This is a genomic window from Okeania sp. SIO2F5, from assembly GCF_010692685.1.
In the GTDB taxonomy this organism is placed as follows: Bacteria; Cyanobacteriota; Cyanobacteriia; order Cyanobacteriales; family Microcoleaceae; genus Okeania; species Okeania hirsuta.
In genome coordinates this window covers 1-57,671 of the sequence record NZ_JAAHGU010000013.1, presented here as the reverse complement: position 1 = coordinate 57,671, position 57,671 = coordinate 1, and the positions used below count along the sequence as shown (strand labels likewise).

The following is a 57,671-nucleotide window of genomic DNA, read 5'->3' as shown; positions in this document are numbered from 1 at the left end:
CTACAGGTTTACCATTGCCAATGTTTAGCTATGGCGGTAGTTCAATGATTGGTAGTTTGTCGCTAGCTGGATTATTAGTTAGAGTAGCTAGAGAAGAAAATCAGGCAGATGTTTTAATCTTGAAAGAACGTCGCTTACGAAGACAACGCTATGTGCAATAGATATCTCCAGAAAAGAGGCAGTAAGCAGTAGGGAACCCACCCCTAACCCCTCCCAGGAGGGGAAATAATTGATAATTTCTGTGTGATATCATGTCCGGTAGCATCGGTATTGTATAGCTAAAGTAAGGAAGAAGGAAGAAGGAAGAGGGAAGAGGCCGGAAGGCTAAAGTTAAGAGCAAGAAAAAACTTAAATTTAATCATATATTCATGCTTGGGTTTACACAAACAATTGCGTTCGGACATGATATGATAATTGATTTTATTTTTGATTTGTGGAGATTCCTAATATAGCACTACAAGAACTGGTTAGGACATTTTTCAATGTTAAAACCCTTTTACATTTTGCTATTCTCTGTTCCCTGTTCCCTGTTCCCTGTTCCCTATTCCCTATTCCCTAGCGCTATAATTTATTAGAGTAAGTTTAGTGATTATTGTTACTGACAAATCCAAATAAATCTGATGAGTATGCAAAAGCTTCATTTTTTAATATCAGATGACGATCTTTATCTTTACTGAGCCATCCTTGCTGTTGTAATTTTCCCAAAATTCTCGTGACAGTTACTCGCGTTGTACAAATTGCACCAGCAATATCTTGATGAGTCAAGCGAATACTCAACCGAGTACCATCAGTCACTGGCTGGCCAAATTCTTGCTTCAACAATAATAATAACTGATGGAGACGGTCTTCTACTCGTCGTTGTCCAACAATCGCTAACAAGGCCTCTGTTTGCCGAAATCGTCTTCCTAATTGAGGTAACAATTCTTGGGCTAATTTTGGGGAAGCCTCTATCTCGATCATTGTGTACCACATTAGACAAACATCTGACAAAGCATTTGCCCGATAAGTCTGCAAGTGGGAAAAACAACTACCAAAGCACATAGAAGGTCCAACCCATCCGAGTAGACCTTCTTCGCCTACTGGATAAAGAGTACTGAGTCGCACTAAACCTTGACAAATTTGCCAGACACCTTGCGACATTAAAGGTATTGTTTCTCCTTTATTAAAAAAGTGTAGATGACGTTCAGAACTTGTATTGTAATTATTAGTTTCTATAGTTGCTCTAGAAGTTTGAGCCATATTTATACATTCCAGTTTACATATACTGGTTTTATATACATAGTACTCAGACTATCCTCACAAAGTAAAGATTAGGTAATTAAAAGATTAGTAATAGGTTAAACTTTTTTTATCATCATTCAATCCCACTCAGTAAGGCAGGATAAACAAGCATCATTTTTTTTAGATGAGATAAATTTTATAGCAGAAGGAAGAAGGGGCTTAGTTATCTATCTAGGAGAGGACCGAAAGAGCGAAAAATCTTTCATTGTCTGAGTTTTAAGCTTTTAATATGTCCTAAACTTTGCTTCGACTGCTATACATATTTTCTTTTCTGCTTTTTACTCAATCTTTACCTACTACCAATTTTGGATAAATAAACTTCTTGCAAAAGTAAAAATTAAATATTCACTTCTTTTTTTGTTTTTTCTTTTACCTCTACAAGAAGTCTAATACACCAGAATTTATATCGCAGGTCGCAATAATTCAGAGCGGAAATTTTGTCTAACTTGAATATTAAGATATCGTCTTTGCAAAACCTGCCATTTTTGCCATGCTTGATGCCAATTTTGTTGGAGTTGCTTCTCTAAGGTAGGAAGAACTTTGTCAATTTTAGATTGCAAAACTTTTTCCAAAAATTCTCTTAAAACAGCACCATCTTGAATATCACCCAGATATTCCTGAATTTCTTTCATATCTTTTAAATAAGCTTCATAAGTCTGACCATAAAATTCAGTAAACAAGCTCATCTGGTAACGAACCCGCTTTACTTCTTTACGCAGACTATGTAGATTTTCCTCATCTTTATCGCTAATACTTATAAAAGAAACATCATTATTTATTTTGACAACTTGATGCTTGGAATTAGTTTTTTGTAGTAAAAAATCCTGATTATCACTTGTTTCTAAATCCTCTGTTTCAATACCAACCAACCAGCCAGGATGAAGCAGTAATTGACTAACTTCAGGTAATAATAAATCTGGTAATACCTCTTGAATAGGCAGGCGAGAAATATCTGTATAAATTGGCTTATCCAACCATTCCTGTAATTTCTGCTTCAACATTAGATAATTCTTATTTCCAAGTATTCCTCGTACTTTTTTAAAAGCTTGACGACGTTGTTTTCGTAATTGCTGCATAACCTTCTCTAACTCTGCCTGTTCTTGAGGAGGTAAATTTGGTTGATAGCGATTTTGAAGCGCTTCTAAAAGAACATCTAAATCTCTTAAACCCCCTAAACAACGAGCAATTTTACCAATTTTTTGATCTTGAGCTGCTTTTGGCAAAGTGACAACTGGCCTAAAACCTTGAGCAGCAGAGCGCAAGCGACGCATACCCACACGCATTTGATGTAGTTCCTCTGGGTCTTGATCTTTGAGTACCTCTGGTTCGTGTCTGAGGGTTTTCTGAAAATGCTTTTCAAAAGCTAAGGATGCCCAGTCTCCAAGACTATTTACTTTCGGCAATACTTGTGTTGTCATAGTTAATTGAAACCCTAACTCAACTTTTGCAGTCACGTCTACAATATTCTGAAAAACTTCTATAATAACACTTTTTGTGGATTTTTAACAAATTTTATTGTCTATTTGTTGCTGCCTCAACTCTTTTACAGCAATTTTCTACTTAAATAAGGTAGAGAGTTTTGGAGTTTTAAGTGAATAGAAAACAAGACAAGAATTAAGATTAAGATTAATATTAATATAACTTACGCAAAAATACTGTATGTAGTAAACAAAAACTATAGTAACACACTATATATAGCATTGATAACTGGGAAATGTGTAACTCCCCATAGAGTCACATTCATTAACTATGACGTAAAGACGTTGTATATAAGGTATCTATATATTTATATTTGAAGAAGCAAGCTTTATAGAGGTTATTCAATTAGACTTGATATCAGGCATACTTTAAATTCTTAATTAGGGCTTGCTGATTAAATCTAAAAGCATTGACAGATAAAGATTTTAGCCTTTTTGGGGGCGAAAAAAGTACTTGGTTTTCAGCTCTTCACGCTCAAAAAGGAGCGTATTTTAGGCTCATAGTTGGGCAGAAAAATTTAGGGACAATTCTTACTCCTAACTTCCTCTAAATTTCCATTTCTCCTGTCTCCTGTCTCCTGTCTCCTGTCTCCTCCTCCATCAAAAAGACTTTATTCAGCAAACCCTAATTCTTTTTACAATATCATAAAAAAAACTTTTTGTCAATTAAAATCTTTTAAGTATAAAGATTTCAGACTGCTCTAACAAAAATTTGTCTAATCGTCAATTGTCAGCTATCATTTTTACTAACGAAGCAGCCAATTTCAAAAAAATTAGGCACTGATGGATCAAATAGATATAAGCAATAAATGCAGTATAAAAACATCAGATACTCAAGGTTCAGCTTCAGACGAACCTGATAGCTTAATTATTGTGCAGCTTAATAATAACAATAACCTGCAATCTAGTTGTCCCACGAACTATCAGGGAGGTGACACTAGCTGAACAGACCCGCAGCCACACAAGGGTCTCTAGACTACAAGGATGCCAGCAAATAACTCCTGTAATTTGATCAATACAATCAATACAACAAATAGTAATTAGTCATGGAGTAAAGTTCTATTATCCAAGACTGATGAACCTATTCAAACTAGTGGTCTGTAAAATTAATACTGTCCATAGCTTTTTTCTAATTCCCTCATTTTTAAGGGTAGTTAGGGGGGATAAAACCCGTCAATAATATTTTGACAGACCACTAGGACATCCCAGATGAGGGCTGCGCCGACAAACTTTGTTTAGCATTAACAAAAAATAATTTCTGTTGAAAGTTTAACCAAATATAGAATCCTTTAACCCTTATAAACTTTTTTTGGCAATTAACAGGAAATCAAGCAAATAAACAAAAATCTAGATCAATTAACAGATTTATTTTATGAATGTCAGCGAGCTTTTAAGTGCAAATGAACTATTAATTAGACACTCAAAGGGAGAAAGAGATTTTCAAGGTTCTAACCTAGTTGCAGTGAATTTAGGTGCAGCTAACCTGAATCGAAGTGATTTAAGTAATGCTAGTTTAAAAAATTCTTACCTAGCTAAAACTAAACTAATTGGAGCTAATCTAGTTGGTGCAAATTTTAGTAATGCTAATCTTTCTGAAGCTAAGTTAATTGAAGCTAATTTGAGCGCTACGAGCTTTACTAAAACCACTCTTATTAAAGCCGATTTAAGTGGAGTAATTCTGAGTGGGGCTATTTTTTCAGAAGCAGATTTAACAGAAGCTATTCTGATTGGCACTAGCATGGTCGGAACTTGTTTACTGAATGGCTCAAAACTGATTGAAGCCAACCTAACAGGAGCTACCCTCAGTCGTGCTATTCTCAGTGGCGCAGACTTAACTAAGGCCACTTTGAATCGGGCAATTATGAGTGAGGTAGATCTAAGTGGCACTATATTAAATCAGGCAAGTCTAATTCGAGTTTATCTACAACGAGGAAATCTCAGTGGTGCAAAATTAATCAAGGCAGATTTAATAGAAGCAACTTTGGTAGAGGCCAACCTTTGCGCTGCTCACTTAATTGAGGCAGACTTACAAGGAGCAAACCTGAGCAATGCTAATCTAAGTGGAGCAAATTTGAGTGGGGTTAATCTACAAGGAGCAAATCTTAGCAATACTAATCTCAATGGTGTTAATCTTGAACAAGCAGACCTGCGAGCTGTTGACTTGAAAAAAGCTAACTTAAGAGGTGCTAACTTGAAAGCGGCCAATCTCTCAGGAGCAAATTTATTGGAAGCTGATTTGCGAGGTGCTAATTTACAGAAAGCTAATCTTTACGGTTCCGGTTTATTGCTAGTATCTCTCAAAGGTGCTGATTTAAAAGAAGCTTGCCTGTGTGGTGCTAACTTGATTGGGTCTAGTTTAAATCTTTCTGCTCTTGAGGACGTTTGCTTAAAAGAAGCAATTATGCCAAATGGTTCAACTCACAGATAGAGTTAAAATAGATATAGATTTAGATTTATGGAGCAAGTCTAGCTAAAAAGCTAAATTCTCCAAAAGTGGTTACATGAATTACTCATAATTCAAAAATACAAAAGTTTTGTGATAAACTAATAAATTTGAGACTTTAATCGGGTGGAGGTATAACCGCGTAGAATGAAACAATTGGGAACCCATCTAGTCGTTGATGCCTGGCAGTCCCCTGCAGAACTGCTCAACGATTCTGAACGTATCCGTTGCTCTTTAATTGATGCAATTACAGCAGGAGGAGCAACCCTCATAGATTTATGTGTTCATCAGTTTAGTCCTCATGGAGTTACTGCGACGGCAACACTAGCAGAGTCTCATATTGCCATCCATACATGGCCTGAGTTAGGTTACTTTGCTGCTGACTTATTCTTTTGTGGTCATGGAAATCCGCATAAAGCTGTAGAGATTCTAGAAACAGCTCTCCAAGCTAAACAAATAAAATTGACTGAGATAAAGCGCGGTTTTGACCCTGGGATGGGAGTCCAAGATACTTCTACAAAAGATCGTAATGTTAACAGTTTTACCGAAAAACAGGCTTTAAAGCCTCGCCGTTTCAGGGCGACTTTGTGTTAAGCTTGGATTAGTACCTGACCCTCTACTTCGTAGGCTAGAGAAATCATTTGGAGGCAAAGAGTACGAGAAGGTCAAAACTAAGAACCTGTGGTGGCGAAGGCACAGTCAAAACAGCTAGAGAAACTAACAAAGTACCAACCATTTAATCAAACTCTATTTCTGGTAAAATCATTATGGTCGGATATCCGAGAACTGAGGCTAACCACCTGAACGACTGAGGACAGTCCCGCTTCTGGTTAACTACTGCGCGAGTAGAGAGAGTTAAGCGGTCTGAATATCCAGTAATCCCTGACGAGTCTGGGAGAAATCAACTCCCTGAAGTAAGTAGAGTATGTCAAACAAACGAGTTTAGCAAGAGGATGAACAACCAATATAAATTAATAATAACTAAATTACATATATGCTTGGTTTGAGTTAACAACCCCACGACTAAAGCCGTGGGATTATAATAATGTATTTGAGTCTGTAACTTCTTAGGTGAGTATTGGTTATTCCAGTAGCGAAGCGGAGCATTATCGCTGATTTAAAATTGGACGAACAACCCAATACCCAGCACCAAATGCAGCAATTACAATCAAACAAATAGCAACTACTAACCAAATTCCATTGAGGTCAGATACTTGTGTGGAATTAGAAGTTTTGCTGTAGCTACTTATATCTGGTTCTTCTGTATATAGATACTCTGGAAAATCTGGATCTGCTTTTTTAGAGTCGGTAAATGGTAGAGAAGGTGAGGAAGATGATGTTTCAGGAGAATCTACTTCAAAATCAGAATTAAAAGAGTTATCTCTAAAAGTATCTACCTTAAGTTCAGAGTTGGGAAAAGAAGACATTTGAGGTTGAGTTACTAGCACAGAAGAATTTATAATTTCTTGTAGCTGTGTCGCAGAATGAATCACTTTTTCAAATTCTCTTCTGAGTTTTTGATTTTGCTGGATTAACTGTTCATTATGAACTTTGAGTGATTCTAGCTTAATTTGAGTTGCTTGTAGTTCAGCAGTAGCTTCTCTATATACAGAAATAGGTATAGATGGAGAGTAGTTATTTTCGGAATTATGTCCCATCTGACTAGATGCGCTAATATTTTGCATTATTTTACTACTATGATATTTTTCAATAATTATGGGGGATAATTAGTGAAATTAGAGCAATAAAATATAAATTAGTCAAGTCACGATTAAAGAAAAGCATTTACTTCTACAAATTGTATTTCCAAATTGTTTAATTAATATCTATGAATTATTCTGAAACTAACCATGAACTTTCTCAAGAGTTTAATATGCAAGAAGCTAAATATGGAGAGCGGAATATATTAGAAGGAGAGTTAATTACTTTTCCTAATCCCCGTGTTGGACGACGTTATGAAATTAACATTACTTTACCAGAATTTACTTGTAAATGCCCTTTTTCTGGTTATCCAGATTTTGCCACAATTGACGTAAAATATGTTCCAAATGAACGAGTGGTGGAATTGAAAGCACTGAAATTGTATATTAATAGTTATCGCGATCGCTATATTTCCCATGAAGAATCAGTGAATCAAATTTTAGATGATTTTGTAGCAGCTTGTGACCCTTTAGAAGTAAAAATTAAAGCTAATTTTTATCCACGAGGAAATGTTCATACTACTATTGAAGTCGAACATTATAAAGAAAATTTAGATAAGTAATTACAGGGTAAGTATTCAGCTAGCTTGCGGTCAGCTTTGCTAATTAAGTTTTAATAAAAATCTATTAAACCGATAGTTAGTTGAGCTTTTAATGATGAGCTAAACTTTTTTAGTGTGCCATTTTTTAATGATTTTGTAAATTGGCGATCGCTGTATATTTAATTAGGGTCTGCTGAAAAAATTAGTTGGTGGGGGTAGGACACGGCGGCGCGGAGATGGGAGGAACAGGCAAAGGTTTCAGCTATTTTATGTGAAGAAATTTTCTTGAATTTCAGCAGAAAATTTCAGTATTTTGAGGGAAATAAGAGCCAATAACTAGGAGATAAGCTGAATATACAAAGCTCCATTACCGTCAGCTATCCTGACTTTTAGCTTTATTGAGCAAGCCCTAATTAGTTCAAAAAAATGAGCAATTCTGGGTATATTTTCACGTCAAACTAGACAAAAAATGGCTTATAAATATAGCATATAATATTTTTGCAAGAGGTGTACTATATTATATGCAGAAAAAAGTAACAGACAACAAAAATGAGGATTAACTTGATATTTACCGAATAATTAAGGTTTAAAACCTCTCCTTTAAAGGAGAAAAAAGCCGTGAGTCTTCGGAGCTTCCCTTAGGGTGGGATGGCGATCTTCGGAGCGGGTCTGTAAGAACGGGTCTCGGAGCCATATCCATGAGACCAAGAGAAGAAAAAAATTTCTCTACCGCATCAATTTTCTTCTTTTCAAACAGAGGTAATTATTAATTATTAATTATTAATTATTGAACTCTCCTCTTAGAACCAGAAAACTTGCTATAATAAAGGTTTTAGTTCATATCTTGAGGGTCAGTTTCAGCCTGAAAAACTGAGCTATCAATTAGTTCATCTGATGTAGTTTGATTGACTTTTTCTCCTGCTTCATCTTCTAAAAACGCATTAACAATTTGCTCATTTTCTAACTCTTCTAATTGACTAATTTTAATTTGATCGAGACGTGGACCTTCGGCAGAAATAATAGTAAATTCAAGATTTTCATACCATAACTTTTCTCCAGCAGTAGGTATTTTTTGTAACTGATAAATCAAAAATCCTCCCAAAGTTTGATAATCTTCAGTTAGAGGTAAATCTAAATTCAATAGTTCATTAACTTCTTCTACACTTAACTGTGCTTGCACAATAAAAGTCTTATCGTCTAACATTTGTAGAGTAAATTCTTCAGTACCAGTTACTTCATAACTATTACCGCCGATAATTTCAGCAATCAAATCCTCTCGCGTAATTAACCCAGCAGTACCACCAAATTCATCTACTACTATTACCATTTCTGGGTGCTGACGACTGTTTGGAATTTGACGCATTCTTTGCATCAATGATAATAACTTGCTCAAATACATTTGTCCAGATACAAACCTTACAGGACGAATCCAAGGTATAATTAAAGTTTGTGAGGATAATAAACCTTTTGCTAAAGGTTGAGCCAATTCTTTGAAATCTATAATACCCTGAATGTCGTCTATGGACTCACCAATGACAGGATAACGAGAATGACCAGATACCTTAATTTCATCTAACAAATTTTTAAAAGTAGCCGTACTAGAGATAGCATCTATATTAGTGCGTTGAACCATGACTTCTAAAGCTGATACTTCCCCAAATTCAAAGACATTACTAAGTAATTGTCGTTCTTCTGCTTCTAAACCAGTTGATTCAGTAGAAGTAGAGATAATTAATTGTAATTCTTCAGGGGTAACAGGTGTTTTCCAGACACTGCCAGTGTATTTAATTCCTATCAGTCGTAATAACCAACGAGTAGATTGATTTAATACCCAAATAAATGGATTAAAGAAGCGAGAGATAGCTAGACTCAAAGGACCAAATAATCTCGATAATTTTTCTGAATATAATAGTGCTACTGATTTTGGGCATAATTCTCCTAGGACAATTTGCAGGTAAGCCAAAATAAAAAAGGTGACAATTGGGATAGCTAGGGAGTGAGCGATCGCTTGAGTAACATGAATAGGTAGGGGTAGTTTAACTATTGCAGATCTAACAATTACTGCCATAGTTCCTTCAGCAATCCAACCTAAAGCTAAACTAGACAAAGTAATACCTAACTGAGTGGTTGAGAGTAGTCTGTCTATATTTTTTTGAAGTTGTTGAACAATTTTCGCTTGAACATCACCTGCATCGACTAATTGATTAATGCGGGATCTACGCACAGAAACTATAGAAAATTCTGCCACCACAAAAAAGGCATTGATGATAATTAGCAGAAAGACTGACAAAAGTCGCGACATTATCTCTGTCGATGTCAGGATTTCTAAGCTTGGCATTTCTCCCAAACTTATTGCCATTGATTCTGCCTCAGACCTCTGAAAATTTTCATGTTTAATATTTAACAATTTATAGTTTATAAGAATATAGTCACATAAGACATATCCTTCGGATCGCAGGTGTTATCCTGACGCTCGTGAACTACAGCACCCTCGCTTCCCATGGTCAAAGACAAAAGATAGCTATTTTTCTCATAATATTCAAATAACCGTTAACATAACTCATTAATTAATCCTTTGCTGGCAGTGCGATTGCATTCCTCTTTTTATTCTTTTTCCAGAAAAGGTGACATGATTTTTCTGACCTTTCTTGTACACTGGAATCAAATCATTATCTATAAAACTTGCTTTTGAGGTGTAAGATTATTCTGTAATAATTACATCTATCCCTACCATCTTGGCTTTATAAGATAACATTTCTATTAACCTGTTATAGGGAACACAGACAAAATTTTGATTATTTCTTTTCCCTAAATTTATCTTCTGTTTCCACTCTTCATTGTGCCCAATTATCAAAGTTCCTATTTTCTGATTAATTAGAGTATCAATAATCAAAGGGGATGCAATACGCAAGATAATCGTTGATTTTAAATTCTCTTTTTAAGATCAGCTTTTTCAGTCTCAGACTCGATCTATTTTCCTGGAGTTGAGATTGTTGGAAGCTTTTAACTTTATTATAGTATTGATTGATAATAGATTTTAACGGTCTGCCATTTATCTAGAGTGGTTTGATTCCAGCTTGATTAAAAGTTAATGTAGCTAAGTTGTTTAATCCTATATAAATACTGGCACAACGATTTTTCTCTAGCTCGTATTGTTTTTCATTAGCTTTATAAATGACCTCTATTACATAATGATTAATTTTAGGGACCAGACGAACTTGTTTAATTTATGAAGTAGGTACTAATGTTTTTAGATCAATCCATGTTTTACTTGGATTAATAATTCCTTGTTTAACTTGCCTATGGCTGATGGCTTGTTTTGTATAAACTACAATATTTATTCCCGTTATTTTATTTTTATATCCCGGAATACGAGGACGAGCATTAAACTTTGATGGCTTGGTGTTTATAAACTTCGTTCGCTGCTAAAAAACTCTTCGGTGTTTCGATCTATTATCATCAAGATTTGTTGAGATACTTTAGCTGGCATTGCTTGATAGTCTCCTTGAGATTGTAGCTTCTTTTGCAAGTCCAAATAGTGACGATAAATATTTTCAAATATCAAAGACTGATGAACTAAATAATTAGCATGAGTTTAAGATATTTTTCGACAAGAAACACAGTACCTCAATTTCAGGATAAAACCGATGATTTTTTTGAATCATAAGTCTCTCAAATAATCTGATAAATCAAGGGGTTAAAATTATATTAGGAGCCGAGCATTTATTAATCTTTATTATGGTGATTTAGCCAGGGATTCTCAGCTACCTGCCGATTATACCATTAAACATAAGGCCTTTGAGTTATTAAATTTTGTCAAATATTTAGTAGCTAGTGAGTACAATTTCACGAAGATATTTGACATTGTTTGACTACATAAGACTATATTTATGTACAACGTTGATTATACCATTAAATCTTGGGCAACTTCATTAGATTTCTTTGCTCTTCAAAGTTAAAATTTAATTTTGCTTTCTCTGACGATTGATTAGAGATAAATAAATTAACTTATGTGATAGATAACTTTTTTTATCTAACTAACAACCTACTCAAAAAAATATCTAATCCACTTAATCTATTTTGATTCTAGACATTTTTAAATCTAAATTTTGACCAGGATAATCTGTGAGTTCCAAGGAAAGTTCTTTGGCATTATCTAATAATGCAACTGGAATCGTAATAATACCATAATATCTTCTACCATTGGGTGGTAATTCTCCTGGTAAATCTTCTGTACTTGCGCTGAGAGACCTTCCCTGGTCATCTGTAACATTCAAAAAACTGTACAGAAATCTTACAGATCGGTCTCCTTCATTTTTTAAATTGACATCTAAAACTAGAGAATTACCCCATCGACGAACATCATTAACTTCTAGAGCTACTCCAGCGTCACTACTCACAATTGGAAAACTTTGCTGGGATTGATTTTCTTGAGAAGACTTTGCTTTGGCTTGTTTGTTCTGGGAGTCTTTTTTAGTAGTTTTTTCTTCAATTACTCCACCATTTCTGATAATATTTTTTACAGTGGTAATAATTTTTTCCTCTTCTAACAAGACTAATCCTTCTTTGCGATTTGAACTGTCTCTAGCACCTGCTAAATTATTAGTGGGACGAGTATCTGGTTGAGTAATTCCTTTTAAAGCTTCCCTTCCTAGCTTAAACCCCCAAGAAGCACTACCCAAACCTGCACCAAACATTAGGGTTAGTAAGCTTAGAGTTAGCACAATACTAGAATTCATAGTTTTTTTATTTCTTAGGCATAATATTGTTTTCTGTTATGATATACTATATTTTAGTATAAATTTAGAAATATTTATGTCCAAAAATTTAACTTAACTCCAGAAACTATGTTATGATACGTTAGGTTATCTGAGAAAAGTCCAAGCTAGCTTAATGTGACGATATAAAGGTAAACTTAGAAATAGGCGCCTTTGGCCGATTGGGGAGGCAGCGAGCTCATAATTCGCTTTCAGGCTGGTTCGATTCCAGCAGGGCGCATACAACTCGATCAAATTAATTCCTCGAAATATACTAAAATCTTTGCTGGTTAAAGGTTTTAGCATTTTATATCTTAAATGGAGCCAGAGGACTCCCGGTATAATATCCGATTTACCGGGAAATGAATCGCGACCAAACAAAAAATAAGCACACCATTCAGATAGAATTATCGGGACTGGTGGTGGTGCATAGTAATGGTAAAGGAAGCACCGGGAGTTTGGGGGGGATGGGGGGATGGGGAGATGGGGAGTGTGGGAGATGAGGAGTGTGGGAGAAATTAAAAAATATGTATCCTACCATTACTATGCAGGACTATCTCGGGACTTAGGCAAATATAGATGGGCAGAGGCTTTTGCGTTAAAAAGACATAAATACTGAATTACTAAGGGTTCTAGCCATTTTTAAGGCATCGATGTAATTTCCTTGTCTAGACTGACTTTAACGCATTTTTCCTACTATAAAATGCCTAAGTACTACTAACTTCTTTGTAAATCAGGAAAAAAATCCATATCAGGACTTTGATATTTTTGACGGTGAAAATGGCTTTAAACTCAACAGTAGCAAAGAAAATACGTCAACAGGATAAAAATGGTTCTTTGGGTAGCATGACCCAGGAAAACCTAAGATATATCAAGAAATAGCCTATTTTAACGTTAAAGCATTACCCAGCAAGATTTTAAGGCTTTTTTTAAGGCGTTTTTTGCTAAAGTCCCGATATATAGCAGTCGAAGCAAAAGTTAGGACACTAGACAGTGCAAAGTTCTGGGAATAACTATTGCTAGTCAAGGGTTTCACGGACTCAAGGTTAAAAATTCTCCATTCACAACAGTAGGTGCTGTAAACCTTTCCCAGTAACACTTTCAATCTTGAGAGCCAACTGTTTTTTAGCAGAACTTTGTACTCTCCAGTTAGGACATATCAAAAGCTTAAAACTTAGACAACGCAAAATTTTTCCAACTTCTGTCCTTCCTTCTTTCTTCTGCTATGCAAGTATCAGCATTATTTATAATTACTATAATTATGACTTATTTAAACTTGTCCATGTCTTGAAGAAGTAGGTACAAATACTAAAATAATTAAAAATTATCAAAAATTAAATTAAACATTAGTTATTTAAAATAAAATTAGCAAAATTAGTTCAACATCCCTTTTTAAGGTGCAATTTAGGGCGAAAAAAGATGCAATCGCACCTCTATTTCCTACTCCTATATAAAAAGCTGAAAATCTTGATAGATAAACAATACAGCATTGATTGCTCAAAAGTAAAATTTAGTGTATTTTGGAATTAAGAATTTGGCTATGCCTAGAAGCTTAATAAAATGAATTGAGATAAATGGGATTGCAAAACAGAAATTGTAAATATAGGTAGAGTATATTAATGGCAATCAAGCTCAGAAAAAAATTGTCACATTCCAACTCCCTAAAAGGGCACAAAATTTATCATTCCTGAATAAGCTACAACGAATACTCAAACCCTTGAAATTCCAAGAAAACTATACTGGATAGTACGGTGACATTTTTATCCTTCCTGTTTGTTCAGCCAATCATAATCATCAGCAACCCAAAAGCATTTTTCGACTCCCTACTCCCTAACCGAAAATAATTTTGTGGTCTACTTAAATAGACATCTCCAAAAATCATCAGGCACTTGCTATAACTATCTTTACTGGAGCGATCGCCAGCTCCTCCAGAGCGTCATTTTTTACGCGTTTTACAGTATTATGCCAACTTGATAAATGTTTACTACAAATAGCTAGCATATTTCTTAGGAGTCAGGAGTCAGGAATCAGGAGTCGTATGGGAATAGCTTTAATAGCAGTTTTTAAGTCTGAATTTATCTTTTTAGCCCAAGAGACATCTCCTATAAAGTATTTTAATTGCCCTGATTATTCGTAACATTCTTTTTTTTAATAGTATTATAGACAGTCATTGTTAATTATTAAACATTTTTATCTAGTTTTTTATTACTATATTAGACATCTCCAAAAATACTCAAAGGCCTATCCTAACTATCTTTAGTGGAGCGATAGCGTACGCTTAACCGGAGGTTATCGCCACTCATGAAGGTAGTTAATTTGTACAGTTTTATGGTTATCAGAGATACTTCGTGTTACTAATATAAATATTTATTGTACTTTTATTTCTTATTTTAATCTCAAATTTTGATGACTTTTACTAAAATAAATGAGTCAATTATTAGTCTAACTAAACCACATATTGTTCAGATTACTTTTTGATAATTATTATCTTTTAATCTGCATCTTTATCTAGGAAATCCAAATATTTTAATTAATCTTATTACATGTTCTACAAATATTCTATTTTTGGCTTTTTCTTGATTTTATTCTTTGATTTATGGTGGCATTTCTTTTGTTCTTGGTTTCTTTTTTGGTGTAGTTGTTCTTTCTACTTCTTCATCAGCTTTATCTCCTTGAAATTTTTGTTTTTTATCAAACTCCCATTCGTTGTTTTCTGAATATATTTACATCATTTACTAGACCTTTTTATCCTACTATTACATCTACTATTTCTTTTCCTGTCTTGAGTGCTTCTTACATTCGCCGTGCGACGGCGAATTAAGCACTCGCTTTTGGTGTCGTTATTATTTGATTTTTAAAAGTATGATTTTTCTTTTTTCCTGAGTAATATTTTTCTTGGTCTTTATATCACTTGGTCTTTCTCTACTTTGTTCTATACTATCTACAATTAATTCTAATTCTGTTAATATCTCCTTTACCAATTCCAATTCATTTTCTTTTTTTTTACTTGTTATAATCAGCTTGCTGGCAGTAATTCTCTGAGAATATCTATCTAGTAATGAAAAATATTATTAGCACTTGATTCACTTATACGAAAGTTGATTCCTAATGTTTGAAAACTTGGTATTTGATGTAAATAAAATAACGTTAAAATTATTTCTTATTCCTGAGTTAAATTCTTTTTTCTTCCTCCATCTGCTGTAATTAATCTTTTTTCTGTTTTGGCGTTGGCGGAGCCTAGCGGCAGCTACATCGCCTCTTTTTTTTCTGATTCTATTATTTGGGCATTTTCTATTAATTTTATTAGCTGTTTGTCAGTAATAACAATAATTCTTTTTGTTGATGAGTGGATGGTTATAAATATATTCTAAAATTGGATTCATTTGGGATACTGCATACATAAATGGTTTTGATGATTTTACCTGATTTTCTATTTTGGAGATATCTATTGCTCCTAGTAGCTGAAATGTTGGTACATGATGCAAATAATATAACGTCAAAATTATTTCTTCCCCCTTGCTTAAAGACTTTTTTCTTGCTCCTACTGCCTTGATTAATATTTTTTCTTGACTAGCGTTAGCGTTAGCGATGCGGAGCATTATCGCCTGTCTTTTTTTTATTCAACTTTTTGAGGATTTTCTATTAATTTTATTAGTTGTTTATCTGTAATACCAATAATTTTTTTTTGTTGATGAGTGGATGATTATAAATATATTCTAATACATTAGACTAATTGCCAAAAGTAATTATCTACTTAGGTAACACTTCAGTTATTAAGTAATTAAACTATCCTAATATTTTTTTTTGCTAATTTGAGCGTATTTAATATGAATTATTATTATTTTTACTTCTCCCCCACTCCCCCACTCCCATACTCCCATACTCAAGAAAATGTAGAAAAGTTTTTGAGAAATGGTGTTATTTATTTGGGGACAGCGTATATATAATTGGTCACTACAATTTTACCTTAATTTTGATTTTGGAGATGTCTAATGAAAAGCGCTGTAAAAATACATGATATAAATCAACATTTTGCTTCCTTTTATCTGAGGATATATTTTGATGATAAAAATAGGCAATTATAGTAGTTTAACTTAAAAATTAGACGTTTTTTCGTCTGAAACTCTCTCATAGCAAGAAAGCTTTGTCTCAATCTAAAGTAAATGACTATAATTTTGTGTGTCTACTAAATGCCTGGGCAAAAACTTACAGCGCTTTTCACTGGAGTAGACCACAAGGTTAGTCATCTATTGTGGAATTCGCAGCCCTCGTTTCACCTACCACCTAACACCTAACACCTACCACCTAACTTTTTAACTGTGGTTTACCCATCTAAAAACTGCCGTAGTTTCCATGCCGATGTCTATGGGTCGTGCTCATCTTTCATACTATCAATAGTCTTGATAATCTTTTCGTATTCTTGTCGCTTTCCTTGTTTTTGATAAATTTCTGCTGCTTTGTGTAAATCATCAAGAGCAGCTTGAAAGTTTCCTAATTTCATATATCCTTCACTACGAAAAGAATAAGCGTGAGCAAGATTAGGATTAATATCTAAAGCACTGGTTTGGTCTTTAACCGCTTGAGCATAGTCTTCTAACTTCATATAAATTAGTCCTCGGTTAATATAAGCGTCTATTTTTCTCGGATACAATTTTAATACTTCGTTATAGTCTAGAATAGCTTGCTGCAAATCTCCCATTTCACAGTGAATTAAGCCCAAATTATAATAGGCTAAACCATAGTTGGGGTTGATTTTTAGCGCTGCTTGACAATCAGCGATCGCCTCAGAAAAGTCTCCTAGTTTCAAACGAGCTAAACCTCGATTATTATAGGCAGGAACATAGTTGGGGTGAATGCGTAGAGTCTCGCCAAAGTCATCAATAGCTCCCTGAAAATCTCCTGTTTTAAAGCGAGCATTTCCGAGATTATTATGTGCTTCGGCATAGTTAGGATTAATTTGCAGAGCTGTTTCAAAGTCTTTCATTGCGCCTTTTATATTTCCTAATCTAAATTTGGTAAAGCCTCGGTTATTATGACCTTCGGCATAGTTAGGATTAATTTGTATAGCTGCTTCAAAGTCTTTTATTGCCCCTTTTATATCTCCCATTCTCAGACGTACAATGCCAAGGTCGTTATAAGCTTGATGATATTGGGAGTTGAGATGTATGGCGGTCTGAAAATCAGCGACTGCTCCGGGAAAGTTTCCCAGACTTCGCTTGGTGTTACCTCGATGATAAAAAGCTTCTGCATTTTTGGGTTGAAGTTGTACTGCACAGTTTAGGTCTTCTAGGGCGCCACGATGTTCTCCAAGATCGAAACGAACTATACCTCGTTTGATATAAGCATCTACATAGTTAGGATTAATTTGTATAACTTGGTTAAAATCTTCTAGGGAGCCATTGTTATCTCGCATCAAACGACGGACTACAGCTCGGTTGTAAATGGCTTCAGGATGTTTAGGATTAAGTTTAATTGCTTCGTTGAAGTCGGCGATCGCTCCTTTTATATCTTTCATGTCAAACTTAACAGCACCTCGTTGGGTATAAGCATCTACAACTTGAGGATTGAGTTTTAATAATGTGGTGAAGTCATCAATTGCACCTTGCCTATCTCCCAGGGAGCGACGGGCAATACCTCGATTATAGTAAGCTTCTATTTTTGTGGGATTAAATTTTATTGCTCGATCATAATCTGCGATGGCTCCTTGTGGGTCTCCTGCTTTAAAATGAACTACTCCTAAGTTATGGTAAATTTGAGAGTCTTGAGGATTAAATTTCAGAGCTTGAGAAAAAAGATTTATGGCTTGATTTAATTTGCCTAATTCTGCATAAGTTGCCCCTAAATTATGATAATTTTGGAGGTCTTTTGGTTCAAGTTTTAATGCTTTGTGAAAATTTGCTATTGCTGCCTTTAAGTTTCCCAATTGAGCCATTGCAATACCTTTGTTTTTGTAAAATTGATGATTATTTGGGTCTAGTATTATTGCTCGGTTATAGTTTTCTATAGCGCCAGTATTATCTCTTTTTTGTAGTTTAATTAGTCCTTGTTTATGTAGTTCGTTTACTCCTCGAAGGCGGCATTTTTTTGCTTTTTCTTCCATTCCTGCTATTTGATATTGAGTAATAGCTTTTTCCCATTGTTTTTTGTTTTCAAATTCTTTGGCTCTACACAATGCTGCTTTCTGAGGTATTTTGGCTAAGTCATATTCATAAGCAGCTTTAATCCATTGTTTTTTCTCTTCAAATTGAATAGCTTGGTATTCTGCTTTTTTTTCGGGAATATTCATCTTGCAGCGTTTAGAATTAGCAAAATTTTCGAGTTCTTCCCATTTTTTTGCTGCTGCTAACCATTTTAAGTTTACTTCCAAGTTGTAAGCTTCACAAATTTTTTGCCTCTGTTTTTCTCCAATTTTTACCCAACATTTTGCTGCTTCTTGCCATTTTTTTAATTTCTCAAATAGTAGTGCTGCTTCTTGCCATTCTCTTAACTCAACAAAAATTTTTGCTGCTTCATCATAAGCTTGTTTTTGAATTAATAATTTGGCTTGAGCTTGTTTTTCTAAAGTTAGATCGCCGGATTTAGTAAAGCATTCTTTTGCTTGTTGATAGAATCCTGCTTTTAAATAATATTCCCCTTGTTTACGCCATGTTTCTGAACTAGGATTTACTCGGTCGCTTCTTACTAATTCGGGAATTATTGACTGAAATAAACCTTGAAATTCTGGTTCTTGCCAGAGGGCACTAAGCTGTGATTCCCAAATATTTAATATTCTACTAGCGCGGGTAATTGCTACATAAAGTAAGTTTAATTCTAGTTGAAATGCTGGTTTTTCTTTTTCTTTTAATAACCCACCTCGTATAACTTTACCCCAAAGTTTTTTTGTAGGCTGAAAAAATTCTACGAGAAAAACTGTATCAAATTCTAATCCTTTGATTTCTTCAATTGTAAAAACAAAACTAGAATTTAGTTCGGCTCTAATTTTTTCTTTCTCTGATTCTTGTCTGACTAAAATTGCATCACCAGGATATAAAGATGTTTCTTTTAATGTTTTTATTAATGTTTGATAATCTGCTGAAATCGTCCTAGCTAATTGACCCTTACTACTATTTGTCGTCGAATAATTTCCTTTAGGTTCTCCTAAGTATCGAGAGCGTAATTTTAGTAGTTTATTCGCTAAATTTACTAAACTTCCTACACTACGAAAATTAAACTTTAGGGTTTGTCTATCTACTTTTCTGTGAGGATAAAATTTATCTTTTAGTTTTTCCCATTGAAAACCACTAGGACTAATCATCTGATAAGAGTCTCCAGCAAAAAATAAATTTCCATTGGGATTAACTAACTTAAATAATAACTCTAATTGTATTTCTGTAAAATCTTGCACTTCATCACAAACAATCAGATCGTATTTTTCACTATAATTTTCACTATGATTATTTTCAATCAATTTCAACACTTGTCTGACTAAATCTATTTCATCATATAATTTTTCTTTTTGAAGTTTTTTTTGATACCATGTTGCAATTTTATAGATTTCTCTACGATGTCTTTCCTCCAGACAAGTCATACTATTTTTACTGATTTCTTCGTAAGCTTTTTCAGACAAAATATATTCTGTTATAGATAGTTGTTTTCCTTTAATAGTACTTCTAATTTCTTCCCACACTAAAGACGTTGAATATTGTTTTTTTCGAGGATGTGCCTTGTACATTTCCGAGAAAACTTGATAGTTTACTTTATTTTGAACGTAATATTCTTGATGATAGCTACTCAGAATTTCCAAACATAGTTCCTGAAGATTTTTAAACTCAAAAATTATTTGACTTATTTGATTATTTTCTGCTTTTTCTAATTCACTATCTGCGACTATTTTATAAAATTGTTCTTCTGCATTATTAACCAACAAATGATTATAGGCTATATATAAACGTTTCCCTGAATTGTTATACTCTCTTTTTTGCAGCATTCTATATAATGCCACTGTGGTTTTGCCTGTACCAGCACTACCATTTAATAAAAGATTTCCTGAAAGTCTAGCAAGTTCATATTCTTCTGCTGTCAACTTTAAAGGTAAATCTGTATTTTGCTCAATAATTGCTTTTTGCCATTCCGTTTCTGACTCTAATACTCGCCACTGAATATTTCCTAGCAATTCATCATCTTTCAAATCTGAATTAAGTTCTAACTCTAGAGCTTCTACTATGTCAATCTTTGTTTTTTCTGCTGCTGAATATTGATTATTTCCATCTGCGTAATTATCTGGATTTTTAAAGTCGCTAGTTTCTAAAACCACTTCCACTTCTTCTGTTTCTAACCATTCTGAATCAGGACTTTTATTCCTCGCTTTAGCACGTCGTGATACATCATCATGGTCAACACAAATATCTTGAATTACCAGATAAACTTGCATTTTTCCTGTTTCTGGTTGCGATGACTTATTGTAGGTAAAAATTAAGCGACTAGCACTGTTAATTCTAGCTTCCCATACTCTTTTATTGATTCCCTTCAGCTTTTTAACCCGCAATCCACCATCAAATTTTTGCTGCTTCAGTTTTTTAATACATTCCCATACTTTTTTTTGTAAATTACTTTCCACATCTTTTCGGAGAAATTCAACTATATCAGGATGTAAAACAGCAGGCAGTAACATACATTGACTTTATTACTCTTCGATTTTTATAGTAATAAATAGTTTAACACAGTACTATTTTTCATGTAATCTACGAAAGTAGAAGAAGGAAGAAGCAAAAAGCAAAAAGCAAAAAGCAAAAAGTGGATTGGGACTCAAACCCCAACCAATTGTTAACACCCTCAGACGGTGGGGTATTAAACCCAAAATCAAAAGATAAATTACTATCTCTATTTGTTCATTTTCTACTGAGCGTAGAAGAGTAAAATTCTAATCTTATAGCGATCGACTCAATAGACCTCTTTGGAAAAAAGGGAGTAGGGAGTAGAGAGTAGGGAGTAGGGGGAAAGAATTGATAATTTCTACGGGATAATTGATTTGATTTTTTATTATTGGAGATGTTTAATAATCTCACAAATAATTTAACACTAAGCAAAAAAAATTATCTGAAGTTATTGTCATCTCAAGTTTTCAGACAATAAATATTACTTTTGACGATCGGATAAATGTATTAAATAGTACAGTAATATATATTTTCCTATGTTAAAGGCTGAATAATTAAGAAAATGGTAAATAGCTAATTAGTCAAAGTGTTGGAATTCAATGAGCAAAGATAAGAAATTCAACTCAAAAATATCTTTAACTGGCAATGTTAAAATTATCAACTATAGCAATCCTAAATAAGTTGTGACAAATCAAAAAGTAGATAAAAAAACTGAAACTCCCATCTGTTCCCTGTTCCCTAAAAGCGGTAAGATTTTTATACACAAATAAAATAGAATTGCTATAGCTAAACTCAAATTCTTAAAAAGTATGACCTTTATTCTCACCAACGATGATGGAATTAATGCTCCTGGCATTAAAGCACTTTGGGAAGCTGTCAATAATGTCAATTTACCTTTAGCATCTTCTAAAAAAAGTATAATTGTCGCTCCTCAAGAACAATTATCTGGCTGTGGACATCAAGTTACGACTCAAGAACCAATTAATATCCAAACTCTGTCTGAGGTTGAGTATGCGATCGCAGGTACACCAGCAGATTGTACTAGAATTGCGATAACACACATCGACAATAATGTCAAATGGGTACTTTCAGGTATTAACTCAGGGGGTAACATGGGTGTAGATGTCTACATATCTGGTACAGTAGCAGCAGTAAGAGAAGCAGCATTTCACAGAATTCCAGGAATCGCCCTTTCTCAATATCGTCAAGGAAAAAAACCTGTGAATTGGGAAAGAGTAACTCGTTTAGCAGAAATAGTATTAGCAGATTTACTCAACCGCCCCCTTGAACCAGGAGCTTTTTGGAATGTAAACTTTCCTTATTTAGAACCCGAAGCACCAGATCCAAAAATGGTATTTTGCACACCATCAACCCAACCATTACCAGTAGCTTATCAAATGGAAGGAGAAGATTTTTATTATACCGGAAAATATGCAGAACGCGACCGCACTCCTGGTACTGATGTAGATGTTTGCTTTGCTGGTAATATTGCGATTACCAAGATTCAACTTTAATCAACTATTAAGCATTTATATTATGTCCGGTTGAATAGTTATAAATAACTAGAGAGAAGTCAGAAGTCAGTCCTCAGGAGTCAGTAGGGAAAAACAAGGAAGAAGAAGAAATGAAGGGGAAATAAGAAAGAAGAAGAGGAGAAAATTTTTTCATCACTAATTATCCGGACATGATAGTTATAGCTTGCTGATTAATTCTCAAAGGATTGATAGATAAAGGTAAGTGCCTTTTTAGAACAAAAAAAAGTGCAACAATATTTAAGCTGGAGCGACTAAAAAGTTAGCATTTTGAGCAGACAAGGGTAGAAAAATTCAAGGACAAAATATTCGACCACATCCTTTGTAATTTCCGTTTCTCCTGTCTCCTGTCTCCTGTCTCCTGACTCCTACCCTAACCCATAAGACTTCCATAAGCAAACCCTAGTTAGACTATATCTCCCAATTTTTGGAATAGGGAACAGTGGTGCGACCCAAGGGAGTAGGGGAGTAGGGGAGTAGGGGAGATGGAAGCATTTTTCTACCTTTTTGCGATTCTATTTTTGAATCTCCTGACTTCACCAGGACTTAGTTCTGACCGAAAAATCAGGAGGAAATGGAAACCACCAAAAAGAATTTAAGGCGTTGGTAAATTAGGGTATGATATCAGTCTTAATTACTTAGGAGTCAACCCACCCGCGCGCCCCTCCCAAGAGGGGGAGGACCGATTCAGGAGGGAAGAAAGAAAAAGAAATAAGGAATAGAAGGAGAAAGTTTTTTGTTTGCACTCTTATCCGAACAATATATCATACCTCTTTTCACCAACACCGAATTTAATTTTGACTTTGCACAGACCTGATATCAGAAGGAGGAATTTGCTCAATATTAATCAAAGACTTAATGACCGACTTAACAATAGGAGCTGCCACCTTTCCCCCACTACCCTTAATAGGTTCATCAATAACCGCCAAAACCACATAACGGGGAGACTCCATTGGTAAAATACCAACAAAACTTGTAATTTTAGCCTTCTTAGAATAACCCCCAGTTTCAGAAGCTTTTTGAGCCGTACCAGTCTTACCAGCAATTCGATATCCACGAATTTTGGCTCTTTTACCAGTACCACTTTCAACCACCCTTTCCATCATTGCCAATACTTCTGTCGTAGTCTTAGAAGAAAACACCTGTCTAGGACTTGGCAAAGACAACTGCCAATATGGTTGTCCTTTACTATCAAACAAACCACGCATCACATGAGGCGTCACTAACTTACCCCCATTTGCTAAAGCTGCATTAAGCTGTGCTAGTTGTAGAGGAGTAAGAGAAAATCCCTGGCCAAAAGCAGTAGTAGCAGCTTCCACTGGCACCATTAAAAACTGGTTGCGGCCCTTTAAAATACTCGGTGCTTCAAAGGGAAGGTCTGTACCAGTAGTATCTCCTAATCCCAAGCGTTTAAGGCCATCATAGAAAACAGCTCGGGGCATTTGTTCCACAATTTTCACCATACCTACATTACTGGAGTGTTGAATAATCTCAGTCACAGTGCGTGCCCCACCGCTACCATCAGAGTTAAATATAGGCCAATTTCCGATGACTATTCTACCTGTATCGTAAAATACACTATCTCCCTCAATTGCTCCTACTTCTAAAGCTAAGGCCACATTTACTGGTTTAAAAGTAGAACCTGGCTCATAAACATCTGTTACAGCCCAATTTTTGAATAGTGTTACGTCATAGTTATAGTATTGATTGGGGTCATAAGAAGGTTCTGATACTAGAGAGAGTATAGAACCATCATTAGCGTCCATCACTATGACAGTACCTCGTTTGGCCTCATACTCTTCTAATTGTTCTTTTAGGATAGTTCGTGTTACTCGTTGCAAGCGAGAGTCAATAGTTAGATGCAAAGAAAGGTCATCTAACTGTAGAAAACCTGTAGTTAGTTTGTCTGGAACAAGAACACCTTTGATTAAGCGCCGAAATTGGATTTTTGGTACAGAGCGCTCTAAGAGATTTTGTTGGCTATATTCAATCCCAGCTTGACCTATACTTTCTCCATCTACATATCCTACTACTTCAGCAGCTAGTTCTTTTTGAGGATAAACACGTTGTGGATGTTGAATTAATTCTAAGCCATCAACAAATAAATTAGTAATTTTATCTGTAGTTTCTTGAGGTATGAAGTCGGCAACTTTTATACCTGTCTCTCTTTCATTGAACATTTGGAGTAGGTCATTTGAAGTTAGGGTTTTCTCCAAATTTGCTCCTTCTAAAATAGTTGATAATTGATAAGCAACTTCTTGTTTTGAACGATTAAAAATTTTGGGGTGAGCATAGAGGGTATAGGCTATTTTATCAATTGCTAAAGTATTGCCATTTCTATCAACTATTGGGCGTCTGGGAACGAAAGGAATTGATTCTTTAGTTTGCTGGTGTTTTGCTTGTTCTTGTAATGCTTTGCCTCGCAACACTTGTAAATAGAATAGGTTAATTATTAATCCTAATAAGCCAAGTATTAAAAGTACCCAGACCAGGTAAAGTCTAGATTTTTGACATTTTTCTGGTTTTTGGCGAGAGGGCATTGATAATAATTTTTGATGAGTATTTTTGACAGAATATGTTTCACTTTGAGACTTTTTATTTTTGAGTTTAGAACTAGATTGTTCTGTTTGTTTGTTTTTGAAATACTTAGGACGAAGTTGAGTATTTGAAGTATAGTTATAACCAGACATTTGAGTTATTTATTAATAATAATTAATCAGGAAAGAAGAAGCATTAAGTTGTGGTTAAATCTCTAAATTTAATGTAAGCAACTTTAAGAAGTGGGAGATTTAAACCCTTGCCTTCTTTAATTTTCTTCCTTTGAGTTAAATATTAACTAATTTAGTTGTTTGCTTGTTTGTGAAGCCATCAATGGTCAAAAAAATCTACAGATAGAGCGAAGAAGACTTATCCGTGGAGAAGACAAATGCTTTCAGTCTTCCAAGAATATTGATTAATTAATGGGGTAAAAGTATGGGTTCCACGAAACTTTTGATTTTCAAGTAATATTATGTCCGGTAATACCAATTATTAATACTAATGATCTGTTTAATTAGACTCTCAAACAAATGTCTATCACTAATACTAATACTCCGAAATGATGGATGATGTACTCCTACTTAGGAATAGAGTTATTCTGTATTTTCCAGAGTGCTCTGTATTCAACGGCCATGATACAAGGAAGCATTTATCAGTAAGCAAAGTATTGTTTGATTAAGTGCTTGAAGAAGTAGTAAGTAGTTGATAGTTGGTAGAGCTGAGAATGGGGTCAATGGTAATTCTCACCTCATCAACCCTATTGAAACTGCAGGTGATGGTGGGTTATTAAACCAATAAGGGAAAAGATCGAGCTTAGGTTTAAATCCTCACTGTCTACACAGCTCATAGTTTCAGGCAAGATTCAAATCCCCAAAAAGCATTCCGTAAGAAATGCTATTTAATATCCCACTGGTGTTTTGAGCAGATATTTATGACCAGAAGTAGATTCTAGATAAGGTTTAGGAGCATTAGGAGCAGGACGTGGAGGTGCTGGGTCTAAAAATATCCGCTTTACAGAATTTTGTGAAACTAAACCATTATCAGAATTTGAAGCTTGTTCAGCTATTTGATTTTTCAATAACTCATTAGCCACACTTATCTGTTGTTCTTTTTGTCTAAGTTTTTGTAATTGTTGATATTCTGTCGTCCATTTCGACTGACCATAAATTGTCCAGCCATAAATTGCTACACTGGTACTTGCTAATAATACTGTGACCATGGATGAAGTTAGTTGTGTCGCCATCAAAGATTTTAACCAGAGTGGTTTGGACTTAGGTAAGGATATGACTTGAGCCAAATTCTGTTCTTGAATTATTTGTGAGTCCCTACTATTTTCTGAAGCATAGCTACTATGAGATAAATTTTCTTCATACGTTAGTTTTTGTCGGCGAGCTGATTTTTTTGAGACGACAGACAAATTTGTTTTTGGGGACTTATTGTTTGGGGCCAAAAATGTACTTCTAACTGCAACCATATAATTTACCTATACTGACATCTAATTTATAAGCATACAAAATATAACAGTATCTAATTTTGAGTATATGTTTTAATTTCCCATTCAAATTTTAATTTGAATTTTTATATCTATCAGCTTCTAAGTTATTTGATTGATAGTTTTAGTTGTATTTCCTACATTGACAATTGTTGTAAAAAATTACCTATTATATCAGATTACTTTAATTATATATGAAAAACTTTGAAGCTAAAACTTTTAAATAGCAATGTTAATATACCAGTTTAGTTCTTATTTAATCGATCGTAATTTATTTTGAATAGCTATACAACATTTTAATATTAATCTTAGTTAATATTTTCCCAATTGTAATTAAACTGCAAAGTATCTATGCTGATTTAGATACGATTTCCCATCAAGTTTAATTTTTTAATAGTCGATCGCATTTGTCATAAAATCCATTTAAATGTCCCAATAGTAACCGATTAAATAGACAAAAATTTAATTTAAAGGAAGAATAGATAAATAAAGACAAAACACATAGAGGTATATAGAAAATAGAATTATATAAGCTTCTTTTAGGGATAATTTTCTCTTTAATGTCGAGAGAATATCTGCACCATAAGGTACATTTTCCTGACACAAAGCTGACGCTTTTTCCTACAGAATGCTGCCTCTTAGATCAAATCTTACGCATTTTTGCTACACCTTATTGAGAACAGGGAGTAGCAGTGCGACCCCGCGACGACGACAGTCGCAAGTAGTCCAAACCCGACGTTCCCCTTCCGGGACCATAGGGAACAGTCTCCTCACCATGGGAATACCGACCAAGAGAGGGAAAGTGCACCAAGATAGGGAGTAAGTGAATAACGAATTTGTATTCATAATTTGTATACTTAACATTAATTGTGTAAAACAAAAAATCCTTTTATAACTATTGAGCGTGTCAGAAGCACTTGTCATGGTAAAAAGGTGAAAGTTGAATTATTGTTTAACCCTTAGACATTAGCTGTGTATGCCCAATATTTGGAGAATCTGTGCTAATCAAGCATCGACTAGCATATCTTTTCCCATTCTGGAGCCTTCCTAATTAATTGTTAACAAAATTATATTGACAAACATGACGATTTCTGCAGACCAAGTTAACCAAATAGTTTGGAACCATCACCATGACCCTTTTCAAGTCCTTGGTGTCCATCAGATAGAACAAGATGGCAAAACTGTGACAGTAATCCGAGCCTACCAACCAAGTGCTGAAGCTGTCTCGGTCATTTCACCGGTAGATCGGAAAGAATACCCAATGCAGTCAGTCCATAATCCACATTTCTTTGAATGTGTAATAGACGTTCCAGAACTGGCCAACTATCAACTCAAAATCAAAGAAGGAGAACACGAACGAGTCATCAACGACCCCTACGCCTTTCGTTCTCCAAAACTCACAGACTTTGACCTTCAACTATTTGGAGAAGGAAATCATCATCGTATCTACGAAAAATTAGGGGCACATCTCACAGAAATTAACGGAGTCAAAGGAGTCTATTTTGCTGTTTGGGCACCCAATGCTCGTAACGTTTCAATTTTAGGAAACTTCAACTATTGGGATGGTCGTAAACATCAAATGCGGAAAGGCCACACAGGTATCTGGGAATTATTCATTCCTGATATTGGCCCTGGAGAACATTATAAATATGAGGTTAAAAACTGGGAAGGACACATCTATGAAAAAAGTGACCCCTACGGCTATCAACAGGAAGTAAGACCCAAAACAGCTTCCATTGTTGTTGACTTAGACTCCTATACCTGGAACGACCAAGAGTGGATGGAAAAACGTCGCCACACTGACCCCCTCACCAAGCCTATTTCTGTCTATGAATGTCACCTTGGTTCTTGGATTCATGCCTCTGCTGCTGAACCTGCTAAACTACCTAATGGTGAAACTGAACCTGTAGTTCAAGTCTCAGAACTCAGACCTGATGCTCGTTTTCTTACCTACCGGGAGTTAGCAGACCGTTTGGTTGCCTACGTCAAAGATTTAGGTTACACCCATATTGAAATGTTACCTGTTGCAGAACATCCTTTTGATGGTTCTTGGGGTTATCAGGTTACAGGATTTTTTGCCCCTACATCTCGCTACGGTAATGCTGAAGACTTCATGTATTTTGTGGATAAATGTCATGAAAATGGTATTGGCGTAATTGTAGACTGGGTACCAGGACATTTCCCCAAAGATGGACATGGTTTGGCTTTCTTTGATGGTACTCATCTCTATGAACATCCAGACCCCCGCAAAGGTGAACATAAGCAATGGGGTACTTTAGTATTTGACTATGGTCGTAACGAAGTCCGTAACTTTTTAGTTTCAAATGCCCTTTTCTGGTTTGAAAAGTATCATATTGATGGTTTTAGGGTAGATGCGGTTGCTTCTATGGTCTACCTCAACTATTTGAGACCCGACGGTGAATGGGTTGCGAATCAATATGGAGGCGTAGAATATATAGAAGCTGCTGATTTCCTCCGTCAGGTTAATCATTTGATTTTTGGTTACTATCCTGGTACTCTTTGCATTGCAGAAGAATCTACTGCCTGGCCAATGGTAACTTGGCCTACTTATGTTGGTGGTTTGGGCTTCAACCTCAAGTGGAACATGGGTTGGATGCACGATATGCTTGACTATTTTGAAATGGACCCTTGGTTCCGACAGTTCCACCAGAATAATGTTACTTTCAGTATTTGGTATCACCACAGTGAGAACTATATGTTAGCTCTATCTCACGATGAGGTGGTACATTGTAAGAGTAATATGTTGGGTAAAATGCCTGGGGATGATTGGCAGAAGTTTGCTAATGTTCGGGCATTGTTTGCTTATATGTTTACTCACCCTGGTAAGAAAACTATGTTTATGGGGATGGAGTTTCCTCAATGGGGTGAATGGGATGTTTGGGGCGATTTAGAATGGCATTTACTCCAGTTTGATGCTCACCAAGGAATGAAAAGATTTTTCCGGGATGTGAATCACCTCTATTGTTCTGAAGCTGCTTTGCATGAACAAGATTTCAGCGAGGAAGGATTCCAGTGGATAGATTGTAGTGATAATAATCATAGTGTGGTGTCGTTTATTCGTCGCGCTAAAGATCCTCAAGAGTTTGTGGTAACGGTTTGCAATTTTACTCCTCAACCCCATAGTCACTATCGCATTGGTGTACCTGAGTCAGGATTCTATACTGAAATATTTAATAGTGACGCTGGTAATTATGGTGGTAGTAATATGGGTAATTTAGGTGGTAAATGGACTGATGAGTGGTACTTCCATAACCACCCACAGTCATTGGACTTATGTCTGCCTCCTTTGGGTGTTTTAGTCTTGAAGTTAGACCGGGAGAAAACGTTAGCAGTGATGGACCAGTCTCAGGAGACAGAAACTGAAACTGAAACTGTTTCTGAAAGTTAAATGACTGAGAGCTATTACTGAAGCTGAAACTATTTCTGAAGGTTAAATGACTGAGAGCTATTAAAGCAAAATTGAAAAGATGGCATTGCATAAATGCGGGATGATTTTAATAGTTTTGTAGTCTTGTAATCTTGTAGTCTTGTAATCTTGTGGAATGGGCATCTTGCCCGTTCCTCTCCCCTAACTGAAAATAATATAACAGAGGAGAATATGCTTGGTTTATCACCAGTATTTAAGTGTGAAAATTCTCATCCCAGAGGTGATATTGTTTTTGTTCATGGTTTGGCTGGCCACCCCTGGGGTACATGGCATCCTCAAAGCAAAAGAGATAATCAAGATTTGGACTTTTGGCCGTTTTGGTTGGGGGAGGAATTACAAGCAAATGTCTGGACTTTTGGATATGATACGCCTCGCTTTGGATATGTTGGTCAGGGAATGCCCCGTTTTGACCTAGCAAGTAATTTACTGGAATATCTTGACGTTAATGATATAGGCGATCGCCCCCTGATATTTGTGACTCACAGTATGGGTGGGTTGGTTGTTAAAGATTTAATTCGTACAGCTCAAAATTTTGATGCTAAAAAAGCTATTATCAAACAGACTCAAGGGATTGTATTTTTATCCACTCCCCATCAAGGCTCAAACTTGGCTAATTTAATTGATAATATTAATCTTTTAACGAGAGCGACGGTGAATGTTCAGGAATTAAAAGCGCATTCGCCTCAGTTACGGCAACTTAACGAATGGTATCGACAAAATGTTGATAATTTGGAAATTAAAACTCATGTCCTCTATGAAACTCAACCCATGAGTGGGGTTTTGGTTGTGGATGAGGATAGTGCTAACCCAGGAATTAAGGATGTTAAACCTATTGCTATTCCAGCAGACCACAATTCTATTGCTAAACCTGGAAAAAATGATTTGGTTTATCTTTCCGTAAAAAAGTTTGTGGAAAAATATTTGGTGCCTCCACTGATACGAGAAAAGTTAGAATCAATGTATTCCAGGCGCCACCCCTCCCCAGATACTATGTAGATCGCCCGGAATACAGCGACAATTTAAAGGCTAACCTACTGACAAATTCACCGGATACCCAAGCTATTGTGGTGACTGCTATCCACGGTTTGGGTGCTGTGGGTAAATCTACTTTGGCAACGGCTTTAGCTTATGATGAGGAGGTACAATCTCGTTTTGCTGATGGTATTCTCTGGGTAACTTTGGGTCAAGAGCCTAATATTTTGCCCATGCTGAGTGTTTGGGTGCAGGCGTTGGGTGACTATAATTTCAAACCTACAAGTGTGGAGGCGACTGCTAATCATTTGCGGACTTTACTTTTTGACAAAGCTGTGCTATTGGTGGTGGATGATGCTTGGAGTCCAGACCATGCCCAAATATTTAATTTGGGAGGTCCGCGCTGTCAGGTTTTGGTGACGACTAGGGAAAAGGCGATCGCTGATGTTTTAGATGCTGAAATTTACAATCTGGATGTGATGACTTTATCCCAGTCAATGCAACTTCTCAGTCAAAGGTTAGGGCGTGAAATTAGGGGAGAGGAAGCAAAACAGGCGGAGGCTTTGGTTAAGGAACTGGGATATTTGCCTTTAGCTTTGGAGTTGGCAGCGGCTCAAGTTGCAGATGGTATGTCTTGGGGAGAGCTGTTAGTTGATATTCAAGGGGAAATTGCTCGGTTAAAAACGTTGGATATACTAGGTCCAGAGGATGTTGTTGATGAGGCTAGTTTAAAAAAGTTGAGTTTGACTGCTTCCTTGAATTTGAGTATCAAGCAACTGAAACACAAAAGGCGGGAAGATTTTATTTGGTTGGGAATATTGCCGGATGATGTGAATATTACTCCAGGGATGGCGGCTGTCCTCTGGGGTATGAATGATGAGAGGGATGCGAGGGATAAGTTGAAGGATTTGCGGAGGAAGGCGTTGTTGTTGGATGGTGTGGCTTTGGCAGATGGTAAGCCTACTTATCGTTTACATGATTTGTTTCACGATCTGGCTCGGAATTTGTTGACTGCACCATTACATCCAACAGAAGAAGGTGATTTGCCGGGGTTGGGTATTCGTCTAGCTAAGGCTCACAAAATATTTTTGAAGAAATATAGGAAGTTAACGGATAATCATCTTTGGCATACTTTACCTAATGATGGTTATATTCATCAGCATCTAGTCTGGCATTTGGAAAAGGCAGGGAAGATAGAGGAGATTCATGGGTTATTGGCAGAGGAGTCGCAAAGTGGGGCTAATGGTTGGTATGAAACGTGCGAACGTTTAGGGCAAATGGGGATTTTTATTACTGATGTGGCTCGTGCTTGGGAGTTAGCGGAGGTTGACTGGGATGAAGATAGGTTGCCTCAAGTTATTGGTTGGCAGTGTCGTTATGCTTTGATAACTGCTTCTATTAATAGTTTAGCAGGGAATTTACCAGTAAATTTGTTGGTAGCTTTGGTTAAACATGATTTCTGGTCTCCCGAACAAGGGTTAGTCTACGCATTACAAAAGCCAAATCAAGGGGATAAAATAAGCTCTCTGGCACAATTAGTTGGTTATTTGCCAGCCAACTTAAAAAAACTAGCTCTTTCAGAAGCACTAGCTACTGCTCAACAGATTCAGGCTGAGAAGGATCGCGCTAAAGTTCTTGGTGCTTTAGGTGAGAAATTTCCCGAACTATTATTACCAAAAGCACTGACTGCTGCTCAACATATTCAGGATGAGGAATATCGCGCCCAAGTTCTCAGTGCTTTGGCTGATCAATTACCAGAATTATTACCAGAAGCACTGGCTGCTGCTCAACATATTCAGGATATGTACTATCGCGCCGAAGTTATCAGTGCTTTGGCTGATCAATTACCAGAATTATTACCAGAAGCACTGGCTCTAGCTCGACAAATTCAGCCTGAGAAAAATCGCGCCGAAGTTATCAGTGCTTTAGCTAATAAATTGACACCAGAATTATTACCAGAAGCACTAGCAGCAGCTAAACAGATCTGGGATATGCATTATCGTGCCCAAGTTATCAGTGCTTTGGCTGAGAAATTGACACCAGAATTATTACCAGAAGTTCTAGCTACTGCTCTACAGATTCATACATATGGCGTCAAAGTCCTCAGTGCTTTTGCTAAGAAATTGACACTATAGCAATGTGCGCTGGCATATTTACACATTATTTTTTGTAAACCTTTTCCAGGCTGTACTGTGAGCTGAACATTGTAAATACCTGAGCGCTCATTGCCATAGAATTATCACCAGAAGCACTGACTGCGGCTCTACAGATTCAGTCTGAGTATTATCGCGCCGAAGTTATCAGTGCTTGGGCTGAGAAATTACCACCAGAGTTATTACCAGAAGCACTGCCTGCTGCTCGACGGATTCAACATGAGGGATATCGCGCCCAAGTTCTCAAAGCTTTGGTTAATAAATTTCCAGAATTATTACCAGAAGTTCTGACTGTTGCTCTACAGATTCAATATGAGGGATATCGCGCTCAAGTTCTCAGTGCTTTGGCTAATAAATTGACACCAGAATTACTACCAGAAGCACTGACTGGTACTCGACAGATTCAGTCTGAGAAAGAACGCGCCCAAGTTATCAAAGCTTTGGCTGAGAAATTTCCAGAATTATTACCAGAAGCAATAGCTGCTGCTCGACAGATTCAGGATAAGTATCATCGCGCTCAAGCTCTCACTACTTTGGTTAACGAATTTCCCGAAATATTACCAGAAGCACTGGCTGTGGCTCGAAAAATTGAGCATGAGGAATTTCGCGCCCTAGCTCTCAACGCTTTGGCTGAAAAATTTCCCGAAATATTACCAGAAGCTCTGGCTGCGACTCGACAGATTCAGAGAAAGGAATATCGCGCCCAAGTTCTCTGTGGTTTGGCTGGGCAATTTCCCGAAATATTACCAGAAGCACTGACTGCGAGTCGGCAGATTCATCCTGGGAGATATCGCGCCGAAGTTCTTAGTGCTTTAGCTAATAAATTGACACCAGAATTATTACCAAAAGCATTGAGTGCTGTTCGACATATTCAGAATCAGTATCATCGCGCCGAAGTTATCAGTGCTTGGGCTAATAAACTTCCCGACGAATTATTATTAGAAGCACTGGCTACAGCTCGAGAAAGTGAGGATCAGGGATATCGCGCCCAAATTCTCTGTGCTTTGGCTGATAAATTTTCCAAATTATTACCAGAAGCACTGACTGCGACTTTGGAGATTCAGGATGATATATTGCGTGCCGAAGTTCTCAGTGATTTGGCTAATAAATTGACACCAGAATTATTACCAAAAGCACTGACTGCTACTCTACAGATTCAGCATTACCATTATCACGCCGATATTCTCTGTACTTTGGCTAATAAATTGACACCCAAATTATTGCCAAAAGTATTGACTGCAGCTCGAGATACTAAGTATAAGAAGGAAGATCGCGCCCTAGTCCTCTGTGCTTTAACTGAGAAATTTCCTGAATTATTACCAGAAGCACTGACTCTGGCTCGACAGATTGAGCCTGGGAATAAACTCCTCCAAGTTATCAGAGCTTTGGCTAATAAATTGACACCAGAATTATTGCCAGAAGTACTGGCTATTGCTTCACATATTCAGCATGAAATATATCGTGCCCAAGTTCTCAAAGTTTTGGCTAATAAACTTCCAGAATTATTGCCAGAAGCACTGGCTATGACTCCACAGATTCAGTATGAGAGAAATCGCGCTGATGTTATTGTAGCTTTGGCTAATAAATTGACACCAGAATTATTACCAGAAGCACTAACAGCAACTCGGCAGATTAAGTCTGAGTATGATCGCACCCAAGCTCTCAAGGGTTTGGCTAATAAATTGACGCCAGAATTATTACCAGAAGCACTAACAGCGACTCGGCAGATTCAGGATAAGAAAAATCGCGCCCAAGTTCTCATAGCTTTGGCTGAGAAATTTCCCGAATTATTACCAGAAGCACTGACGACTACTCGACAGATTTGGCCTGAGTATGATGGCTCTAAAGTTCTCATAGCTTTGGCTGAGAAATTTCCTGAATTATTACCAGCAATACTAGCTACAGCTCGACAGACTCGCGATCGTAAAACTCGCGCCGAAGTTCTCATAGCTTTGGCTGAGAAATTGCCGGAATTATTACCAGAAGCTCTGGCTGCTGCTCGACAGATTAAGTCTGAAATAGGTCGCGCCGAAGTTCTCATAGCTTTGGCTGAGAAATTGCCCGAAATATTACCAGAAGCTCTGGCTATAGCTCGACAGATTAAGTATGAGCCTCCTCGTAGCGAAGTTTTCAAAGCTTTGACTAATAAATTTACACTAGAATTATTACCAGAAACACTGGCGACTACTCGACAGATTCAGGATAAGTGCCATTCCTCTGAAATTCGCAGTACTTCGGCTGATAAATTGACACCAGAGTTATTACCAGAAGTACTGACGGAGGTGAGGCAGATTCAGGATGAGTACCATCGCGCTAAAGTTCTCAGTTATTGGGGCGATCGATTACCACCAGAATTATTGCTAGAAGCACTGACTGTGACTCGACAGATTCAGTCTGAGAAAAATCGCACCGAAATTCTCAGAGCTTTAGCTAATAAATTGACACCAGAATTATTACCAGAAGCACTGACTATGGGTCTACAGATTCAGTCTGAGAAAAATCGCACCGAAGTTCTCGTAGCTCTCGCTAATAAATTGACACCAGAGTTATTACCGGAAGCACTGACTATGGCTCTACAGATTCAGTCTGAGGGAGATCGCACCCAAGCTCTCAAAGCTTTAGCTAATAAATTGACACCAGAATTATTACCAGAAGTAGTGGCTGCTACTCGACAGATTCAGTCTGCTCCACAGATTGAGTCTGACATACATCGCACCCAAGTTCTGACAGCTTTAGCTAATAAATTGACACCAGAATTATTACCAGAGGTACTTGCTGTGACTCGACAGATTCAGGATGAGAAATATCGCGCCGAAGTTTGGAGTGCTTTGGCTGATAAATTTCCCAAATTATTACCAGAAGTACTGGCAGCAACTCAACAGATTGAGTCTGACAGATATCGCGCCCTAGCTCTCTGTACTTTGGCTGAGAAATTTCCAGAATTGTTACCAGAAGCACTGACTCTTGCTGGACAGATTCAACAGGTTCAGTCTGAGTATGAATTCTGCGAAATTCGCATTGCTCGCACTGAAATGATCGGAGCTTTAGCTAATAAATTGACACCAGAAATATTACCAGAAGTACTAGCTGCTGCTCGACAGATGCAGGATGATGGATATCGCGCCGAAGTTCTCCTGGCTCTCACTAATAAATTGACACCAGAATTATTACCAGAAGCAGTGACTATGGCTTGGCAGATTCGGGATGACGGATATCGCGCCCAAATTCTCAGTGCTTTAGCCCAGAAATTTCCCGAAATATTACCAGAAGCACTGGCTGCGACTCGACAGATTAAGTCTGAGGGATATCGCGCTGAAGTTCTCAGTACTTTGACTGAAAAATTTCCCGAAATCTTACCAGAAGCACTGACTGCGACTCGACAGATTAAGTCTGAGGGATATCGCGCTGAAGTTCTCTGTGCTTTGGCTGATCAATTGACACTAGATTTATTACCAGAAGCATTGGCTGCTGCTGGAGATGTTTGGGATGAGGAATATCGCGCCCAAATTCTCAGTGCTTTAGCAGGTAAATTTCCTGAAATCTTACCAGAAGCACTGGCGGAGGCGAGGCAGATTCAGGATGAGAAAGAACGCGCTGAAGTTCTCAGTGCTTTAGCAGGTAAATTTCCCGAATTATTATCAGAAGCACTGGCGGAGGCGAGGCAGATTCAGGATGAGTATGCTCGTTTCCCAGTTCTCGAAGCTTTGGCGGATAAGTTGACACCAGATTTATTACCAGAAGCACTGGCTGCTGCTCAAGATAATCATAAAAAAGATCGTCCCGGATTCCTCACAACTGGGAATGAATTAACTTGGAATGAAGATCGTGCAGAATTTCTCGCAGCTTTGGCTGAGAAATTGACACCAGAAATCTTACCAGAAGCACTGGCTGTTGCTGGGCAGATTAAGGAAGAGAAATATCGCGTCCAAGTTCTCAGTGCTTGGGCCAATCAACTTTCACAAATGCCAAAAACTCAACTTTACTCCCTCTGGCAAAATATCCTGCACACCCTATCCTTTGGCAGTCGCCCTGAATTACTCTCAAACATAAAAGCATTAACTCCCGTCATTTTTTCTTTAGGAGGTGAAGAAGCGATCAAAAACACAGCTATTGCTATTCAAGACGTTTCCCGGTGGTGGCGGTAATTTCAGTTATCAGTTATCAGTTATCAGTTGTTAGTTGTCAGAAGGGAAAAGAGTTAGGTTGAATGGTTATAATTACCCTCGTAGTTAGGCTTTAGTCCACCAATTACCTTTGTTCATAACCTATCACTTTCTTAAAATGTTTGTTAACAGAATAGTATCGGTTTATTTGCGCTTATTTTTTCTAGGTTTTGCTGTTTGGATGCTAGCTTTCTATTTTTTGATTTCAAATCCTAATGTAGAGGTTAATGCTCAAGATTTACCTACTCTAAAAACTCACCCCTTACCACCAACTTTGGCACAATGGAAAGACACCAGTAATAGCGGTGATTATTTCGATCGCATTGAAGTTCAGGATGTAGGTTATTTAATTTGGTCGCAGTTTCCCATTAAAGTTTATGTCGAATCTTCTCAAAACAGTAAGAAATCAGAAAATAACCTATTTTCTAGCTCAGTTAAATCAACTCCTGACTCCTTGCAAAACATATCTCGCTCTCGTCAATGGGCTAATATTGTAATAGATGCTATCTGGGAATGGAATACTTATTTACCCTTGCAAATAGTAGATAACCCAGAAATTGCCGATATCAAAATTTTTAACAAACGACCTCCTTTAACCCCCGGAAATTTAAGAGCGCGTTCTGCGGAGACTCGCTATCAGCTACATCAAGATGACAAGGGAATTTTATCTCAGAGTTTCATAATTTTGTTAAGTCCAATGCAAGTAGGTAAATATATCCCTGCTGCTGCTCGTCACGAATTCGGTCATGCTTTAGGTATTTGGGGCCATAGTCCTGAAAAAACTGATGTTATGTATTATTCTCAGGTCGCAGAACCTCCTCCTATTTCAGCGAGGGATATTAATACTTTGAAGCGGATTTATTTGCAAGCAACTAGATTGGGGGTTCAATAATTAATAATTAATAATTAATAATTAATAATTAACAATTACCTCTCCTTGAAAAGAAGAGGATTTACTAAAAGGAAATTTTTTTCTTCTCTTGGTCGATTGGATATGGCGAGGAAACCCGTTCTTGCAGACCCGCTCCGAATGGCGCCATCCCACCCTTCGGGAAGCTCCGCTAACGACTGCTTTTTTCTCCTTTAAAGCAGAGGCTTTTTACCTTAATTATTCGGTAAGTTTCCTTTGCAATCAGATTTGGAATAGGCACTTAGTTTATTGCATGAAAGTGGCGATATAGGTTCTGCTAGACTCTGCTAAGGTAGCAAAACCTCTAAGTTTTCTCCAATTTTATAGCAGTCTAAGGAAAGGTTAGGATATATCAAAAGATTAAAACTCAGACAACCGAATATTTTTCCTTCTTCCTTCTTCCTTCTTCCTTCTTCCTTCTGCTATAAATTCAAAACTTTCCTCGACCGGAAAATACTACTATCAAAAATGTCACTAACTGTACTAAAACAATACTAGGACCAGAAGGTAAATTAAAACTACCAGATACTATCATTCCTAACACCCCACTCATGGCACCAATTGTGGCAGAAACTCCTAAAAACGGTACAAATTGATGACAAATCAACTTAGCTGTTGCTGCTGGAATTACCAAAAAAGCATTCACCAATAAAATACCAACTGCTCTCATAGTCAGAGCGATCGCCAGGGATAAAATAATTATAAATATATATTTATATCTTTGTACTGGTATCCCTTGAATTTGTGCTAAATCAGGATTTAAAGTTAATAATATTTGTTGTTGTAAAGTCAGTCCTAACCAAACCAATGTTACGATTAACAAAATAACTAAAAAAAGTAAATCTAGATTACTAATTGCCAAAATATCTCCAAATAATATAGATAATAAATTTCCTCGATACCCAGGTATAAAATTAAACCCAATAGTACCCAATGCAACCGAACTAGCAATTACAATACTTAAAATTGTATCTCCACCTAAATTAGTCTTTTCAATTAAATAATTTATTCCTAATCCAAAGAATACCAAAAAAACAATCAAAGCGATCGTAAGTGGTAACTTTAATAAAACAGCTAATACTACAGCTAAAAAAGCTGTATGACCCAAGGACTCTCCAAATAAAGATAATTGGCGCAAAATCACGAACCCACCAATAATTCCTCCTAAAATTCCTAATAGAATACCCCCTATAATTGCTCGCTGCATAAATGGTAGACTAAATAAATTAATCCATTCTGAAAAATCCATATTTATTAATTTTGAATAAAGCCAAAAATTTATTGTTTTTAGGCAACAGGCAACAGGCAACAGGCAACAGGGAATATATAAGAAAAAAGTATTTTTGCAAATATGAGATGCACCCTCTTTTTTGGCTAAGTAAGTTTATTTATAGAGAAGCTAAGGTTAATAATTATAAATACACAATAACATCTATAAATTTAACCAGTCTTCATCTGAAGTCCGGTTATACCATGTCCGGATAATCAGCGAACAAAAACTTTATCCCTTCTAATCTTTTCTTCCCTTCTGCCTTCTGCCTTCTGCCTTCTGCCTTCTGCCTTCTGCCTTCTGCCTTCTATTTAGCGCTGATGAACATATCTAATTAAATTATCCCCATAAACTTCACTCAAGTTATTTTTATCCAAAGCAACACTAGGTTTACCCTGACAACATAAACGACGATTCATACAAATAACTTGGTCACAATAACGACTCACCATATCTAAATCATGGGAAACTTGCACAATAGAAAAACCCTCTTCTTGATGTAAATTTGCCAGTAATTCAGCAAACTGTATTTCTCCAGTTGGGTCTATACCAGCCATAACTTCATCTAAGATTAATAATTGTCTATTTTGCACCAAACAATATCCTAATAAAACCCGTTTTAACTCTCCACCACTTAAACTTCCTATTGGCTGTTTGGCATGATTTTCTAACTTAACTTGTACCAAAGCTTTTTCTATTGCCATAAGCTTTTCCCGTGACTTCATCAAACCTTGCTCTGGGTAACCTAAACTGATTAATTCAGCCACACTTAAAGGAAAACTCCGGTCAAAAGGTAATTTTTGGGGAATATAACCAATTTTTTGCCAATGTTTTCCTAAATCTTTTATTTGTTTACCTAGAATTTCTATATAGCCTGATTCATAAGGAATTAAACCTAATATTGCCTGAATTAATGTACTTTTTCCTGCGCCATTCGGACCAATAATTGCTGTATTACTACCAGGAAATATTTGAAATGACACAGATTCTACTGCTTGATATTTTCCTCTAATTACTGTTAAATTTTGTACTTCTACTACTGGCAGATTTTTGTCAATTTCTGCTAATTTCACTGGCAAACTTCCTCTAAAGTTTTTAAATTATTTCTCATGGCAGTAAAATAATGTTCTGAGTCTAACGAACCGCTGTTTATTGGGTCTAATTTTTTGATGGGTAATTTAACATCTTTAGCAATTTGTTGCATCCGATTATCATTAAATCCAACTTCAGCAAGTAAACCTTTAACTTGATATTCTTGGGCTGCTTTTATTACTCTTTGAACATCTCTAGGCGTAATATTATCTTCTGGCAATTCTACCACTGCCATTTGTTGTAAATTGTACCGTTGAGCTAAGTAAGGATAAGCATCGTGAAAAGCAATAAATTTACATCCTTGAAAAGGTGATAAACGAGTTTGAAATTCTTGGTGAAGCTCCTGTAATTTACGAAGATAAATATCAGCATTGGCTCTATAAGTAGCTTCATTATTAGAGTCAGCTTGAATTAAACCATCCCGAATATTCTTAACTTGTTGTTGCGCTAAAACAGGGTCTAACCAAACATGAGGGTTTCCTTCTTCATGGTGATGACCGTGGTCATGGTCGTGGTTGTGGTGGTCGTGGTCATGGTCCTCGTGGTCCTCGTGGTCCTTATCTTCTTCTTCTAGGGGTTCTATATTTTGACTAGCATCAATTTCTTGAAGTTGAGAGTTACCTGTAGCATCAACTAATTTCTCTAAAAATTCTTCTAAACCCAACCCATTTTTTACTAATACATCTGCCTCTGCAATACTCCGTGCATTCTCTGGCGTTGCCTGATAATCGTGGGGGTCTGCTCCCGCAGGAATTAAGAGTTCTACTTTTCCACTTTCTCCGGTAACTCCTTTGGTAAACATATATATAGGTAAGAAAGTTGCTACTATTTTAGTTTCATTTTGATTTTGGGCCACACTACTAACACTTCCGAGAGAAACAGCCGTGGCCAGTGCTGCTGTTCCTAAGAATAAACAGTGAATTCGTCTAATTGTCTTGAGCATTAGTATACAGGTTATTTTTGGGAATGATTATCATTTTCAAATTCATCATACCACAATGGGTAGTATCAAATCCGGTAGCATTGGTGTAATTAGATAAAAAGGATGGGGAGGTGTGGGGAGTGTGGCAATGGCGTTCAGATGGAACATTATCATTTTCTTTGTGGGTTTAATACCCCACCGTCAACGGGGGTGTTCACGCATTACTTGGGGGAGCGAATCCCCATGTAATTTTCCTCCTGTCTCCAGTATAGCTGTCTCCTGTCTCCTTCTTCAATAAGGGAATTTGATATGATATAATGTTAACTGGTATATTTTGTATAAAAGTTAGCGTAGATATCTACAGGAAATTTACAGCAGATTCCTCCCATAAGGAGTATAGAGATTAACAATTAAATTTTTGTAGTGCGGGCATCTTGCCCGCGATGGGTGTATTTCACGCTTAGTGGAATCCGCTATAAGTTTTGTCCAGGTTTTAAGCCTTTTCCCTTTTGACTTATAACTTAGGACTTCTGACTTCTAATACTATTTAACTTAAAAAATGTCACAAATAGTTGGTAAGTGATGAAGTCAAATAATAAGCTGAAATTACTGTAGAGTAGAGTTTTTAAGTAATTAAAATATCACTTTCAACTTCTGACTTCCTTTCTCTCCCCAAGTCTGCAATAGCCATTTGTGCCCTAGCACTAACCGCTAAAGTTGTATCTGTATCAACAATCTCCTCAAACCTGGTCAAAATATCCTCAAGCCATTTTGGATAAGTAACTTCTACAGTTTTGGCCAAACCATACAAACCAACTACAGCAGCATAACGCACTATCCATTCTTGGTCTTGGGATACTTGCAAAAGAGTCTTCATCGTAGATAGTTGAGAATCAAAAATCTGCGATTCTGGCAACTTTTTCCAATCAATAAAACCTAAGCCTTTTGCCGCACCACGTCTGACACTAAATGAAAAGTCATTTATTGCAGCATCTAATAATAAATCTAATCCACGAGGATCGCCAATACCTGCCAATGCTCTAATTGCCCAAGCTCTAGCACCATAGTTATAACCGTCAAGTTTTTCTAGTAGTGGAAGTACTGCCGTTTCCCCAAGTAAAACTAACCCATCAACTGCTGCCACTGCTGCGCCAGGATTGTTGTACCCTAAAACTTTAATTAATATCGGGATAGCATCTTCTATCTGAGCTGCTGCTAAACCTTTAACTGCATCAATTAAACCTTGAGAAGAATCTGCTTCTTCAACTGCTTGGATGAGTTGATTATTTATTGTTGAGGGTTGATTATTCATTCTTAGAGATTAGGGAAATAGGGAAGTAGGAGAATAGTAAAAATATGAATAGTATAAACTAATTAATATTGGCGTTGGTTAAAAGAGGTATTATATCTTGTCCGGATAAGAGTGCAAACAAAAAACTTTTTCCCTCTACTACTCTTTCTTCTTCTTTCCTGACTCCTGACTCCTGACTCCTGACTCCTAGATAATTAAGATTAATATCATACATTAATTCACCAACGCCTTAATATTTTATAAAAGTGAGTCCATTAGAGTCATTACCTTAATAGCCTCATCTGATAATAATAGTTGAGATTCTACCTTTGACTTTTGACTCTCTTGGTGCGCATTCCCTCTCTTGGTCAGCATTCCCTCTCTTGGTCGGCATTCCCTTGCGTCTGACGCCGACGCGGGTTCCGACCGCTTGCGACTGGCGTCGTCGCGGGGTCTGAACGCTTGCGTCTGACGCCGACGCGGGGTCGCACCGCTTTTAACTTTTGAATTTATTGTGAGGTGATGTTCCAAAAGTCCTTTGAGGGCAATTAATTTCATACTATTTTCGGCTAAGGTTTCTGATATTGCCTTAGCTGCAGGTAAATAGCCGATCGCTCCTAAATCCATCAGTGCAGAGCGTCGTAATTGTAGATTATCACCATCTAATGCTTGAGTCAGATATTCTCCATAAACTGCTTCTCCGGTTAGTTGATATAGAGCGCGAGCAGCAGCATATTGCACTTTCTCTACAGGATGTTCGATAAAAGGTTTAATTAAAGGAATTGCTGATTGAGCTTGAAGTGTTCCTAAAGCTTCAATAATGTCTTCGTAGGGTTGAACAAGATGAGGCTTACCTGGAACTAATACTGCAGCTTCAACCCCTCCATCTAAAAGTTTAATTAATGCGGAAATGCAGCTAGGGTCTCCTAGCATTTCTAATGCTTCTGCTGCTGCTTCTCGCACATAGTAGTCTGAGCTTTCCAAACATTTAATCAAAGCTGGTACAGCTTTTTTGTCTTCTAACTTACCCAAAGCTCTAGCTGCATTGCGTCTGAGAGGATACCCACCGTCTTCTGTTCGGTCAGAGTCATCTTCTAGAGCTGCAATTAAGCCTTCTATAGCAGCAGGTATATTTACTCGAAATCTACCCAACCACCAAGCAGCATAATATCGTTTACCTAATTCTTCATGCCAGAGATTGGCGATCGCTTCTTCTACTGTTAGAGACTCGCCACTGTCGGACATTTTTTCTGATGGTGAATCCCAATGCTGCTGTGCCATAACTTCATTTAATTCAACTCTGACAAAAAACGATGCCTGGAAAGATAAACAGATACTAACGACAGGCCAGCACCTGTATACCTCTCCAGGCTACGTTAAATATTAGCTTAGGGTAGTTAATTTAGTGAACATTAATTTCACATTCACCACCTAGTTACTATGACAACTACTAGCTGAGAGCATTGATAGCATACTCAAGATAGTTGTTAGCTTCAGTCGCAGGATCGCCAGTTATACCATGGTTAGCTTTGATATACTTCAGCGCTTCAATGTACCAGCTAGGAGACAACTCGAAAGTCTTGTTGATTTCATCGATACCTGCAATGAGATACTCATCCATAGGACCTGTACCACCAGCAATCAGACAGTATGTTACCATCCGGAGATAGTAGCCGATGTCACGAGCACACTTTGACTTTCCTGTAGGAGTCGAAGCATAGTTAGGTCCCTGGGTTGTAGTAGTATAAGGGAACTTGTTGTATACTGCTTGAGCAGCTCCATCAATCAAACTTTTGGATTTCTCAGTTAGCTTTTTAGCAGCTTCTAAACTTGCTGGAGCATATTTAAAACGACCAAGTGCTGAGAATAATTCTGTGCTAGTCAGAAAGCGACCTTGAGAATCTGCCGCTGTTACTGCTTCAGTAAGAGGAGTTTTCATTGTTGAGATACTTTCCTAAATCTTGTGAGTACAAATTTTGCTACAAATTTAAAGTCTTTAGAGATGCCTAGATGAAGCATCTTTAAAAAAAAGTTTTTTACAGTGTTATTAACTAACTGCTGCCGCAGCGCGGTCGAAGTAGCCACCAATCTCAGACATTAAAGAGGAGCAATCTCCAGGAGTAATGCCGTTAGGATCGTTAGCAATTGCAATAGCTGCTTCTTTCATTTTTTGAACACCTACTGCTACAGAAGCACCAGGAGTTCCTAGAGCTAAGTAGGTTTCACGCAATCCATTGAGACAACGGTCATCTAGCACACTTGCATCGCCGGCAAAAGTAGCATAAGTTACATAACGTAGGATGATTTCCATGTCACGTAAACAAGCTGCCATACGACGACTTGTATAAGCATTTCCACCAGGAGCAATCAACTGAGGCTGATCTGCAAATAAAGAACGAGCTGCATTAGCGACTATAGTAGAAGCGTTACCAGTAATACGGTTAACTGCATCTATACGCTTGTTGCTCTCTGCAACCATTGCTGCCAGAGCGTCGATCTGGCTAGTAGAAACAAATTCACCCCTGGCATCTGCCTGGGAAACTACTTTTGTAAAAGCATCAAACATCGATTAATTCTCCTAATTTGATTTTTTTTTAGTTGCTTTTCGATGCTATGGGTATTTTTTTAGTTTTTTCAGGCTAGCTGCCCATGCCCGGAAAAGTAAAATTGGATTGTTTGAGAATCCTGAGAAAATCTTACACTGTTTATGAGAAGCTTTTCAAGCTTATCAATCAATGTTTTTGTTGATTTTCTTTTATCTTTATAACCCTTCAGATATTCTTTATACTATGCTGTTGTATTTTTATTTATTACAAATTATTAACAAAATTTTCTACACAATAGCAAAGTTAAACAGGATTTAAGGCCAACTGTCTTTCTAGGTCAAATAGAAAGCCATGAATATATTCTTCTGTCCATTCAGGGCCATAAAATCTAGTAAACATTCCTCTAGCTGGATCTTTTTCGGCTCGATATCTGAGATAACGCAGTTGTGCCTGCTTGATTTCTGCTAATTTCTCTACATCAGTAATAGGTTGTGCTTGCTTTACAAAAATTAAATAAGCTTGCAGGTAATCTTTGAAGGCTTCAAACACTCTTGTCTCGACTAATTCATTTTTTTGAGGACGAGTCCAAAGAAAAGCTGGAGAAAAGAAAGGGGTTGCTTCTTCAGGAAAATCTCCTCCCCAAGGCAAATGCTGCTGATGTGTTTGGAAGGTATCCCATATTGGCTGAGTATACTTTTCTTGATATTGAGGGTCATCCCGAAATAAGGGCTGCATATCTAAGGCAATGAGATGTCCCCCTGGCAAGGTAACTAGGTCTGCCCCAAAAAATGGCAAATCATAATTAAGGTGGGGAAATATTACAAAATTTAACACTTGGAGGGCACTGCCACCTTGAACATGAGCTGCTCTAATTTGTCGGAGCTTGGGACTGCAGTAGGCGTAACTGGTTGTATCTACTTCTTGTTCTTTTTTGCCCTTGCCAGTTATAGCAACTTTATGTTCAAATCCAGAGGGTATAGGGTAAGGTTTTAGTTCTAGTTCTTGCTTGAGCTGAGTTAGAGCATAATCTAGAAAAGGTTGATACAAATTCACTATATTTTCAGTTGGTGTCATTACCTATGTATTTCAGCAATTTATCTACAAAAATTTAGCTCACACCCCCCTGGATGTGTTAGAAGGGTGCGAGTATCAATTTTTAACTGAATAGTTAACAAAATTATTGGAATTATCGGGTTGCATTGGGAACAGCTAATGGTACAGCATCTTCAAACAAGAATTCGTAGAGAAATTTTTCTGACCATTCATGGCCAAAATAACTGCTAAATAATCCTGACGCTGGGTCGCGGTCTGCACTATATTGATCGTAATCTTTTTGGGCTTTAATTATCTTCTGAATATCTTCTGTTCGATCAAGAATTTCTGCTTTATCTAACATTTCCCAATACAAGTTAATGTATTCTTGATAAGCTTCAAAAAATGTAGTTTTCACTGTCTCTGCATCTGTTTTAGCAAACAGTAAATACTTGGAAAAATATTGGTTGGCATCATAAAATTTCATTTCTAATTTTTGAGCCAAGTCATTATATTTTTCTCGCAACGGTCGCATTGGTTCTATATACTTTTCTAAATAAGATTCTTCTTGAAATAAAGGTTGAAAATCTAATACTATTAAGATTTTACTTTTACCAAAAGATAATAGGTCAATTCCTAAAAGTGGAATGTCATAGTAGTAACTAGGATAAATAACACTATTAAATACCTGCGCTGAAGCCCCTGCATCAATATAGGTATAACGTATTTTTCTTAGTTGAGGACACTCATAACACCAACTTTGGATAGTAGCTTGATTCTTGCCTCGATTACTAACATTTGCTTCTAAACCAGCAGGAATTGGTTTACTGCTTAAGTCAAATCTACTGAATAGCTCTTTTTCTAAGTATTCTAAGAATGGCTTGTACATTGATACTTATGGTCACATATTAAATCATCTTATCAGAGTAATTGATGGCGATCGCCTGAGTCTCATTTCTCATAAACAAAGCAATAATCCTTCATAAAGCCAAAAGGCAAAAATTAAATATCAAAAGTCTCAATTAACTAGACAAGGGAAAAATTTACTCCATATTTAGTGTTATGCGCCAGTAATACCAATTTGATCAATGTTTGCTACATTTTCGCATTGCGGGGGAGTAGGGGAGTGAGGGAGTAGGGGAGAGGTAAAAATAAGAATAATTAACAATAACTAGCTAATAATTATCAAAAAAAATATTCAGTCTTTGTTAATTACTTAATAATTGAAGTGTCACTTAAATATAGCATTCTTTTTTCAAATTGGTATTATACGATTTCTCAAAAAGAATGCTATGTATGATTGGGTGGGGAAGTGTGAGAGGTGGGGGAGGGGATAAAAGCAGGAAAAATCTATACTAACAGACTAATAATTGTCAAAAAAATACTTTTAATCTTAGTAAATATTTGACTGTTGAAGTCTGGCTGAAGTATAGCATTAATGCATGGGAATTGGTATATAGTAATTCCCATATTGGTGAGGTACAAAATTCCTTAGTTTTAGGGAGTAGGGAGTAGGGAGTAGTAATTCTGGTTCCCTAAGAATCAATAAATAAGAAAAACAACTGTACCTAATGACTTTCGTAAACGCTATAAAACGAAGGGATTAAACACATTTATTATGAATACTAAACAGTGAAAAGTTCTTGGAGTAACTATTGCTAGCTAAGGTTTTCAGCCCTCTAAAGATTAAAAACTATTTATTCATATCTATAAGTACTGTAAGCATTTTCCGGTAATACTTTAAAGTCTTCAAAATAAATCGTTTTTTGGCATAATTTTGTACTCTCCAGTTCCAAAATAAAACCTATTTAGGGCTTGCTGAAAAAGTCTTATGGATGAGGGTAGGAGACAGGAGACAGGAGACAGGAGAAATGGGAATAATGAGGAGATAGGAGTAAGAATTGTACCTTAATTTTTCTGCCCAACTATCTGCCTAAAATACGCTACTTTTTGAGCATGAATAGCTGAAAACTAGGCACTTTTTAAAGGCCCCAAGAAGGCTAAAACCTTATCTGTAAATACTTTTAGATTTAATCAGCAAACCCTATTTAATAGTAATTTTCAACCAATTTCTGATGGTACTTGTTGCCAAAGTAAACGATATAGTTGTATTGGTTCGTCTTTTCCTTTAACCATGACTGGTGGAATTTTTTCTAAGGGAAAGTGATGTTCTTTTAGCTTTTCTTGTGTAGTTTGACTAATCATAATTTCATCAGCTTGTGCTTCACTACATATCCTGCTAGTAACATTAGTTGTATCGCCAATAGTCGCGTATTGAATTAACTTTTCTGAACCAATATTTCCGGCTGCTACTTTACCAGAATTAATTCCTATATGGATAGCAATTGGTTCTTGATGACTTTTTTCTCTCTGCTTATTTAAACTACGAACAGCCCACTGCATATCAATTGCTGCTTTTATCGCTTTTTCTGCATCATTAGCAGTTTGATAAGGAGCGCCCCAAATAGCAAATAAAGCATCTCCAATATATTTTTCTAGAGTTCCTTCATACCTAAAAACAATGTCTTCTACCATAATTTTAAAATATTCATTCAACATAGATATTATTTGGCGTGGCTCCATTGTTGAAGACATTTTTGTAAAGCCACTAATATCAGAAAATAAAGCAGTTACTTCTGTATCAATTATTTCTAATTTTTCTGTTTCTTTAAGTTTTCTAGCTACATTTTTAGGAAAGAAGCGCTCTAATTTATTTCGGATAATTGCTTCTACTTGTATCTTATTATAAAGTTGAGTATTCTCTATAGCGATCGCTGCTTGATTAGCTAAACCTGTCATAAATTCGACATCTTCATCAGAATAAACATTTGATAATGATAAATTATCGGCATATAATACTCCGATAATTTTATCTCTAGGTTTGAGGAGTATACAAACTGCTCCATGAATTGATTGAGAAACAATTGATTCTGGATTGTTGAAGCGCTGATCGAGACAAGCATTTGTGGTCAAAAAAGTTGTACCTTTTTCTAGAGCAAAATTAGTAATATTTTTGCTATAAAATGAACCTTCAATATTAATTCCTACTCTTCCTTTTACTGCTTTTTGTTCAAGTTCTCCAGTTGTTTCATTCACTAAAAGAATAACAGCTCGGTCTACTTTGATAATCTGAAATAGCAACTCAAGAATTTTTTCTAGTAATATTTCTGGTTCAGTGGGAGAAGAAAGCTGTTTGTTTACTTCCAGCAAAATTTTTAATTTGTCTACTGCTTGGAGATTACTATCTTTTTCCTTCAGTTTAAGCACTGATAATGAATCATCTTGTTGCTGGTCTAATAGTTCGTTCAACTCAGTTTGATTAGACTCTTGTGAGTATTGTTTAACAATATTTCTTAGACCTATATCTTGTGCTTGACTAGAATTAGTAACAAATTTAAAAATTGCATTTCCACAATTAATTAAATCTCCTTCTTTGAGTATGCAACTATCAATTTTAATTCCATTAACAAAAGTACCATTACTACTATTTTGATCGACAATATTAACGCTATCTTGAGAAATTACAACTTGTGCATGATGACGGGAAACACTTGTTTCGTGAGTAATAGCAATAATATTATCTCTTTCTCTACCAATAGTAATTTCACCTGTGAGTAATTCATATACTTTTTCATTGCCAGTATCTGGAGCATAGATGAAATAAGGCATTTACTGTACCTCCTAAAAAGTATGATTAATTAGGGCTTGCTGATTAAATCTAAAAGTATTTACAGATAAAGGTTTTAGCCTTTTTGGGGCCTTTAAAAAGTGCCTGGTTTTCAGTTCTTCACGCTCAAAAAGTTAGTATTTTAGGCCAGAGTTGGGCATAAAAATCATTCTTAAAATTCTTACTCCTACCTCCTCGTTCATTCCCATTTCTCCTGTCTCCTGTCTCCTGTCTCCTGTCTTCTACCCTCACTCATAAGACTTTTTCAGCAAACCCTAATTAAATATATAGCAGTCCTCGACACAGTTATGCAGAAAATATCTGGGAATTAGGAAATAGTTTAACTGAGGTAAGAGTTTCAGACTTTTTATTCATATTAAGTAAGTTTTACAAATCTTGTATATATAAGGACTCTAAATATTCTTTGAACAAATATCAATTTGAGAAAGTACATCTAAAACTTAGCTGAACTTTCCTCTATATACTTTGATTTTTTATAACCTATTGAGGATGTCTATAGTAAAATATAGATAAATAAGTAATATCATGTCTGCAGTTTATCGTTTGTGTAAACCCAAGGGTAAATATCTACAGGGAATTTAAGTTTTTTTCAGGCTTTTAAGCCTTTTTCCTTCTTTATTATTCCTTACCTGACAATACTGATGCTACTGAACTTGATATAAGCCAAATTAAATCGAAAATATTTGCGAGAAGGAATATGGAATATAGCAAAAGGATTAAATAATTTTTTTTGACCTCATCTTAATTTCGATTTGAGCATAAAATTGGAATTAGGAACATAGAGAAAATACAGCCTACTTCCGTCAAATATGAAGCTCTATCATTGGTACAAATACATAACATATTTTCAATACCATCACTAAAACTTGATGCAGTTTTACCAAAATTAATTTGCCACTCAATATTATTTAATTAAAATATATATCTGAAAATTTTCAGATATGCAATTCAAAATATTTAGATTTCATATTACAAACCCCTATTCTATTCTCTATCCTCTATTCCCTCGTCTCATAAATAATATTAAATTAGTATCCTTTTATCTAGATAGGGTGTAGAGCAGATGGGGAGATAGGGAGAGTATTTAATGCAAATTACTAAAAATAATGTGATAGTTATTGAACACTTCAGTTATTAAGTAATAAGTCAGGATAAGTGATTTTTTGAGCAATTATTTGTATGAAGTAAAGAGATCTTATTCGTTATTTACCTACTCCCTACTTCCAAGAATATGTAGCAAAAATACATTAACTAGTTGTCCGTTATAAACTACTAGCAGTCAGCGGGAATAGTTCACAGAAAAAAGACATCTAAAAGCTTGGGTTGAAACCCCAGACTTCTAGCTTATCGTTTAATTTCAGGGGGGATTGAAATCCCCTTCTTAAAAGCTGAATGCTAAACGCTCTCTCCCTGTTTGCGGAGCATTCCGGACCGAAGCGCTTTTTAAATTTGGTATAATTACACCCTATAAAGTATTTTTGATAACCGGATTTAGTATAATTTACGGAAATCGGATGAATATTAAAATCCTATTGAAAAAAAACCAGTATTTTAGCTTCTAACAAATACTGGTTTTTTTAATTTGATAATAATTTATTTTAAAATTGAGTAAGCATAGCAGTCGAAGCAAAGGTTAGGACAGATCAAAAGCTTAAAACTCAGACAACGCAAGATTTTTCCTTCTTCCTTCTACTATATGGCTAAACTTATTTCAGAAATGAACCTACTACACCATTCATATCACTATCTAAAGGATCACCCAAAGCAGTAAATTTCCACACTGTGTTATCTCGATAAATAGCTCCCATTAACATTGATATTTTGCCCTGATAAGTACCATTACCAGATAAAGTATATTTTGCTATTTCAATTCCTTTATGATCAACAGCTCTAACAAAAGCATTTTCTACCATCCCAAATTGTTGCTTCCTTTCTTTCGCTTGATAAATGCTTACCGCTAGGATGATTTTTTGGTATTTTTCAGGAATAGAATTAAGTTTCAAAATTATTTGTTCATCATCTCCATCTCCTTCTCCAGTCAGATTATCTCCTGAATGAATTACTGTCTTATCCTGAGATTCTAAATGACCATAATAAATTACATCTTCTTTGTAATTTTTGAGTTGATCATTTTCTTGTAATAAAATGGCATAACCATCAAGGTCAAAATCCGATCTATTACCAAATAAACCAGCTAAACCACTTGCAGATTTAGCAACATCCCATCCTAGACCCATTGTCAGTCGTGATAGATCGTATTCACTTTTATTAAGTACAATTTTTTGTCCTTTTTCGAGCTTAATAGTCATGTATTTAGTACCCTTTATAAAGTCTGAAAATTTTTCAATTTAGTTAATCTGGTTTTTGGGTTATAGCAATGAACCGTTAAAAGTCAGCTTTCTAATGTTTATTTTGCTATCTGGATTTGAGGATTTATTGTATCTCAAACACTATAATATAGTTAAATCAAATTGTTTAAGCTGCTACACAAAAACTACAATTATTGTTTAGATTATTCAATTCTAGATAGACTTCTTTATCATTACTGATTTTCAAGAACATTCTTCCGCGTACTGACTTAAAATCTGCCATTGCACAATCAGGAATGATGAAATCCGAAAGTAGATATTTTTGGATTATTCTTTCCTAAATATATGTACAGTTTAAAATCTATTATCATTCTTTAATGTGCAACCCCTAAACTTTAATTTTCCAAGTTTTGGGTTTTACCTATAGCAAAACCCAAATTGAAAGTACTATTTATAGTTATTAGTAAACATATTTCTCTACAAAAGTTTGTAAACCTGCGTTATATCCTGTTCCCACAGCTTGAAATCTCCATTCATCATTTTTTTTATAGAGACGACCAAATTCTATTGCAGTTTCTCTCGAAAATTCTTCTTCTAATTCATACTTAGTTATTTCTTCTTGAGTCTCCAAATTGTAAACTCTAATAAACGAATTTTTAACTTGCCCAAAGTTTTGTCTTCTTTTTTCTGCATCATGGATAGTCACAACAAAAAGTAGTTCTTGAATACTAGAATTAACATTAGTTAAATCTACTTCTATTGTTTCATCATCTCCTTCTCCTTCTCCAGTTCTATTATCCCCCCAATGCTTTACTGCACTATCTGGTGATTTTAAATTATTGTAGAAAATAAAGTATTCATCTTCAGGGATTTTACCATTATCTCCTAACATAAATACAGAAGCATCTAAGTCAAATTCTACACCTGTATCAGTAGGATTAACATCCCAACCTAAACCAATACCTACTTTTGCTAGACCTGGTGCATCTTTAGAAAGATTAATTCTGTGACCTTTGCTAAGTTTAACAGACATTTATTGCCCTCTTTTATGACTAAACAGTTTCAAAAATTTTTTAAGATGATAGTTGATATTTTTCAGTATCTGAATAATTTATGGATGTACAGTTGAGAAAACAAGATGAAAATTAGGAAGGCAGAATAAATCAATTTAAATCTTTGAATAAGACACCTTTTTTATGGCAGTTTATGTCTTATAGCCGTCAGGATAATCAAATAGTAAAATAGTAAAAAGATATTCTGACCTTGATTCATAAATTAATTTAGTTGCTCTAAACTCTGTGACAGAATGTCAAGATAGATCATTTATTTCTTCTCCCTGCTGACTCCTAGTATCTGTCTTTAATTTGATGATTTTTTGAGCTAACTTAGAGAAATATTTATTGATTTGCCTCTCAATTTTTTGAGCAGATTTTACCTACTTATATTGGAGCGGAATATTTTTTGACTCATACAGATTGGATCTTTGGGATTACATCAAAATTACTCTCTTATCCAAAATACTAATTCAACATTCATTTTGACTGAATAATTCAGTTTAAAAGCCTCTCCTTATAAAGGATAAAAAAAAGAAAAAATATTTTTAATCAATCCTTTTAATGTTAAGGAGAGGTAATTATTAATTGTTAAACAGTTTGTTACTTAATCAATTAAGTATATTTCTGTACAAAATTTTCTAAGCCAGAATTATAACCTTCTCCTACTGCTTGAAATTTCCATTCACCATTTTTTTTATACAATTTCCCAAACTCTATAGCTGTTTCCCTAGAAAAATCTTCTTCTAGTTCATACTTAGTTATCTCTTCTTGAGTTTCCCCATCATAAATTCTGATGTAAGAATTTCTCACTTGCCCAAAGTTTTGCCTTCTTTTGTCTGCTTCATATATAGTAACAACAAAAATAATTTCTTCAATTGTCGAATCAACCATTGATAAATCTACAGTGACAGTCTCATCATCTCCCTCTCCTTTTCCTGTGCGACTATCTCCCATAGACTCTACTGAACCATCAGCAGATTTAAGATTATTATAAAAAACAAAATATTTCTCTTGAGGAATTTTGCCACTTGCTCCTAACATAAACACAGAAACATCAAGGTCAAAATCTGAACCTGTATCTGAGACATTTACATCCCATCCTAAACCTGCTGCAGCTTTTTTCATTCCAGGCGCTTCTTTGGACAGACTAACTCTTTCACCTTTACTAAGATTAATACTCATAAATATTTCCTCGATTTATTTACTATTTTTAACTACAACTAGCACAACTATAGATTACGGAAAAGGATTACAACCAAATTTTAATTAAGATTTATAATTATGACAAAAATATGATTCCAGCCAACTTTTACTATTTAGTAATGAGATGAAAACCTAAATAGTATCTACCAAAAAATTTCTCTGATTAGGATTGGGAACAGAGAAAAGTTTTATCGTAACCATTAAGCTATTAGCTGTCAGCTATTAGTAATAATATCCCAACCTTAAGGAGGGGGTTTAATGAATATAGACTTTAAAGCATATTTTTGTAGTTAAGATTTAATTTTGACTCAATTAATAAACCTTTTATCTAAAACTAAAGGCAATAGCTAATAGCTGACGGCTGAATGCTTAAGTTTTATCCTTAGTTTAAACCTATTACTAGACTGTTTAATCTTCAACAATTGTATTGTTTTTGCTAGTATTAAATGCCTCTATTTTCACTTAATCATATTCTTAAGATTGATCAATCATATTGAGACTAAAATATCTCAATTTTTTGAGCAAATCCTAAATAAACTATACTATTTTCAAGAAAGATTTCTACATGATTTTTTTTATATTAAAAGCCTACTATAAGCGGAAAAATTGGTTTGACCATCAAGGAAAATTTGGATTATTCATTGAACTAATGATAATTGATTTGCAAGTATAATATAGATAGCTATCTTATTTTATAGCATTTATCAAGTTACTAAGGTACAGTTGTTTTTCTTCTTTTCTATGTAAGTCTTCAGTCGTCAGCATTCAGCTATCAGCTATTGCTTCTGAGCTTTATTAAACCCTATATTAAGGGGTATTATTAAGCCAGAATACGGTGATAATTAAATCTTACAAAAGCAGGTTCCTTTGAGGTTAAAGTCTATATTTATTTAGTAAGGATTCAGGTGAGAGTTTTATTGCGCTCGAACTGACAGCTAATAGCTGTTTGCGCAGCATTCCGTAGGAAATGCTTACTTTTCTATTCCCAGCGAAACCGAATTACTAATCCCTACTCCTTAAAACAAGCTAATTTTTTATCTAATCAGTAATTGTGAGAAATTATAGATTTTTAGGGAACAGAAAACAGGAAATAGGAAATAAAAAAAACTGTATCCGATCAAAATAAAAAGCGCTACACACTAGAATTTTAAGGAATAGTCAAATTATCACATATGATTCCTGATTGCTATATAAATTTTGTCATTCTTGTTAGAGATTAGGTATTTACAGTGTATTCCTTCTTTTCGCTGATAAATATTTTCCTGAACACTCCGGAAATCTCCCCTTAATTCCTACCTCCTAATTCCTTGATTGAATAATTTGTTTCTGGTATTCATCTTCTGTCATTAAATCTGTGGTACTTCCAACACGATCTAAAAATACTAGACCTTCTAGATGATCGTATTCATGCTGAAAAATTCTAGCAACAAAATCTGTTAATTCTTGTCTTTGAAGTTTTCCCTCTCGATTAGTATATTCTACGTTTATTACTCTATATCTTGGTACTAAACCTCTAATTCCTGGCACACTTAAACAACCTTCCCACCCCTTGACTCTATCTTCTGAATGAGATATTAATCTAGGATTAATCATAGCTGTTGGCTCCATTTTGGGTGCATTTGGATATCTGAGATTGGGTCGAGATGCAACAATGAATAAGCGATCGCTAATTGAAACTTGTGGAGCAGCAATTCCCACACCATTTGTTTCAATTACTGTGGCAATTAAATTATCAATTATTTGCTGTAAATTTTGATCCCAAATATTATTAACAGGTTGAGCTTGACATCGCAATATTTCATTGCCTAACTGAGCTACTTGTAATACTTCCACAATTTTTTCCTCTACTAATTTTCATCAAAAAAAAAAGGGAATAAATATTTTTTATTGATTCCTCTACTCCCTACTTCGTCACAACTTACAGATTTGTGAGTATTTCAAACTACTTATCTAAGAGGTTATAGTTTGAAAATTTATTCAAGTCTATGTTTATTATATAAGCTTCTATAGGGTTTAAATCCTAAATAAATTCAAGGGCAACTTTTTCTGTTTGAGGTAAGTATTCAGCCGTCAGGTATTAAAAAGTTGGTAATGGTGCATTGTCATGATGATCTATTGTAATTATTTTGGTCAATGGGAAGGGAAATGGAAGCATCTTGCTCCCTTGCTAGGCGTCGTTCATCCACATTTACCATTACTATGTAGGACTACCAAAAAATTATCTTTGAAGGAAGAATCAGAGTTGAAAAATTGAGCAAAAATTAAAAGTTACTTTCAAAGCAAATTAGCTAATCTTCCTGATTAATTACTTGGTGCTTTTTTACCAACCGAAAAGCTTTTTGTGTAGTATTCCGCAGGAAAAGCTGACCAGCTAATACCTGAATGATTACTGTTTGAGCAATCACTCTAATTACTTGGAAGTCTCCGAAAATAATTTCCTTCGCTTCAGAAGAAGTCTCACAATTGGCAATAGTATTACCATACTAAAAGTAAGTATCCAAAGACTTTGAGAAATTTGATTCTGAAACAGAATTCCGATTTATACCAATTTGATCAACGTTTGTTACAAATAGTAGAAGTAAGAAAGAAGGAAGAAGCAAGAATGAAGAAGAAATAAATATTGAAAAAAAAGGAAAAACGATAGATATAACCATCTAAAATGAACTGGAGAAGCTGTTTTTAAACAGATATGATCGAGATGCACTTTTTATAGCATTCTTTTTTCAAACTGGTATTAGCGACCGCTAATAGCAAGTGCCCAACGCAAATTTTATTCCATTAATTCACCTAGGACAAAACTTAAGAGAAAAGGTGTCAAAGAATATTGTAATTTGCGCAAGAAATAACCAAAGACTCCGATGGCTAACATTAACAAAATAGACAGAATACTACCGTGGATAGAGAAAACCTCAATAAATGCCATTACTCCTAGTACCTGGAATAGCAGCCAATTAGGCAAGAGCAAAATACGAGCAAACAAACCTACCAAAGAAAGATTTAGGAACAACAACATTAAGTTCCCTATATACATTGAAGCAATTAGTCCTCCAGCAATTTCCGGCTGTTGGGTAAATAACATTAGGCTGAGCTGAATACTATAGAACCCCTAACCGTATCTTCATATAAATATCAAGTTTTTTTGACTAGGAGACAGCTATACTGGAGACAGGAGACAGAAGGTAAGAGAGAAAAGGTTAAGAGGGAAGATTTGGGGAGAGATA

39 protein-coding genes, 1 tRNA gene and 1 pseudogene (1 of these 41 running past the window's edge) are annotated in these 57,671 nt (G+C 35.8%); 13 read left to right on the top strand and 28 right to left on the bottom strand.

What is annotated here, in order from left to right:
* A protein-coding gene (locus F6K27_RS07915) for an FtsW/RodA/SpoVE family cell cycle protein (protein WP_287274945.1) crosses the window boundary here: on the top strand, positions 1-161 show its final stretch. Its footprint begins 1,021 nt before the window's first position; 161 of the gene's 1,182 nt are visible here — the last part of the coding sequence; the start codon falls outside the window, past its left edge; its stop codon occupies positions 159-161.
* A gap of 421 nt (positions 162-582) precedes the next feature.
* Here the strand turns inward: F6K27_RS07915 and F6K27_RS07910 are convergent, their stop codons facing one another.
* The gene (locus F6K27_RS07910; protein WP_287274943.1) at positions 583-1,239 is read right to left on the bottom strand and encodes a Crp/Fnr family transcriptional regulator; all 657 of its coding nucleotides are present in this window, start codon (positions 1,237-1,239) and stop codon (positions 583-585) included.
* 443 nt (positions 1,240-1,682) lie between these two features.
* Entirely contained in the window at positions 1,683-2,699 is a 1,017-nt protein-coding gene (locus tag F6K27_RS07905) for a CHAD domain-containing protein (RefSeq protein ID WP_287274941.1), read from the bottom strand.
* Between the two features lie 470 nt (positions 2,700-3,169).
* On the opposite strand from F6K27_RS07905, the gene F6K27_RS07900 reads away from it, so the two are divergent.
* The 3 genes from F6K27_RS07900 (at position 3,170) to speD (ending at position 5,796) form a co-directional block, all read left to right on the top strand.
* Positions 3,170-3,310: a hypothetical protein gene (locus tag F6K27_RS07900; RefSeq protein ID WP_287274940.1), complete on the top strand. Its 141-nt coding sequence runs from the start codon at positions 3,170-3,172 to the stop codon at positions 3,308-3,310.
* An 821-nt stretch (positions 3,311-4,131) separates the two neighbouring features.
* Positions 4,132-5,187: a pentapeptide repeat-containing protein gene (locus F6K27_RS07895; protein ID WP_287274938.1), complete on the top strand. Its 1,056-nt coding sequence runs from the start codon at positions 4,132-4,134 to the stop codon at positions 5,185-5,187.
* Between the two features lie 162 nt (positions 5,188-5,349).
* Positions 5,350-5,796 (top strand): adenosylmethionine decarboxylase, encoded by a 447-nt coding sequence (gene speD / locus F6K27_RS07890; RefSeq protein WP_124147074.1) that lies wholly within the window; start codon positions 5,350-5,352, stop codon positions 5,794-5,796.
* Between the two features lie 512 nt (positions 5,797-6,308).
* Here speD and F6K27_RS07885 read toward each other — a convergent pair.
* On the bottom strand, positions 6,309-6,887 hold the full coding sequence (locus tag F6K27_RS07885) for a hypothetical protein (RefSeq protein WP_124147073.1): 579 nt from the start codon (positions 6,885-6,887) through the stop codon (positions 6,309-6,311).
* A gap of 143 nt (positions 6,888-7,030) precedes the next feature.
* On the opposite strand from F6K27_RS07885, the gene queF reads away from it, so the two are divergent.
* Positions 7,031-7,465, top strand: a complete 435-nt coding sequence (gene queF / locus F6K27_RS07880; protein ID WP_287274937.1) for a preQ(1) synthase — start codon at positions 7,031-7,033, stop codon at positions 7,463-7,465.
* Between the two features lie 811 nt (positions 7,466-8,276).
* Here queF and F6K27_RS07875 read toward each other — a convergent pair.
* The 4 genes from F6K27_RS07875 to F6K27_RS07860 all read right to left on the bottom strand — a co-directional run bounded on the left by F6K27_RS07875 (position 8,277) and on the right by F6K27_RS07860 (position 12,183).
* Positions 8,277-9,803: a hemolysin family protein gene (locus F6K27_RS07875; RefSeq protein WP_287275061.1), complete on the bottom strand. Its 1,527-nt coding sequence runs from the start codon at positions 9,801-9,803 to the stop codon at positions 8,277-8,279.
* A 342-nt stretch (positions 9,804-10,145) separates the two neighbouring features.
* Complete coding sequence (locus tag F6K27_RS07870) at positions 10,146-10,355, bottom strand: IS200/IS605 family accessory protein TnpB-related protein (RefSeq protein ID WP_287274936.1); 210 nt, start codon at positions 10,353-10,355, stop codon at positions 10,146-10,148.
* A 495-nt stretch (positions 10,356-10,850) separates the two neighbouring features.
* Positions 10,851-11,009 (bottom strand): hypothetical protein, encoded by a 159-nt coding sequence (locus tag F6K27_RS07865; RefSeq protein ID WP_205127523.1) that lies wholly within the window; start codon positions 11,007-11,009, stop codon positions 10,851-10,853.
* Between the two features lie 505 nt (positions 11,010-11,514).
* A complete protein-coding gene (locus tag F6K27_RS07860) occupies positions 11,515-12,183 on the bottom strand; it encodes a hypothetical protein (RefSeq protein ID WP_287274935.1) in 669 nt (222 codons plus the stop codon).
* Between the two features lie 186 nt (positions 12,184-12,369).
* On the opposite strand from F6K27_RS07860, the gene F6K27_RS07855 reads away from it, so the two are divergent.
* Positions 12,370-12,442, top strand: a tRNA-Ile gene (locus tag F6K27_RS07855).
* A gap of 121 nt (positions 12,443-12,563) precedes the next feature.
* A complete protein-coding gene (locus F6K27_RS07850) occupies positions 12,564-12,704 on the top strand; it encodes a hypothetical protein (RefSeq protein WP_287274933.1) in 141 nt (46 codons plus the stop codon).
* A 2,549-nt stretch (positions 12,705-15,253) separates the two neighbouring features.
* On the opposite strand, the gene F6K27_RS07845 is transcribed toward F6K27_RS07850, so the two are convergent.
* From F6K27_RS07845 to F6K27_RS07835, 3 genes are all read right to left on the bottom strand, one after another.
* Positions 15,254-15,328, bottom strand: coding sequence for a transposase family protein (locus F6K27_RS07845; RefSeq protein ID WP_287275059.1), 75 nt, complete (start codon positions 15,326-15,328; stop codon positions 15,254-15,256).
* Between the two features lie 187 nt (positions 15,329-15,515).
* Positions 15,516-15,800: a hypothetical protein gene (locus F6K27_RS07840; RefSeq protein ID WP_287274930.1), complete on the bottom strand. Its 285-nt coding sequence runs from the start codon at positions 15,798-15,800 to the stop codon at positions 15,516-15,518.
* A 764-nt stretch (positions 15,801-16,564) separates the two neighbouring features.
* The gene (locus F6K27_RS07835) at positions 16,565-20,851 is read right to left on the bottom strand and encodes a tetratricopeptide repeat protein (RefSeq protein WP_287274929.1); all 4,287 of its coding nucleotides are present in this window, start codon (positions 20,849-20,851) and stop codon (positions 16,565-16,567) included.
* 792 nt (positions 20,852-21,643) lie between these two features.
* Here F6K27_RS07835 and surE point away from each other — a divergent pair.
* On the top strand, positions 21,644-22,348 hold the full coding sequence (gene surE / locus F6K27_RS07830) for a 5'/3'-nucleotidase SurE (protein ID WP_287274927.1): 705 nt from the start codon (positions 21,644-21,646) through the stop codon (positions 22,346-22,348).
* Between the two features lie 809 nt (positions 22,349-23,157).
* Here surE and F6K27_RS07825 read toward each other — a convergent pair.
* Together F6K27_RS07825 and F6K27_RS07820 are read right to left on the bottom strand one after the other, a co-directional pair.
* Positions 23,158-25,056: a penicillin-binding protein 2 gene (locus tag F6K27_RS07825; RefSeq protein WP_287274925.1), complete on the bottom strand. Its 1,899-nt coding sequence runs from the start codon at positions 25,054-25,056 to the stop codon at positions 23,158-23,160.
* Positions 25,057-25,802: 746 nt separating this feature from the next.
* Positions 25,803-26,378 carry a hypothetical protein gene (locus tag F6K27_RS07820; RefSeq protein ID WP_124147067.1) on the bottom strand — a complete coding sequence of 192 codons (576 nt, stop codon included), beginning with the start codon at positions 26,376-26,378 and terminating at the stop codon, positions 25,803-25,805.
* A 1,099-nt stretch (positions 26,379-27,477) separates the two neighbouring features.
* Here F6K27_RS07820 and glgB point away from each other — a divergent pair.
* The 5 genes from glgB to F6K27_RS07795 all read left to right on the top strand — a co-directional run bounded on the left by glgB (position 27,478) and on the right by F6K27_RS07795 (position 38,024).
* Positions 27,478-29,805 (top strand): 1,4-alpha-glucan branching enzyme, encoded by a 2,328-nt coding sequence (gene glgB / locus F6K27_RS07815; protein WP_287274923.1) that lies wholly within the window; start codon positions 27,478-27,480, stop codon positions 29,803-29,805.
* Between the two features lie 210 nt (positions 29,806-30,015).
* Positions 30,016-30,840 (top strand): triacylglycerol lipase, encoded by an 825-nt coding sequence (locus F6K27_RS07810; RefSeq protein WP_240039158.1) that lies wholly within the window; start codon positions 30,016-30,018, stop codon positions 30,838-30,840.
* Positions 30,841-30,908: 68 nt separating this feature from the next.
* Positions 30,909-32,951, top strand: a complete 2,043-nt coding sequence (locus F6K27_RS07805; RefSeq protein ID WP_375339668.1) for an NB-ARC domain-containing protein — start codon at positions 30,909-30,911, stop codon at positions 32,949-32,951.
* A 269-nt stretch (positions 32,952-33,220) separates the two neighbouring features.
* On the top strand, positions 33,221-37,114 hold the full coding sequence (locus tag F6K27_RS07800; protein ID WP_287274921.1) for a hypothetical protein: 3,894 nt from the start codon (positions 33,221-33,223) through the stop codon (positions 37,112-37,114).
* A gap of 136 nt (positions 37,115-37,250) precedes the next feature.
* Entirely contained in the window at positions 37,251-38,024 is a 774-nt protein-coding gene (locus F6K27_RS07795; protein ID WP_287274919.1) for a peptidase, read from the top strand.
* Positions 38,025-38,472: 448 nt separating this feature from the next.
* Here the strand turns inward: F6K27_RS07795 and F6K27_RS07790 are convergent, their stop codons facing one another.
* The 16 genes and pseudogenes from F6K27_RS07790 to F6K27_RS07715 all read right to left on the bottom strand — a co-directional run bounded on the left by F6K27_RS07790 (position 38,473) and on the right by F6K27_RS07715 (position 57,544).
* Positions 38,473-39,291, bottom strand: coding sequence for a metal ABC transporter permease (locus tag F6K27_RS07790; RefSeq protein ID WP_287274917.1), 819 nt, complete (start codon positions 39,289-39,291; stop codon positions 38,473-38,475).
* Between the two features lie 332 nt (positions 39,292-39,623).
* Entirely contained in the window at positions 39,624-40,385 is a 762-nt protein-coding gene (locus F6K27_RS07785) for a metal ABC transporter ATP-binding protein (RefSeq protein ID WP_287274915.1), read from the bottom strand.
* Positions 40,382-41,347, bottom strand: coding sequence for a metal ABC transporter solute-binding protein, Zn/Mn family (locus F6K27_RS07780; RefSeq protein WP_287274913.1), 966 nt, complete (start codon positions 41,345-41,347; stop codon positions 40,382-40,384). The genes F6K27_RS07785 and F6K27_RS07780 overlap by 4 nt, the downstream gene beginning before the upstream one ends.
* Before the next feature lie 604 nt (positions 41,348-41,951).
* Positions 41,952-42,638, bottom strand: a complete 687-nt coding sequence (locus tag F6K27_RS07775; protein ID WP_287274911.1) for a HEAT repeat domain-containing protein — start codon at positions 42,636-42,638, stop codon at positions 41,952-41,954.
* A gap of 58 nt (positions 42,639-42,696) precedes the next feature.
* A complete protein-coding gene (locus F6K27_RS07770) occupies positions 42,697-42,852 on the bottom strand; it encodes a hypothetical protein (RefSeq protein ID WP_287274909.1) in 156 nt (51 codons plus the stop codon).
* A 278-nt stretch (positions 42,853-43,130) separates the two neighbouring features.
* Positions 43,131-43,898: pseudogene (locus F6K27_RS07765) on the bottom strand (HEAT repeat domain-containing protein); the annotation flags it as partial.
* A gap of 169 nt (positions 43,899-44,067) precedes the next feature.
* Complete coding sequence (cpcA, locus tag F6K27_RS07760; protein ID WP_287274907.1) at positions 44,068-44,556, bottom strand: phycocyanin subunit alpha; 489 nt, start codon at positions 44,554-44,556, stop codon at positions 44,068-44,070.
* A gap of 108 nt (positions 44,557-44,664) precedes the next feature.
* Positions 44,665-45,183, bottom strand: coding sequence for a phycocyanin subunit beta (locus F6K27_RS07755; protein WP_124146651.1), 519 nt, complete (start codon positions 45,181-45,183; stop codon positions 44,665-44,667).
* Between the two features lie 283 nt (positions 45,184-45,466).
* Positions 45,467-46,237, bottom strand: a complete 771-nt coding sequence (locus F6K27_RS07750; protein ID WP_287274905.1) for a phycoerythrobilin:ferredoxin oxidoreductase — start codon at positions 46,235-46,237, stop codon at positions 45,467-45,469.
* Positions 46,238-46,349: 112 nt separating this feature from the next.
* Entirely contained in the window at positions 46,350-47,084 is a 735-nt protein-coding gene (locus F6K27_RS07745) for a 15,16-dihydrobiliverdin:ferredoxin oxidoreductase (RefSeq protein WP_124146649.1), read from the bottom strand.
* 1,172 nt (positions 47,085-48,256) lie between these two features.
* Positions 48,257-49,864 (bottom strand): adenylate/guanylate cyclase domain-containing protein, encoded by a 1,608-nt coding sequence (locus tag F6K27_RS07740; protein ID WP_287274903.1) that lies wholly within the window; start codon positions 49,862-49,864, stop codon positions 48,257-48,259.
* Positions 49,865-51,589: 1,725 nt separating this feature from the next.
* Entirely contained in the window at positions 51,590-52,192 is a 603-nt protein-coding gene (locus F6K27_RS07735; protein ID WP_124146647.1) for a TerD family protein, read from the bottom strand.
* 460 nt (positions 52,193-52,652) lie between these two features.
* Positions 52,653-53,225 (bottom strand): TerD family protein, encoded by a 573-nt coding sequence (locus F6K27_RS07730; protein WP_124146646.1) that lies wholly within the window; start codon positions 53,223-53,225, stop codon positions 52,653-52,655.
* Positions 53,226-53,859: 634 nt separating this feature from the next.
* On the bottom strand, positions 53,860-54,429 hold the full coding sequence (locus tag F6K27_RS07725; RefSeq protein WP_287274901.1) for a TerD family protein: 570 nt from the start codon (positions 54,427-54,429) through the stop codon (positions 53,860-53,862).
* A gap of 1,320 nt (positions 54,430-55,749) precedes the next feature.
* Positions 55,750-56,286, bottom strand: a complete 537-nt coding sequence (def, locus tag F6K27_RS07720) for a peptide deformylase (protein ID WP_287275056.1) — start codon at positions 56,284-56,286, stop codon at positions 55,750-55,752.
* Positions 56,287-57,220: 934 nt separating this feature from the next.
* Positions 57,221-57,544, bottom strand: coding sequence for a tripartite tricarboxylate transporter permease (locus tag F6K27_RS07715; RefSeq protein WP_287275054.1), 324 nt, complete (start codon positions 57,542-57,544; stop codon positions 57,221-57,223).
* Positions 57,545-57,671: the final 127 nt, after the last annotated feature.

What these genes read in the sequence shown, in the direction of transcription:
- F6K27_RS07910 (WP_287274943.1), bottom strand. Translation starts at nt 1,239, where the DNA reads ATGGCTCAAACTTCTAGAGCAACTATAGAAACTAATAATTACAATACA.
- F6K27_RS07905 (WP_287274941.1), bottom strand. Translation starts at nt 2,699, where the DNA reads ATGACAACACAAGTATTGCCGAAAGTAAATAGTCTTGGAGACTGGGCA.
- F6K27_RS07895 (WP_287274938.1), top strand. Translation starts at nt 4,132, where the DNA reads ATGAATGTCAGCGAGCTTTTAAGTGCAAATGAACTATTAATTAGACAC.
- speD (WP_124147074.1), top strand. Translation starts at nt 5,350, where the DNA reads ATGAAACAATTGGGAACCCATCTAGTCGTTGATGCCTGGCAGTCCCCT.
- F6K27_RS07885 (WP_124147073.1), bottom strand. Translation starts at nt 6,887, where the DNA reads ATGCAAAATATTAGCGCATCTAGTCAGATGGGACATAATTCCGAAAAT.
- queF (WP_287274937.1), top strand. Translation starts at nt 7,031, where the DNA reads ATGAATTATTCTGAAACTAACCATGAACTTTCTCAAGAGTTTAATATG.
- F6K27_RS07875 (WP_287275061.1), bottom strand. Translation starts at nt 9,803, where the DNA reads ATGGCAATAAGTTTGGGAGAAATGCCAAGCTTAGAAATCCTGACATCG.
- F6K27_RS07860 (WP_287274935.1), bottom strand. Translation starts at nt 12,183, where the DNA reads ATGAATTCTAGTATTGTGCTAACTCTAAGCTTACTAACCCTAATGTTT.
- F6K27_RS07850 (WP_287274933.1), top strand. Translation starts at nt 12,564, where the DNA reads ATGAATCGCGACCAAACAAAAAATAAGCACACCATTCAGATAGAATTA.
- F6K27_RS07840 (WP_287274930.1), bottom strand. Translation starts at nt 15,800, where the DNA reads ATGCTCCGCATCGCTAACGCTAACGCTAGTCAAGAAAAAATATTAATC.
- F6K27_RS07835 (WP_287274929.1), bottom strand. Translation starts at nt 20,851, where the DNA reads ATGTTACTGCCTGCTGTTTTACATCCTGATATAGTTGAATTTCTCCGA.
- surE (WP_287274927.1), top strand. Translation starts at nt 21,644, where the DNA reads ATGACCTTTATTCTCACCAACGATGATGGAATTAATGCTCCTGGCATT.
- F6K27_RS07825 (WP_287274925.1), bottom strand. Translation starts at nt 25,056, where the DNA reads ATGTCTGGTTATAACTATACTTCAAATACTCAACTTCGTCCTAAGTAT.
- F6K27_RS07820 (WP_124147067.1), bottom strand. Translation starts at nt 26,378, where the DNA reads ATGGTTGCAGTTAGAAGTACATTTTTGGCCCCAAACAATAAGTCCCCA.
- glgB (WP_287274923.1), top strand. Translation starts at nt 27,478, where the DNA reads ATGACGATTTCTGCAGACCAAGTTAACCAAATAGTTTGGAACCATCAC.
- F6K27_RS07810 (WP_240039158.1), top strand. Translation starts at nt 30,016, where the DNA reads ATGCTTGGTTTATCACCAGTATTTAAGTGTGAAAATTCTCATCCCAGA.
- F6K27_RS07795 (WP_287274919.1), top strand. Translation starts at nt 37,251, where the DNA reads ATGTTTGTTAACAGAATAGTATCGGTTTATTTGCGCTTATTTTTTCTA.
- F6K27_RS07790 (WP_287274917.1), bottom strand. Translation starts at nt 39,291, where the DNA reads ATGGATTTTTCAGAATGGATTAATTTATTTAGTCTACCATTTATGCAG.
- F6K27_RS07780 (WP_287274913.1), bottom strand. Translation starts at nt 41,347, where the DNA reads ATGCTCAAGACAATTAGACGAATTCACTGTTTATTCTTAGGAACAGCA.
- F6K27_RS07775 (WP_287274911.1), bottom strand. Translation starts at nt 42,638, where the DNA reads ATGAATAATCAACCCTCAACAATAAATAATCAACTCATCCAAGCAGTT.
- F6K27_RS07770 (WP_287274909.1), bottom strand. Translation starts at nt 42,852, where the DNA reads ATGTATGATATTAATCTTAATTATCTAGGAGTCAGGAGTCAGGAGTCA.
- cpcA (WP_287274907.1), bottom strand. Translation starts at nt 44,556, where the DNA reads ATGAAAACTCCTCTTACTGAAGCAGTAACAGCGGCAGATTCTCAAGGT.
- F6K27_RS07755 (WP_124146651.1), bottom strand. Translation starts at nt 45,183, where the DNA reads ATGTTTGATGCTTTTACAAAAGTAGTTTCCCAGGCAGATGCCAGGGGT.
- F6K27_RS07750 (WP_287274905.1), bottom strand. Translation starts at nt 46,237, where the DNA reads ATGACACCAACTGAAAATATAGTGAATTTGTATCAACCTTTTCTAGAT.
- F6K27_RS07745 (WP_124146649.1), bottom strand. Translation starts at nt 47,084, where the DNA reads ATGTACAAGCCATTCTTAGAATACTTAGAAAAAGAGCTATTCAGTAGA.
- F6K27_RS07740 (WP_287274903.1), bottom strand. Translation starts at nt 49,864, where the DNA reads ATGCCTTATTTCATCTATGCTCCAGATACTGGCAATGAAAAAGTATAT.
- F6K27_RS07735 (WP_124146647.1), bottom strand. Translation starts at nt 52,192, where the DNA reads ATGACTATTAAGCTCGAAAAAGGACAAAAAATTGTACTTAATAAAAGT.
- F6K27_RS07730 (WP_124146646.1), bottom strand. Translation starts at nt 53,225, where the DNA reads ATGTCTGTTAAACTTAGCAAAGGTCACAGAATTAATCTTTCTAAAGAT.
- F6K27_RS07725 (WP_287274901.1), bottom strand. Translation starts at nt 54,429, where the DNA reads ATGAGTATTAATCTTAGTAAAGGTGAAAGAGTTAGTCTGTCCAAAGAA.